This is a genomic window from Bacteroides sp. MSB163 (genome assembly GCF_036416795.1).
Classification (GTDB): Bacteria; Bacteroidota; Bacteroidia; order Bacteroidales; family Bacteroidaceae; genus Bacteroides; species Bacteroides maternus.
In genome coordinates this window covers 2,813,699-2,871,369 of the sequence record NZ_CP143867.1, presented here as the reverse complement: position 1 = coordinate 2,871,369, position 57,671 = coordinate 2,813,699, and the positions used below count along the sequence as shown (strand labels likewise).

The window sequence follows — 57,671 nt, the reverse complement described above, 5'->3', positions numbered from 1 at the left end:
CCGATAAAAACTGAGATGATTGTAATACCGCGTATTGAATAAATTACGGACAGTCAGAGTGATCTCCACCTCCGTTCCGGCAACGGGTAAATCAAGAGAGCCAGCTATATGAAAGAGGTTTGCACCGGGCGTGCGGTCTTCGTTGCGATCCACACGATTTTGCTTGGCTATGCTCTGCCATTCGGCATAAAGCATATACCGCTTCCTTTGCCAGGTGAGCGTGTTGCGCAACGTGGCAGGCGGAGAAAAACTCAAAGGAATACGTTCATCACAATTGTAGGTATAGACATACTCACCGGATATACGGTAGTTGAGAGTGGGCAAAATAGTCAGTTCCACACTCGCCTCCGCTCCGGCAAACAAGGCTTCCGTCTGCGTATAACGGTAAATCTGTCCCGTATGGGGTAAAACAGACCATTCCCCCGTAGACCTCAGAAAGATATAATTACTAAACCAATTGACGAAAGGAGAAACATATACGGACCATCTCCCGTACTTCAACTGATAAGAAGCATCCATCTGCCAACCCTGTTCGGACGAAAGCGCGGCATCTCCCTGTTCATGACGGAATGTGCCGTGATGCACACCATTCGAAGCCAGTTCATTAGCTCCCGGAAGACGAAAACTCCGCCCGACATTTACCTTCAACTGATGCCGCGTCGAGGGCGTCCATACCACACCCAATGATAAAGAATAGTCGCCAAAGCTCCTGTTTACCCGACGACTGTTCCACCGGTAGAACTCCACCTGCTCTTCATCATACCCCTGTTCCTGCAAATAAGTAGCCAGGTAAGGATCATCATGGGCAAAGACACGCATGCGACCATAGTCATACCGTACACCTCCACTGACGGATAATGTATTATCCGGACGATACGTCGTAAGCCAGGATATACCGGTAGTAAAACGATCATATTCCGGCAACAAGAAAGAATAACCGGAAATCGTATTTCGCTGGAATTGGGAGTCCCACCCCATCCGATGTTCCCAAGGAGAAGAACCGATCCACCGTCCTTTTGCCGAAAAGCTGAAAGTATTCAGATTAAAGGCCAGTTCTTTGTCAGGATCAGTTTCCGGCAGCGGTTGTGCTCCGTAATGGGTATGAAACGCACTCCATTCCTCACGATGATTGTTCTGATAACCGATATCACCCGACAGGATAAACTTCTCCCAGGCATACTGCTGATGAGTGGTCACTTTCAGGTGATTTACCTTACTGTAAGGAAGATCGATGTTCCGGCTGTCACCGTCGTCTTCCAAACGTGACAAGTCAGACACTCCATGTGCTCCGGGGAAGAACCCCGTCTTCTGAAAAACATTGGACACGGCGAGATTCGACTTATATCCTTTCTTCTGATATTGAGTAAAGAAATTGACGTTACGTTCCCATCCCGCCGTGTTCTTCAGTCGTCGACCGTAAACAGGCATCTTCTGAGTCAGATAAACAATCGTATCTGCCGGGATACTGTAATCTCCAAAGCGCTGTTCCGAGTAACGCAACCGCATATACCAAGCATTTCTTTTGATACCCAGCATCAGTGAAGCGCCTATGGTTTCGTTCACAGACTTACCCAACAGCGTCACGTCACCGAGCAACATATTCTCTGCCGGCACCTGCACCGGAGCAATGTCAATCACTCCGCCCATAGCGTCACTGCCGTAAAGCAGCGAAGCAGGGCCTTTCATTACATTCACGGCATCTACATTGAAAGCATCCAGTTCCAGACCGTGGTCTGCACCCCACTGCTGCCCTTCCTGTTTGATGCCATTCTCCAATACAGCCACCCGATTAAAGCCCATGCCACGAATCATCGGCTTGGAGAATCCCGAACCGATATCCATAGCCTGCACGCCGGGGATATTTTCCATAGCCTGCATGAAGTTACCCGTGAAATGTTTCCGCAAGAAATCCCTGTCAGCCACTTCGAGCGTAAGTGCAGTCTTTTTGTCCTGAAGCTGTTGATAGGTTTCCGCTATCACGACTTCAGGCAAAGCTACATTACGGACTGAATCGGATTCCTGCGCATGGACGGAAAGGGTTGTACACAACATCCCCATCACGCCCGGAATAATTCCTATACGCATTGATTACAATCTTAATTTAGAATAAAACAATGAGAGGCAAGCTACAGAAAGCCCGTCTCCACATGAATGTAAATTATGTAATCAAGCTATGGGAGGTGCGCGTAGATAATGTGAATAAGACAGTGTATAAACAATCTTATCCTGATGAACAACCTGCTCAAATGTGATGGGCGTTAAGATGCAACGGAAGTCAACAGACTGCGCTTCCGTGAAAAGAGAAAGAGAAAAGTGACAGATAGCACAATCATCGGACGAATGGCGCGGATGATCTGCATGGGAACAGGAAGCAGCATGCTCGTCCTCGTGATGGTGAAAAGCCTTCACCACGAAGAACGGCAGAAGTGCCATCATCAGCACCCATGCTATAACTACTCTCTTCTTTCCGCTGTTATTCACTTTCTTAATCGACAAGTATTTGAATAGTCTGCGAAGATATGTATCTCTAACTAAAAACGCAAACTCTGGTACTTAATATGTGTTACCGCTCCGGCTTTTACCAATATATAGGTAAAGAATAGCAAACAAGATATTCAATGCTCATTATAAATTTTAAAGGAAACAATAGAAATATAAGCAAAACAACCTATAGCAGAAATCCTACAAATACTTTGTATTGGCCAATACAAATCAAAACCCTTTTAATAAAAGTATCTTGATCCTTCCCCAAAAGAATAAAACCAAGATACTCTACCATCTTTCATCCACTTTTTAACAGAGCGAACTTATATTTTCTTCACACTATATATCCAAACTAAATATATCACATTATCTTTAGTAACAAAGTACTTAAATATTATCGACAAACAGCTCTGATCGTATAATATGGATTATAGTGATCTGAAGGCCCGTCAATTCCTCCTAGTTGAAGTTTTCTATCATCGTTAAATCCCCACACATATGCCCCCATAATTTTATTGTAGTTCACTCCTATCGTAAAAGACCAATACGATCCCGTTCGTCCTTGCAAGTAATGTATCCTACCATTAACAAACTCCCCTGTGGCCGGCAAAAATATCTTATTTTTATTAGGACCAATCACTAATAGCCCATTTATTCCCTTATATGAAATCCAAACACCCTCACATTTTGTAACAAGTTCTTCTATTTCCTCTTTTGTTGGAATTCGCAATCCACCGACTAAGTATGAATCACATACTTGGGTCATATCTTTTTTGAATGGAAAATATTCCCCATATTCCTCTGGATTTTGTGCACCCAAATTACATGAGGCCCATTTTACACTTAACCCTAAATCCACGACTCTACCAGGTGTTGGAATGTACTTATTCTCATCCTCTTTAGTCGTGAAACTCCTTGTCTCTCCTTCATAATACTTCCCTTTATACAAAATATAGGCTTTATAAGAATAAGCAGTTTCCGAAGCCAGCTCTTTTAACTCAAAAGTATAATCTCCAGAACTACCATCAATAGAAGCCGGTAATGAACAAGAATTAGTGTTTGAAGTAATCTTCACACCATATTCAGCAGTAGTCGGCACATTGGCATAAGAACAAACAATTTTTGCTGAATTAGAAGTAATATCACTACTATTCCCAGTAATGGCTGCCGGCTCTTTGCCAAAGAACTTTGTCTGCTTCAATTTACTTCCATCCGAATTATAAAGTATAGCATACAACGTATCCGCTGCTGAATCCGGAATCCAATCAACACTCACTTTCCCTTTAGATGTTATACCATATTTAGAAGAAAGATTACCATTTCCTTCAAACTTTACTATTTGCGGAAGTGGAGTAAGTAATTTCCTATAGAATAGTGAATCTACATCATAAACCTCAAAATAAACAGAGTTATTGATACCTGCCTCTACCTTTTCCGAGGAAGAAGAAACAATATTAATATCATAAGGAGAACGATATAAAGTTTTATCTATTACATTAATACTGGGAGTAGTATAATTATCTATCTCATGACCTAAAAATGCAAAACTTAATCCTGCAGCCACATCCAAACCTGTGAAATTACGTAACGACCATGCACAGAAATCATTAGATGAATTAAGAAGCTTCTCTTTAAAACCTCCATCAACATGTGTTCCCAAATAAGGTTTTATATCAAACGAAGGGCCGATAATTCCATAAAGCCATAATCGAATCCTTGGATAAAACCAGGCTTTGGCATTGATCTCTCCCTGTCCCTCTATCGTAGGATAAATAAGATTAAAGTCATTCTTGAACTCTGATACGGATTTGTAGCCTGTTTCTTGTTGCCAAGAGATCCCTAAACGCCCTGTCGCAGTGTCTGTATATCCCATATAAGCTGACATTTTCCCTTCCACATCAAATGATGCACCTCTATAGAGATCTGCGTTCAATCTTATATAAACAGGCACATAGCCTATTCTAAATTTGATATCTATAGGTTTAAACATATTGCGTTTCCACAATTCATCCTGTTGATTCAAATTATGATATTCTCCCCAAACATCAAATTGCAGCGTTTGTTCTGTCGATGCAGTACCTATGATAGAAGCACTAACTTTTAAAGCCTTACTTTGATATTGAACGAATGCTTCCGCTGTACTAGTTGATAGAGTCCGTTGTCCAAAACTTAAAGTTAAGTTCAAGTCAACGCCTACTTTAAAAGAAGCCTTTTTTAAGTAGAGCTTATAATTATCCCCGCTAAATAATTCTCCTCCACTAAAGTCTTTCCCCCAACTCCATAAGTTCTCTGTTAATGAAACACCCGAACGAGTAGTAGCTATATCCATAGACTTTAATTCGCCGTCGCTATCCCGGTATATTATACTTTCCGGATAATACACTTTATCATTTACACGAGTAACCACTTGTTCTGATGAAGCAAGTGTGAACTCCGTATTTGCAAAAATATCACAAAGAGTACCTGGCTTTGTTTTTATCCTCACAACATCTCCATCACGAGTTATTTGCTTTACAATTACAATATATCCAGTTGTATCTGCATCTATCGTGAGTACAGACCCTGCACGTAAACTTGCAGTTGAAGCAGAAGACCGAAAAGAATATACGCCTTCGTCCGGCTTACACTCTAAAAGTCGGGTAATCTCCCAATCTATTGGCACATAATCAGGATTAACCACTTCAGATTCATACTCCTCTTTCGTCGGCAAAGAGTTAGATTCATCCTCTTTTTTACTACAAGAAGCGAAGTAAAGCAATAAAAGTAAAAGCGGCAATAAATAATTAATTTTCTTCAAACTCATACATATTTCATCTATTATATGACATTTTTCATTCCTGATATAATTTCATGAAGGTGTGTCAGCGTTTTGACACACCCTCTAGTTAATGCATCTTAGCATTGAACAAACTTTAGAATATCCAACCGATGCGGAAAGAATGATATTTCAACTTCCGGTCAACGCTTATGGTTTGTTTATTGACCTTGACCTCGCTTGTTCCCAAGTCCTGATGATTGTAGGCATAGCCTGCATACAAGTGTTTGGTGATATTGATACCTGCTCCTATTTCAAAAGCCAGCCCCTGTCCGCGGGCATCTGCATTACCCGACATGATGCCACCGTATCCGGCGCGTCCCGTCACATAAACTTTCATCCCCGATAGTTCCGGAGAAAGCAGACGTACGCCAGTCATAAGTTGAGGCATGAGCATTTCAGACAATTCCTCCGTAGGAGCAACGACATTCAGAGCAAGCACATCCCAGGCCACATAAGGATGGAGATTGCGTTGCCACCGGAACCCCAAATTTACGGTAGTTGCTCCATTACCACCAATACCGACTTCCATGGCCCACTGGTTCTTTTTTCCATCGTTTTGAGCGCTGGCAGACACAGCACAAACAACCGATACAAAAAGCAATAATACTCTCATTTGATTTTTTGAAAATGTTCTCATAAGTATTTCTTTCATGCCCCCCTGTCCCCCGTTCGGCATTACATTATACATAAAAGCGTGGGACTTATTGAATATTACCACCATGAGGCTCTCGACTGCCCTGCACTTAGTAATAAACAATAGCCCACGCCTATGAGTATAGTACATTCCTGAAAGAATGGCATATAACAAAGACGTGAGCGTTCTTGTTTATTATCCCAAGTGCGTGAAATTGTCGAGATTTCATGGTGGGATAATATTTCAAACGCTTTTTATTAAAAAAGATTATTCCAATATCATACTGACACTTCAGCAATCAGAATGGTGACAAAAATAAGCAAAAATATTAAAACACAGCAAAATTACTTGAAAAAAGTGGAGCAAACTGTTCTAAAATCTTGGCTTATATCTTTGTCCATATATCAAACCTTCTGATGCAGAAAGCAAAAGAAGTACCAGAAAAAGAGAAAGTAGATGTTTTTCCGCTCATTGGTATTTTTTAAGAGAAAAGATACGTAATCCCGCTCTATTCCGGAGATCACTTACATAAACCATAATTCCACAAATATAAATATAATAACTTTCACTTTATCTCCTTCCCCAACGCTACAATCTTTTCCAATGCCCTCACCACCTCCGTTGAAGGGAACAGCTACCTCTTGTTCATGACCATTATAGCCTGCATTATTCATGACAGATTAGATTTCAGATAAACTCCCTTTGTACATTCACCGTAGCTCCACCGTACTTTCCCCATAAAAATTGCATATCTACTGAAGCATACCTGTTGGAGGAATCAAGGTAGAACCCATGTATGAGAATACATGGAACAATAAGAGTGAACAAGAGAACGAAAAGTGCCGGAACAGGTCAAAATGAAATAAAAACGGAAGTGTGGCATCCCCCTGTCCATGACGGAATGTGCCGTGATGCACACCATTAGAGACCAGTTCATTAGTTCCCGGAAAGCGCAAACTCCGGTACTTAAAATGTGTTAACGTTCCGGCTTTTACCAATCTGAATAAGCCATTTCCAGATAGGCAACACCTCTATTGAAAGCCCATCCTTTTCTATTACCCGTTCATCATTACGAGTCACAATCTGAAGTCTTTCCGCATTCAGGAACTTAGCCGCCTTCACAATTCCATTGACTTCACGCTCAAAAGTCTGCACATCCGAAATATTATATGAAACCTGAATCAACCAACTTTCCTCCGGTATATAAAAGTCAACTTCTATATGTTGATTGTAGAAATAAACCTTTTCTCCAAACTGACGATGCAAGGTTATCGCAACAAGATTCTCCAACAATAAAGTTTCCGGCCGGAAAATAAACAAATTCAAGATTCCATTATCAATAAAGTAATATTTACGGTTACTCTCACGCTCTGCGAACCTCGCAGCATAGTTTTCCAAACTGAATATAAGCCAAGTCTCTTGCAGATAGCCCACATAATCAATAATGGTACGCACCCCCACACTTTCTCCCGCTGAAGAAACTATATTCTTCAAACGATTATAAGAAGAAGGTTGCATCACACTCTCCGCCAATTTTTTCACCAACAACCGCATTGAATCCGAATTACGCAAAGAATAACGGGCAACTAAATCGCCGAAAAATATCTTCTGATACAATCCGCTCAACCATGAACGCTTGTCTTCAAAAGAAAGTAGTTCCGGAAAACCGCCATTATAGAAATAAGTATCAAAACTACGCACCACCCCATTTCTAATACCCGGTGTATAAAGCCAATTTGATTTCAATTCAAATCCTTCGAAATTTAAAAATTCCCTAAAGGAGAATGGATATACATTCTGTATCAGGAAACGCCCGCCTAAGGTCGTAGCAATCTCAGAACTCAGCATTTTAGCATTGCTTCCCGTAACAAATACCCGATAGTTCTTATCTGCCAGTCGACGAACAAATTTTTCCCAGCCTGGCACAATCTGTATCTCATCCAGAAAGAAAATTGGACGAAAAGAAAATGTTTCTTCATACACCCGCTTTATCTCATCCAAATCTTCCGACTTCAGTCCTATGAAACGTTCGTCTTCAAAATTAAGATAGAGAATTTCTTCTATATCAACTCCCCTTTTCATCAGCTCATGAATCCGTTGAAACATAAGATAAGACTTTCCGGCACGGCGAATGCCTAAAAAGACATAGTTCCCGTTGTCTTCAAACTTGAAAGGACGTTGCAGCAACTTCACATTCTGAACAAACTCCTGATTTTCACCTATAATCTGTTTTATCAGTTCTTGATCCATCTTCTTTATTTGTTTTATATACGCAACACAAATATAGGATTTTTGTTTCATATACGACACAAAATCCCTATATTTTTATTTCATATACAATACAACCTAACGAAAGAAACTTCCCACCGCATAAAGAGGCACGTTCACAAAAATCAGGAGGAGTTTACTCCACTCAATCACATTTTCAAGAGGAGTTTCCCGCTTTAAGCGGCTAAAAGGAGGAGAAGTTTCGGTTATTTAACGTCCGCGCTGCAGCCTCCCCTTCCCCATCACGCACATCTCCCTTACCTTTCCCCCGCAAAAAGCTTGCATATCTACTGAAGCATGATTACCTTTGCCGCTCAAGATGGCATCTTGTGTTGTTCAAGATAGCATCTCATACTACACAAGATGCCATCTTGAGCGGCTAAACAAAGGGAGCTACAGTCCATAGGGATATGAGTTCCAAGCATTAGGATACTATGCTGCTGACATTGAGAAGCATAGACCTCATCAGCAACATCAATCAACAAGAACAAAGATATGGGAATGATTTATTTAGTAAGGAAGAAACTCTTCCGCTCCAAGGAAGGAATGAAACAACTATACTACGCTGTGCAACGTACCCTGCAACCACGCGGCGGAGTAACTACCGAAAAGCTGGCGCAACGCATGGCACGCCGCAAAGGCATGGGCGAAGGAGACGTGCAAAGCGTACTGGTGGACCTGCCCAAATACATAGAGGAAGCGCTCAGAGAGGGCGAGTCCGTCACCATCAGAGGACTCGGCTCTTTCAACCTCGCCATAACGAGCGAAGGCTTCGAACATCCCGATGACGTGATGCCGGGCAAGGTGCGGGTTTCACGCATCTACTTCAAACCGGATCGCACGTTGGTGGGAAGGCTACGCCAGGACATGGATTTCTTCCGTTACCCGCTGAGCAAGTACTTCCCCCACGAAATGCTACGTCCCGAAACGCTGGAACGCGAACGGGTACAGACCAAAAATAAGCCGGAAGACGAAGCAAAGGATATTGATACGGTAACAGGCTGAAAGCACTGAAAGCCGTCCCCGACCGGAAATTTCAGTCTAAACGCCTTACACACAACGGTCTAAAGCCGCTGAAAGAGATGAAAGCGCAGAACGCATGATTATTCGCACAAACCACGCCCAAAATGCGGACAGGCACTTAAAACAAATCTTAATCTTCTGCAAGCGAGACAAAAAAGATATTTCATTTCAAGATAATTACGTATATTTGCAAGCTGAACAAGAGAACGAAAAGTGCCGGAACAGGTCGAAATGGAATAAAACGGCTTTGAGTTATTAACAAAAAAGGCGACTTATCAACAGATTTTGCAATCTTTCTCTTTTTTAGTAGGCGCAATACGGAATTATCACTTATTTCGCTGCCAATAAACACTAAGATTATGGGAAAAATTATTGCTTTGGCAAATCAAAAAGGTGGTGTAGGAAAAACAACGACTACGATTAACCTCGCAGCCTCACTCGCCACCCTGGAAAAGAAAGTGCTCGTTGTGGACGCAGACCCGCAGGCAAACGCCTCTTCCGGTTTGGGTGTCGACATCAAGCAGTCGGAATGCACTATTTACGAATGCATTATCGACCGGGCTGATGTTCGCGAAGCTATCCATGACACCGAGATTGATACACTGAAAGTGATATCCTCACACATAAACTTGGTGGGCGCCGAGATAGAGATGCTCAATCTGAAAAACAGGGAAAAGATATTGAAAGAAGTACTTGCCCCGCTGAAGGAAGAGTTTGATTATATCTTGATAGACTGCTCGCCCTCACTGGGACTGATTACCATCAACGCACTGACCGCAGCCGACTCTGTGATTATCCCCGTACAAGCGGAATACTTCGCATTGGAAGGCATCAGTAAGTTGCTGAATACAATTAAAATCATCAAGTCGAAACTGAACCCGGCACTCGAAATCGAAGGATTCCTGCTGACCATGTACGACTCACGCCTGCGCCAGGCCAACCAGATTTACGACGAAGTGAAACGCCACTTCCAGGAACTGGTGTTCAAAACCGTGGTGCAACGCAACGTCAAACTGAGTGAAGCTCCCAGCTATGGTCTTCCTACCATCTTGTATGATGCAGACTCCACAGGAGCCAAAAATCACATGGCACTTGCCAAAGAACTGATTAGTCGTAACAATTAACTTAAAAACGAAGAACCATGGCACAAAAAAGAAATGCATTAGGACGCGGACTTGACGCTCTGCTCTCAATGGACGAAGTGCAGACCGAAGGCTCTTCTTCCATCAACGAAATAGAGTTGTCGAAGATTGTCGTCAACCCGAATCAGCCACGTCATGAATTTGACGAAACGGCACTTCAGGAACTTGCCGACTCAATCTCTGAAATAGGTATCATTCAGCCTATCACCTTGCGTAAGCTTTCGGACGATGAATATCAGATCATTGCCGGAGAACGCCGCTTCCGCGCCTCGCAACTTGCCGGACTGACAAGCATCCCCGCCTATATCCGCACCGCCGACGACGAAAACGTCATGGAAATGGCGCTTATCGAGAACATACAGCGCGAAGACCTGAATTCTGTGGAAATCGCCCTTGCCTACCAGCACCTGCTGGAACAATACGGCCTGACACAGGAACGCCTCAGCGAACGTGTAGGTAAAAAGCGCACTACCATCGCAAACTACCTGCGCCTGTTGAAACTGCCTGCACCCATTCAGATGGCCATACAGAACAAGCAGATTGACATGGGGCATGCCCGTGCGCTCGTAACCTTGGCCGATCCGAAGCTGCAAGTGAAGATATTTGAAGAAATCATCGAGCACGGATACTCCGTACGCAAAGTGGAAGAAATAGTAAAATCCCTGAGCGAAGGCGAAACCGTAAAAAGCGGCGGACGCAAAATAGCTCCCAAACGAGCCAAACTGCCCGAAGAATTCAATATGCTGAAACAACAGTTATCAGGCTTCTTCAGCACCAAAGTGCAGCTGACCTGTTCGGAGAAAGGAAAAGGTAAAATCAGTATCCCGTTCAATAACGAAGAGGACTTAGAACGTATTATCGGCATACTCGATACTCTAAAAAAATAAATGACGAAAGGAACTAAAACATATCAATGGTGTATCGCCCTGCTGCTTTGCCTCGTGCAGACGGCAGGGATTGCTATGTATGGGCAGGACCGTCCGCGTGCCGCTGCCAAACGACAGCAAAAAGAGCTTGCGGACACATTGCGGAAGATACCGCAAATGGTACCGGATAGCCTGGATGCACTAAGCGATCCTATTCTGCAACGGGTTTCAACCGCTGATAGCCTCGCAGTAGCCGACAGCATTGCTGCCGAAAACAAAAAGCGTTTATTGGAGATGACCTCCGCCCCTGCCCCGCAAGTGCCCGATACACCGGCGGACAGTCTGAACAAGGAACTCAATAAAAAAGTTTTTATTCCCAATCCAACCAAAGCGACATGGCTCGCCCTGGTAATTCCGGGTGGAGGACAAATCTATAACCGAAAATACTGGAAACTACCTATTATATATGGAGGCTTTGCCGGATGCGCGTATGCGCTGACCTGGAACGGGAAAATGTATAAAGACTACATGCAGGCGTACAAGGACGCTTCCAAAGGCAACTGGGATGCCAGCAGTATCAACGACCTGCTCCCTCCGGGATATATCGACAGGGTTTCACAGACACAAATAGTGGAGACCCTCCGGAAGCGAAAGGATACATACCGTCGATATCGCGACCTGAGTATCTTCGCTTTTATCGGCGTTTATCTGATATCGGTTATCGATGCGTATGTAGATGCGGAATTATCTAATTTCGATATAACGCCCGACCTTAGTATGAGAATAGAACCGGCTGTTATCAACAACCAATATAGCACCGGTGCCTCCAATAAATCCGTCGGACTGCAATGCAGTTTCCGTTTTTAATGAGAATAAAGCCATACAAAAGAATAATCACACATGAAGAATAAATCTGTAAATATGAAGAAGCTTATTGCCACTCCGTTCCTGTTTTGTCTGTCACTCTTCACCTTCCAGGTGCAAGCGCAAGAAAGCGTGGATATACTCATCCACGACAACGGAACGGAAAGAAAGGAAAGCATCGAACTTCCTCCAAGTATGACCTATCCGCTGGACAGCCTGCTCAACGACTGGAAAGCCAAGAATTATATTGATTTAGGCAAAGATTGCAGTACCTCTACCGAGAATCCGTTTTTCAGTGATTCCGTCTATATCGACCGTCTCAGCCGTATCCCTGCCGTGATGGAAATGCCATACAATGAAATTGTACGTAAATTCATAGATATGTACACAGGACGTTTACGCAATAACGTATCGTTCATGTTGAGTGCCTGCAATTTCTACATGCCTATCTTTGAAGAAGCACTCGACACCTACGGACTGCCGCTCGAACTCAGATATCTGCCCATTATCGAATCGGCCCTTAATCCTTCCGCCCGCTCTCGTGCAGGAGCTTGCGGACTGTGGCAGTTCATGCTGGCTACCGGAAAAATGTATGGTCTGGAAAGCAACAGTCTTGTTGACGAACGCTGCGACCCAATCAAGGCTACTTGGGCTGCAGCCCGCTATCTGAAGGATCTGTATGCCATTTACCAAGACTGGAATCTGGTGATTGCCGCCTATAATTGCGGTCCGGGCACCATCAACAAGGCCATCCGCCGTGCCGGAGGGAAAACGGATTATTGGGAAATCTATAACTTCCTGCCAAAAGAAACCCGTGGATATGTGCCCGCGTTTATCGCCGCCAACTATGTGATGACCTACTACTGTAAGCACAACATCTGCCCCATGGAAACCAACATTCCCGATGCGACAGATACAGTACAGGTAACAAAAAACTTACATTTCGAACAGCTTGCCGATATCTGTAGCGTAAGCATGGAAGAAATCAAAAGTCTTAATCCCCAGTATAAAAAGAATATAATTCCCGGTGAGAGCAAGGCGCAAACCCTCCGCCTGCCGATGAATTACATCAGCACATTTATCGACAGCCAGGACACCATCTACGCCCACCGTTCTAATGAATTATTCAAAAACCGCCGTACTGTAGCCATCCCTGAAACCCGTTCTACAGCAAGACGCGCTACAACCGGCAACGGGAAGCTGACTTACCACAAGATACGGAGTGGCGAAACACTGGGTGGCATCGCAGGTCGCTATGGCGTCACCGTCAAACAACTTCAGAGTTGGAATGGATTGCGCAATACCAACATTTCTGCCGGAAAGCAATTGAAGATATATAAATAAAGGCACAAATGCTTGCGTGATGTTGAAAATTGCTTATTTTTGCAGCAACTGAAGAAAGGAGAACAGGATATGGAAGAGAATGTGGGCCAGAAAGATAAAGAAAAAGTCGAAGAAGAAATGATTGAACAGGCTTTCCAGCAACTGTTAAACGACTACTTGGCAACCAAACACCGCAAGCGTATTGAAATCATAACAAAGGCATTCAACTTTGCCAATCAGGCGCATAAGGGCATCAAACGCCGTTCGGGCGAACCCTACATTATGCATCCCCTCGCCGTGGCACAAATTGTATGCAACGAAATAGGTCTTGGTTCTACATCCATTTGTGCCGCCTTGCTGCACGATGTGGTAGAAGATACGGACTATACCGTAGAAGACATAGAAAACATATTCGGTCCGAAGATCGCCCAGATTGTAGACGGGCTGACCAAAATATCCGGTGGTATTTTCGGTGACCGCGCTTCGGCACAGGCAGAGAACTTCAAGAAATTGCTGCTGACAATGTCCGATGATATACGCGTAATCCTGATCAAGATAGCCGACCGGCTGCACAATATGCGCACGTTAGGTTCGATGCTTCCCAACAAGCAATTCAAAATTGCAGGCGAGACATTGTATATCTATGCTCCCCTCGCCAATCGCCTGGGACTGTACAAGATAAAGACAGAGCTGGAGAATCTGAGTTTCAAGTACGAACATCCCGAAGAGTATCAGGAAATCGAAGAAAAGCTGGCAGCCACAGCAACCGAACGTGATAAAGTATTCAATGACTTCACTGCTCCGATACGTGCCCAGCTGGACAAAATGGGGCTGAAATTCCGTATTCTCGCGCGTGTTAAATCCATCTATTCCATCTGGAACAAGATGCAGACCAAGCATGTACCGTTTGAAGAAATCTATGACTTACTTGCCGTACGTATTATCTTTGAACCACGAAATGCGGACGAAGAACTGAACGATTGTTTTGATATCTATGTCTCCATCTCTAAAATATACAAACCCCACCCCGACCGTCTGCGCGACTGGGTGAGTCATCCCAAAGCCAACGGTTACCAAGCCTTGCACGTCACCCTTATGGGAAACAACGGGCAATGGATTGAAGTACAAATCCGCAGTGAACGGATGAATGACGTAGCCGAACAAGGTTTCGCCGCCCATTGGAAATATAAAGATGGCGGAGGCAGCGAAGATGAAGGCGAATTGGATAAATGGCTACGCACCATCAAAGAAATACTTGATGACCCGCAACCGGATGCCATTGACTTCCTCGATACCATCAAGCTGAACTTGTTTGCATCGGAAATATTTGTGTTTACTCCCAAAGGCGAAATCAAGACTATGCCGCAGAACTCTACGGCACTGGATTTTGCATTCTCCCTGCACACTGACATCGGTAGCCACTGTATCGGCGCAAAAGTAAACCATAAGCTTGTCCCTCTGAGCCACAAGCTTCAAAGTGGTGACCAGGTGGAAGTTCTGACTTCCAAATCACAACGCGTACAGCCGGAATGGGAAGTATTTGCCACTACTGCCCGCGCCCGTGCCAAAATAGCCGCCATCCTGCGCAAAGAGCAAAGGAACAGCCAGAAAGAAGGCGAAACCCTTCTGAACGAATTCTTCAAAAAAGAAGAGCTGCGATTGGACGACCTGTTGATAGACAAGTTGGTAAAAGCCCATAATATGAAGAACCGGGACGAGTTTCTGATAGCTATCGGCAATAAAAAGATCGTATTGGGCGACCTGGATAAAAATGCCCTGAAAGAGAAACAAGGAACCAACTGGAAGAAGTTTCTCACCTTCTCGTTCGGCGGTAACAAGGACAACAAAGAACCGATTGAAGAAAAACCACTGCAAGAAAAGGAGAAAATCAATACGAAGCAAATCCTGAAACTGACGGAAGAGAATATCCAGAAGAATTATATCATGGCAGAATGTTGCCATCCCATTCCGGGGGACGATGTACTGGGATATATGGACGAAAACGACCGTATCATTATCCACAAACGCCAGTGTCCCGTCGCCGCACGTTTGAAGAGCAGTTACGGAAACCGTATTCTGGCTACAGAGTGGGATACCCATAAGGAACTCTCCTTCCTGGTGAATATATATATAAAAGGTATAGATGCCATGGGATTGCTAAACGAAGTAACGCAGGTTATTTCCCGTCAGCTGAATGTAAATATCCGTAAGTTGTCCATCGAAACAACAGACGGTATTTTTGAAGGAAACATCCAATTGTACGTGCATGATGTGGATGATGTGAAAACCATCTGCAATAATCTGAAACAGATACAAAACATTAAGCAAGTAACCCGCGTAGAAGGATAAGAAACCATAAAAGCATACTAACATGTTTAACTCAAAAAAAGGAATAGATGACAAGGTAAGCAATAAATTAACCACGCTTTCCAGTCAAAGTTTAATTAAAGGTGATTGTTCCATCGATGGAGATATGCGTATCGACGGAACTGTAGAAGGAAATATCCGGTGTACCGGAAAAATAGTCATCGGTCCGGAAGGAAAAATACACGGCAACCTGTCTTGTACACACGCTTGCCTTCACGGAACTATCATCGGTGATGCATACGTAAAGGAAGAACTCACCCTGAAAGCCAACTGTGTGATGCAGGGCAATATCTATACCACCAAATTGGAAATAGAATCACAGGCTAAATTCAATGGAAGCTGTAATACGAATGATACCAGTCATGAGATAAAATTGTTGGAAGCTGTTACTGAATAACATTATTTACAATATATTCAAGTCCGGCAAAAACCACCTTGCAGAAAAAAGTTTTATTTTGCATAGACATCTATTATTGATATAAAATAGCTATTTTTGCAGTCTATATCAATGAAGTATACTATGATAGTCGGCAAATATATAAATTTGGGAACGCTCCAGAAGCTACTGTTTGATGATGAAAAAGTAATTATTTCCGATGAATGTATTCAAGAAGTAGATAAGAGTTTTCGTTTCTTGAAGGATTTCTCCAGTGATAAAATTATTTACGGAATTAATACAGGGTTCGGTCCTATGGCTCAATATAGGATTGAAGATAAATCATTAACGGAATTACAATACAACATCATCAGGAGCCACTCTACCGGAGCGGGAAAACCATTGCCTCCTCTTTATGTGAAAGCAGCAATGATTGCCAGATTATTCACTTTTCTTCAAGGGAAATCAGGTATACATACAGAGCTGGTCGAACTACTCGTCAAGTTCATTAACCTGGATATTTTTCCGTATATACCGGAGCATGGCAGTGTAGGTGCCAGTGGCGATTTAGTGCAATTGGCGCATATAGCGTTGACGCTGATCGGCGAAGGAGAAGTGTTCTATCAAGGGCAGCTACAACCTACTGCCCGGGTACTTGAAAAGAATCATCTCAAACCTTTCTCCATACATATCCGTGAGGGGCTTTCAGTAACAAACGGCACTTCTGTTATGACAGGTATTGGCATTGTTAACTTGATTTATGCCCGCCAATTGCTCAACTGGTCCGTATGCGCCTCGGTAATGATGAATGAAATTGCCGCATCGTATGATGATTTTGTTTCCCAACCACTAAATGATGCCAAACTTCATAAAGGGCAGCAAAAGATAGCTGAAATGATGAGAGTCTGGATGTCCGACAGTAAATGTACTCTTAAAAGAGAGAATGAATTGTACGGACAGAAACATGAAGAAAAGATTTTTGAACATAAAGTGCAGCCTTATTACTCGTTAAGATGTACTCCACAGATATTGGGACCGGTTTATGACACTCTTATAAATACAGAAGAAGTATTGATAAACGAAATCAACTCAGCTTGCGACAATCCGATTGTTGATCCGGAAACCCAAAATGTATATCATGGCGGAAACTTTCATGGTGATTACATCTCTTTTGAGATGGATAAACTGAAAATAACCATAACGAAACTGACAATGCTAAGTGAACGCCAGTTGAATTATCTGTTCCATGATCGCATCAACGGAATACTTCCTCCATTTGTCAATCTGGGAGTATTAGGATTGAATTATGGGTTACAAGCCTCACAATTTACAGCTACTTCCACAACAGCCGAGTGTCAGACACTATCTAATCCCATGTATATACACAGTATCCCAAACAACAATGATAATCAGGACATTGTAAGCATGGGAACTAATTCTGCGTTAATAGCCAAAACAGTCATAGAGAATTCTTTCCAGGTTATGAGCATCCTATTTATGGGTATCGTACAGGCTGTAGATTACTTAAAGATACAGGAAAAGCTCAGTACGGAATCGCGTTGCGTATACAATGAGATCCGGGCATTTTTCCCTGTATTTACCCAGGACACTCCCAAGTACAAGGAAATAGAGGCTATGAGTGAATACTTGAAAAATAAGAAATTCAATTTATAAATGAAATACGCATTAATAACAGGCGGAAGCCGAGGTATAGGACGTTCTGTCAGCATCAAGTTGGCAGCAATGGGATATACCGTGCTGATTAATTATCAAAGTAACGATAAGGAAGCGGCAAACACACTGCAATTAGTTCGTGAAAACGGAGGCGCCGGAGAATTATTGAAGTTCGATGTCACTGATCCAAAGGCAGTATCCGAAGCTTTAAATAACTGGAGCGAACAACACCCGGATGAATATATCGAGGTGCTGATAAATAATGCAGGCATCCGCAAAGACAATCTGATGCTTTGGATGACCGAAGCAGAATGGAGCGGGGTACTGAACACCAGCCTGAACGGCTTCTTTTATGTCACCCAGGCATTGCTTAAGAACATGCTTGTCAAACGTTTCGGACGCATTGTCAACATCGTTTCATTATCAGGAATCAAGGGCATGCCAGGACAAACCAATTATTCTGCCGCCAAAGGAGGTGTCATTGCTGCTACCAAAGCATTAGCTCAGGAAGTGGCGAAGAAGCACGTGACCGTCAATGCGGTGGCTCCCGGATTCATCCGCACGGAAATGACCGAAGATATCAACGAGAACGAATGGAAAAAACATATCCCTGCCGGACGCTTCGGCGAACCGGAAGAAGTAGCTGATCTCGTAAGTTTCTTAGTATCTCCCAATGCATCTTATATTACAGGTGAGGTTATTTCAATCAATGGAGGACTGCATACATGAGAAGAGTTGTCATTACAGGAATGGGGATTTACTCATGCATAGGCAAAAACCTGAGCGAAGTAACAGACTCATTATATAACGGTAAATCGGGCATCGGCATTGATCCTCAACGGAAAGAGATGGGATATCTGTCTGCACTGACCGGCTTGTTGGAGCGTCCTGATCTCAAAAAGATGCTGGACAGACGAAAACGTCTCTGCCTGCCTGAACAAGGAGAATATGCCTATCTGGCAAGTGTGGAAGCCTTCAAAAATGCAGGTATTGATGAAGCATTCCTGGAAGCGAACGAAGTAGGAGTGCTCTATGGAAATGATAGTAGCACTGCACCGATTATTAATGCTGTGGATATTATCCGGAAAAAGAAGAATACCGTTCTGGTAGGTTCCGGTTCTATCTTCCAGTCGATGAATTCAACTGTGTCGATGAACCTGTCGGTCATCTTTAAACTCAGAGGAGTAAACTTCACAATCTCCGGTGCTTGTGCAAGCGGTTCCCACGCTATTGGCATGGGATATCTGCTTATCAAATCGGGATTGCAGGACTGCATTCTTTGTGGTGGCGCACAGGAAGTAAATCCATTCTCAGTGGGTAGTTTCGATGGGTTAAGCGCATTTTCCAACCGTGAAGCTGAACCCCAGAAAGCATCCAGACCTTTTGATAAAAGCAGGGACGGGCTTGTACCCAGTGGAGGTGGCGCCAGCCTGGTACTGGAAAGTTATGAATCAGCTGTCAGGCGAGGAGCCCCCATACTGGCAGAAATTATCGGCTACGGTTTTTCATCCAACGGAGATCACATATCTGTTCCTAATATAGACGGGCCAAAGCGTTCATTGGAAATGGCCACCCGGAATGCCGGAATCGCATTGGATGAAATTAAATACATCAATGCGCACGCCACTTCTACACCAATAGGTGATTTGAATGAAGCAAAAGCCATAGCGGAAGTATTTGAAGGACATCGCCCATACGTGACGTCCACCAAGTCTATGACCGGTCACGAAATGTGGATGGCAGGTGCCAGTGAAGTAATCTATTCTACTTTAATGATGCAAAATAACTTCATTGCTCCCAATCTGAATTTCGAAGAGCCGGATGAAGCATCTGCCCAACTTAATATCCCCGCCCAACGAGTAAATATGGAATTTGATACATTCCTCTCAAACTCATTCGGATTCGGAGGAACCAATTCTACATTAATTATTAAAAAAGTAAAGTAATATAAGTATGACCCACGAAGAAATCATTGAAAAGATAAGAGAAACCTTATCCGAGGAATTTGAAGTAGATATCGATCTTATCCAGCCTGATGCTCCACTCATGCAAACCCTTGAGTTAGACAGTCTGGACTTGGTAGATATGGTAGTGTTGATTGAAAAGAACTTCGGTTTTAATGTAACCGGGCAAGATTTTGTCGGAATCAAAACGTTCCAGGACTTCTATAATCTCGTTATCATACGTATGGCCGAAAACAAAAACGAATAAACAAGATGTGGAAAGGTAAAACCCGTGGCGGTGTATCCGGATACCTGTTTTTCATTTACCTGATCAGGTATTGTGGTGTAAAAGCCGCTTATGGTTTTCTGTCTCTGATTGTTCTTTATTTTATTCCGTTCGCTCCGAAAGCAACAAAGAGTATCTGGCAATATGCCCGTCGTATCTTAAAACGGAACCGCATACAGTCGGTGGGACTATTGCTGAACAACTATTATCGTTTGGGACAGATACTTATAGACAAGGTAGCCATTGGAAATGGAATGATCGACAAGTATCATTTCAAATTCAACCACTATCAGGAGTTTCTAAATGTATTGGATGGAGATCAGGGAGTAATCATGATCGGTGCACATGTTGGTAATTGGGAAATCGGAACTCCCTTTTTCAATGACTACAGCAAGAAAATGAATGTGGTGATGTACGATGCCGAACATCAAAAAATTAAAGAAATACTGAAAAAGAACGGGCAGCAGCAACCTTACAAGATTATACCAGTCAACGAAGATAATCTGGCACATATATTTAAAATTACAGAGGCACTGGATCATAAAGAATATGTCTGTTTTCAAGGAGACCGCTATCTGAATGCAGATAAACTGCTGACTTGCAAGTTCATGGGACACGAAGCACGTTTTCCAATCGGTCCTTTCCTATTGGCATCGCGGATGAAAGTTCCGGTAGTCTTCTATTTTGCCATGCGGGAGGCTAAACAAACCTATCATTTCCATTTTATACTCGCAGAGCAAGTGTCCGGTTCGAAAGAGAAAAGAGCAGAACAATTATTATTGGAACAATATGTGAATGCTCTGGAAAAAATAATCGGCCAATATCCCGAACAATGGTTTAACTATTATTCTTTCTGGAACCCGTCTGAATAAACAAAAATCAACAGAATGAAACTATTCCCTTCATTACAAAAAAGATATGCCAAAGAGCGATTCACCGCTGTGCAAGCACAGCGATTGGCCCAGGAAATCGCTTTTGGCCCCGTCGTATTTCAGGTTTCACGCCTGATGCTGAAATTCGGTATTTTCCGCCTGCTATCCGATAATCGGGAAGGTCTGTCACTGGAACAGATCAGCCAGAAAACCGAATTATCCAGATATGCAGCACAAGTTCTACTGGAAGCCTCCCTCACCATAGGTACTGTATTGGTAAAAGACGATCAATATATACTGGCAAAGGCCGGATGGTTTCTGTTGAACGATGAGATGGCACAAGTGAACATGAATTTTAATCAGGACGTCAATTACAAAGGTCTGTTCCACCTGGAAGAAGCTTTGGTAAATGGCCGCCCCGAAGGTTTGAAAGAACTGGGAAACTGGCCTACTATTTACGAGGGATTATCCGACTTACCCGGGCAGGTACAGAAAAGCTGGTTCGGCTTCGACCATTTTTATTCGGACAATTCTTTCGACCAAGCACTCGAAATCGTATTCAGCCACTCTCCCCGAACTCTGCTCGATGTAGGAGGCAATACAGGTAGATGGGCTACCAAATGTGTACAATACAACGAGAAAGTAGAAGTTACCATTATGGATTTACCCCAACAACTGGAAATGATGAAGCAAAAGACGGAAAAAATTTCCGGCCACGAGCGTATTCATGGACATGGTGTAAATCTTCTCGATGAAAATGTACCTTTCCCGAAAGGTTTTGATGCGATCTGGATGAGTCAGTTTCTGGATTGTTTTTCCGAGAAAGAAGTTATCAGTATACTCTCACGAGCTGCTCAGTCCATGTCTACAGAAGGGCGACTCTACATTATGGAAACATTCTGGGACCGACAGAAGTTCGAAACTGCTGCTTACTGCCTGACACAGATCAGTATATACTTTACCGCCATGGCAAATGGTAACAGCAAAATGTATCACTCCGACGATATGGCACGGTGCATTCAAGAATCAGGGTTGGAAATAGAGGAAATATATGATAACCTGGGATTGGGACACAGTATTGTAAAATGTAAGCTGAAATGAAAAGAACTCCTATCATATCCGGTGAAGGAATCCTGAACCTGATACCACAACGACCGCCAACCATTATGGTAGATTCATTCTGTGGCATTGAAGATAATTGTTCCTATTCAGGTCTCACAGTCACTGACGATAATATCTTCTGCCAGGAAGGTAAATTGCAGGAAGCAGGTATTATTGAACATATAGCCCAATCGGCAGCGGCACGGATCGGATATATCTATTTACAAAAAAATGAACCGGTACCCTTAGGCTTTATCGGTTCGGTAGATAAATTAACCCTTCATCGTTTACCGGAGACAGGACAGGAATTATCCACTGAAATTACGGTTATTCAGGAGGTATTCGACATTACTTTGGTATCTGCTTGTGTAAGTACTACGGAAGAAGTGATTGCAGAATGCCGGATGAAAATATTTTTAGATAAGAAATGAGGCAAAAAACAAATCTGCATACACCTGCACTCATTGACCGCACCACAATAAAGGTACGTTTCAGTGAAATAGACTCCATGCAAATTGTATGGCATGGTGAATATGTACGTTATTTTGAGGATGGAAGAGAGTCTTTCGGGAAGCATTATAGTTTAGGATATATGGATATCTACAGTGAAGGATATATGGTACCCATCGTTGAATTAAATTGCCAATTTAAGCAATCCTTATCCTTCGGTGAAGAAGTTATCATTGAAACTCGATACATTTCTTGTGAAGCTGCCAAGATTAAATTCGAATATGTACTATACCGGGCTACAGACAACAATATCGTCGCCACCGGAAGTACGACTCAGGTTTTTCTAAATACTAACAGGGAGCTGGAGTTAGCAACTCCGGCTTTTTATCAGGAGTGGAAAAGGAAATGGAACATTCTATAACTGTATATATCACAGCAGATACTCTGATCAGTTCTTTAGGTGCAAATACCCGGGAAAATATAAAAGCAATCCGGGAATATCAGAGCGGAATCACCAGACATGAAGCAGGAATCATATCTGATACTTCTATATTAGCTGCCACGATTCAACCGGAACAATGGGAAAGAGCAAAGAAATTGGGTACGTACACACGCTTGGAGCAACTATTCATACTTGCCATTCAGGATATTCTGTCCCATTCCGAAATGAATCTGGCGGATGAAGACTGCGGCCTCATCCTATCCACTACTAAAGGTAATATCGACCTGTTGCCCAATCATCCCGACGACCTTGATATCAGAGTTCATCTATGGGAAATGGGGAAAAGAATAAGCGAATATTTTCAGGCCGGCAACCGGGTAGAAGTTATTTCTAATGCCTGCATATCAGGAGTATCCGCTTTGATTGTAGCAAAGCGGTGGATCGAATCCGGCAGATACAAAAAAGTCATAGTAGCGGGAGGTGATATCCTCTCCCACTTCATTACCAGCGGATTTCTATCTTTCAGATCCATCAGTTCCGAAAGATGCTGCCCTTATGATGCCCGGAGAGACGGACTCAATTTAGGAGAGGCTTGTGGTGCTATCCTGCTGAGTTCGGAAGGAAACGATACAGATATCATCCTGTCCGGAGGAGCCATTAGTAACGATGCCAATCATATTTCAGGTCCGTCACGTACAGGAGACGGACTTTACTTCGCCATACGGCAGGCCATGGAAGAAGCCGCAGTCCTTGCCGAAGACATTAGTTTCATGAATACACATGGAACGGCTACTGTCTATAACGATGAAATGGAATCGAAAGCTATTCATTTAGCCGGATTGGAAACCGTTCCGGTTCATAGTTTGAAATCTTATTTCGGTCATACTTTAGGGGCATCGGGAGTGATTGAATCTATTATCTGTATTCACGAACTAAAGGAAAACGTACTATTCGGCACGTTAGGCTATGAAAAGCCCGGTGTCAGCATGCCTATTCTGGTGCAAGCTGACCATCAGGAAATACCCATGAAGCATTGTATCAAAACAGCATCCGGTTTCGGAGGTTGTAATGCTGCTATCGTATTGACACTTCCCGCATATCAGAAACAGCCCTCAAGAGTACAATCACCGGTGACAGTTCATACAACCGCAACTGTTTCCATTGAGAATAGCTGTTTAAGTATGAATGGAGAGACCGTTTTTTCATCATCTGCCCCAAACTTTGCGCAGTTTATCCGCGAAGCATATAAAAATACAGGTGGAAGTAACATGAAATTCTACAAAATGGACGACCTTTGCAAACTGGGATATACTGCTGTTGAATATCTGTTAAAGGAGAAAAACTTTCAGCCGGAAGAAATAGGTATATTGCTGGTTAATGCTGCCGCCTCACTGAATACGGATATTCGTCATCAGATGATTATCAATCAGGAAGGTGACCATGCAGCCAGTCCGACGGTATTTGTATACACTCTGCCTAACGTTGTAGCTGGTGAGATATGTATCCGTCATAAAATACAAGGAGAAAATACTTTCTTCATAGAAAAAGAATTCGATGCAGACAAATTGGAAGAATATGCACGAATTGTAATGAAGAAAGGTAATTTAAAAGCTTGCATCACCGGATGGTGCAACCTTTTAATGGAAAAGTATAAAGCTGATTTTAAACTAATAGAAGTACAACATTGATATGGAAGAATTAATAGAAAAACTAAAAAGAGAATTAATAGAAGAACTGAATCTTGAAGAAGTCACACCCGAAGAGATTGATCCCAATGAGCCTCTGTTTGGTGACGGTGGTTTAGGACTTGATTCTATTGACGCACTTGAAATTATTCTTATTTTAGAGCGTAACTATGGAATCAAAATAAAGAATCCTGCAGAAGGGAAACAGATTTTCTACTCAATACGTACATTAGCTAACTATATCTCTGAAAATCAGAAATAATGAAGATATATGTAACCGGTTTAGGTGTTGTTTCAGGTATTGGTCTGGGTGTTGCAGAAAATATAGCTTCACTCAGGAAACATCAGCATGGCATGGGGAAAGTAACCCTTTTCCCAACGGAACTGAATGTACCCGTATCAGAAGTAAAATACAGTAATGAAGAACTAAAACAGTTACTCTCTTTAGATATACAAAAAACGTTTTCCCGGACAGCCTTATTAGGCATGTTAGCTGCCCGGGAAGCAATCGATGACGCCCGGTTAGATTTGAATACTTTGCGTGTAGGTTTCATTTCTTCCACCTCTGTAGGCGGTATGGATTTGAGTGAACATTTCTACAATGCCTTTAAAAAGGACAATAGAAAAGGAAGATTACGGGAAGTCATCTCTCATGACTGCGGTGCAAGTACTGAAATGATAGCGGATTATCTGAAAGTAAATGACTTTATAACCACTATCAGTACAGCTTGTTCATCAGCAGCTAATGCTATCATGTTAGGAGCCCGCATGATCAGGAACGGTCAACTGGATGCCGCCATTGTAGGAGGTACGGATGCCTTGTGCAAGTTTACCCTCAACGGTTTCAATTCACTTATGATTTTGGATAAGGAACACTGCCGTCCTTTTGATGCATCCCGTGCAGGCCTCAATTTAGGAGAAGGAGCCGGATATATTGTCCTTCAATCAGAGAAATTACTCCGGAAAGAGCCTTATTGCTTATTAAGCGGATATTCGAATGTGAATGAAGCTTTTCATCAGACCGGCAGTTCACCCGAAGGAAACGGACCATTCTGGTCTATGACAGAAGCCATAGCTAAGAGTGAAATTCTTCCCGAAGAGATTGATTATATCAATGTACATGGCACAGGAACTCCAAGTAATGATCTTTCAGAAGGACTTGCTATCCGGCGGATTTTTGGTGATAAAATACCTCCGTTCAGTTCTGTCAAAGCGTTTATTGGTCATACATTAGGGGCTTCGGAAGGAATTGAAGCGGTTTATTCTGTTCTCTCCGTATACCATGGTTGCATCTTTCCCAATCTGAACTTCAAAGAACCTATAGCAGAAAACAAGTTGATGCCCGAAACCTCATTCCGCGAGGGACTACTCATTCGTAATGTACTATCGAATTCTTTTGGATTCGGTGGAAATGATTCTTCGATCCTGTTTTCCACATTAAAAGAGAAATGATGCTACCTGTCTATATCAATCATATTGCTTCTATTCACGCGGATACTGCTTCCGGAGAATCCCCTTATTTATCCGCCAACGAACCGGACTACAAGAGTATTATCACAAATGCCACACTACGGAGGCGTATGAGCCGGATCATCAAAATGGGAGTTGCCTGCGGACTGGAATGTATCAGTACCCTACCTTCCGAAAAAGTACATGCGATCATCACCGCAACCGGACTCGGATGCCTGGCAGATACAGAGAAGTTCCTGAATACAATCATTGAGAATGAAGAACAACTACTGAATCCGACACCCTTTATCCAGTCAACCTTCAACACCATCGGAGCCCAAATAGCATTACTCCGCCAGATACACGCTTACAACATGACGTATGTGCATCGGGGATTAAGTTTCGAAAGTGCACTATTGGACGGCATGATGAGAATCTGGGAAGGTAACGAAAACGTTCTCGTAGGAGCTATTGATGAGATTACCCCTAACAGTCACACTATACAACAACGTCTGGGACTGCTAAGGGGCATACAAGCAGGCGAAGGTGCTCAGTTCTTCCTGCTGGGACGAGAAGCCACCGAATCCACATTAGCTGAACTTGCCGGTATATCAACTTTTATTCATGTGAACAGTACACAGGAAGTAGCTGAAAAGATTCATCGCTTTTTGCAAAGCAACCGATTAACAGCCGGACAAGTCGACTGGTTTGTTACCGGTAAAAATGGAAACCCGAAAGAAGATACCCTGTATACTGATTTAGAAAACAGCCTGTTTCCCACAGCAGCATATACCACCTTTAAGAATGAATGTGGTGAATATCCTACAGCATCTTCCTTTGCTTTATGGAAAGTAGCTAAAACTTTTGAAGAGAATCTAAATCCGGGACAGACAGCTCTGATATATAATCATTATCACTCCATTAACCATTCACTTATTTTAATCCGGAAAAGACAATGATAGTGGAAATCCTGATCACATTACTGATTATCTTTCTAGTCTATGCATCTTGCAACATCCGTTCTAACATCTATCTCAAGGTATTTTGCAAGAAACAGACTGAAGAGAAAATTGTAGCTATCACCTTTGATGATGGACCGGACCCGATACAAACTCCCAAAGTATTGCAAGTACTCAAAGAACAACAAACACCGGCTTGTTTTTTCTGCATCGGTCACAAAGTGCAGGAGAATGAAGAGTTGATCCGACAAATCATCTACGAAGGACATCTGATTGGTAATCATTCTTTTACTCACACCAATCATTTTCCCTTGTACAACCTGTCGCGGATGAAAAAAGACTTGCAAGCTTGCCAGTTTGCATTAGAACGAGTAACTTCGCAGAAAATCAAGTTATTCCGCCCACCGTTTGGAGTCACGAATCCTACTATAGCAAAAGCTGTCCGTATATTGGGATACACTCCTGTTGGTTGGGATATCAGAACACTCGATACACTGCAACCTTCCAAAGAGAAAGTTTTGAAGCGTATCCAGAGAAGGTTACGCCCCGGTTCTATCATCCTTCTACACGATCGGATGCCGGACAGTGACCTGCTATTAAAAAAGATACTTAACTTAATTAAAGAACAGGGATATACAGTTGTCCGTCTGGACAGCATGTTATAAAAGCATTATGAGAACCATACTAATAATATTATCAATCATATTGGGTATTTCCTATACCCATGCCCAGACAATGAAGAAGCTAATCCATACCCAGGATTTTGAAAACCGTCTGGCAAAGGAAGCACAAGCCATGCAGTCCATTGAAAGTGACTTTACACAAGTGAAGTACCTGGATATTCTGGATGAGAAGGTAACCTCCAAAGGAAAATTCTACTATCAAAAGAGTGGCAAAATACGTATGGAATACGCCCAACCCGTCAACTACCTAATAGTGATAAACGACTCCCGGCTTAAAATTGTATCGGACGGTAAAAAGAGCGTTATGAGCCTAACTGCCAATAAGATGATGAATCAAATGCAAGATATGCTCACAGCTTGCATGATAGGCGATCTCTCAAAAATGTCTTCCGATTACAAACTGGAATATTTTGAAAATGATTCCTATTATATAGTGAAGATTAAGCCGGTCAATAAAGCCATACAAGCCTATATTTCGGAAATTGAGATATATCTGGATAAGAAAGATATGTCGGTTTACAAATTACGTCTTTCCGAAACAGCCACCAATTGTACGGAATATGAGTTCTACAACAAGAGATTTAATGCTTTGAAAGATGAAACAAAGTTTTCTATTCACTAATCTGATCTTTATTCTGTATCTATTCACTTCCTGCGGCTCCTCAAAAACAATAGCAGGAGATGCCACATCTTATGTGACACCTATCATTTGCGCTGAAGAATATTCGCAAAAATACAATATGCAGTTAGACTTCATGAAGCATCACTTCAGCGGTTTATTAATTGTACGGAAATTGCCGGATAATGAAATAAGAATATTGGCATCTACTTACTTCGGCCTCAGTCTTTTTGATTTTTCACTCCGGGAAAATGAATTTCACGTCAACAGCTGCATAGAGCCCATGAAGAAAAAGAAAATGCTACAATTACTGGAAACAGACTTCAAGAATCTATTTTTAAGTGGAAAGAATATCCGTATCAAAAAGAAAAGTGGTACCTTTGAAAAAAGAGTCACAGGCAGAGGATTCGGAAAATCAGTATTCTATCTATCGGAGTTCGCATCAGGACATCCCGAACAGATAAAAATCAAACATCCCTGGTTGCGACTAAGTATACAGTTGGACAAATTAAAAGAAAACCCAAACTAATATGGCTGAACTTCTTCCCAATTTCTATAAAGTCACGCACTCTGAGCATATCAATGAAACAGACTGGGTAGTGCAAGTCATGCTCAACCCACAACATGCTATTTATAACGGACACTTTCCACAACAACCTGTAGTTCCGGGCGTTTGTATGCTGCAAATAATAAAGGAGTGCATAGAGAAAATACAGCAAGCTCCCCTGCAATACAAGCAGATAGCCTCATGCAAGTTTCTTTCTGTTATTAATCCGAATGAAACACCGGAATTAAAGCTCACATTGACTATCAAGAATAACGAAACGGGTACATTCCAGATTCTGGCTGAAGGAGCATCCTCAAAAGATATCTGTATCAAATTAAAAGCACAACTAATCGGCAAATAAATATGGAAGAACGTAGCGAGGAACTATGGCATGAGAAAGCCAGGCAACTTGGTATTGTAGTTATTATACCTACCTACAATAATGAAAAGACGCTGACTACCGTAATTGAAGATGTACTCTTCTATGTAGAAGATATCATCGTTGTCAATGACGGCTCTACCGATAGTACCCCTACTCTTCTGGAAAACTATCCTAACCTGCATATCATCACTCATCCTAGCAATAAAGGAAAAGGAACTGCCTTAAAGAACGGATTGAAGCAGGCCAAAGCAGCCGACTACCGATACGCCATCACTATAGATTCTGATGGACAGCATTTTGCTTCGGACATTCCTATTTTCATGGAAGAAATAGAAAAAGATCCGGACACGTTGCTGGTAGGTGCCCGTAATCTGACTTCGGACAATATGCCGGGCAAGAATACTTTTGCCAATAAATTCTCCAATTTCTGGTTTAAACTTGAAACCGGAGTAAAGCTTCAAGATACCCAATCGGGTTACCGGCTCTATCCATTACATAAAATCAATGTGCAGAGATTCTACTATACCGCTAAATATGAATTTGAGCTTGAAGTACTGGTCTTTGCAGTATGGGGAGGAACTACAGTCCGCAATATACCCATACATGTCTATTATCCGCCCCAGGAAGAACGTGTCTCCCATTTCCGTCCTTTCCGGGATTTCACTCGCATCAGCATATTGAATACCTTCTTAGTGTTCATTACTTTCCTCTGGATTTATCCGCGTAACTTCTTCCGGAAACTAACCTGGAGTAATTGCCGGAAATTCTTCCGGACTCACATTACACAGTCCGAAGAATCGAATCTAAAGATTACCTATGCCATTATGTTAGGTGTATTTATGGGAATAGTCCCGATTTGGGGATACCAGATGCTTGCCACTTTGTTTTTGGCTCATGTGCTTAAACTCAACAAAGTAATAGCCATTGTAGCAGCTAATATCAGTATTCCTCCTATGATTCCTTTCCTGTTATATGGCAGTTACCTGACAGGATGTAAAGTCCTGAACAGGCCGGTTGAACTCCATCTTACCAATATTTCATATGAAAATGTGAAATCGGTTTTAGAGCAATATTTAATTGGAAGTGTTATCTTTGCAACCGCTTGTAGTATACTGGCAGGTATTATAACGATCAGCCTGCTTACTATATACAGAAGGCCGAAAACAACATGACTCAGTTCTTTATCAGACTATATAATTATTTTCAAAGACACAAAGTTCTCTTCTACTTGTCACTCTGTGTTTGTGTCCTTTTTATGGGGTACTTCGCCTGGCAAGTCAGGTTTGAAGAGAATGTGACCCGTTTCTTTCCTGATAAGAAAAACAGCCAGAACATCACCAAAGTATTTGATAACCTAAAAATAAAGGATAAGATTATCATCTTAATCTCTCCTGCCGACTCTTCAGTAACTCTGGATTTAATGATAGAGGCCGGAGACCAACTGAAACAAAACTTATTAGAAGAGTCTAACCAAACCTGGATTAAAGATATCTTTTCGGAAGTAGATGAAACAACCATTGAAAAAGCAACAGATTTTGTTTATGAAAATCTTCCGCTGTTCCTGACGGAAAAAGACTATCAGCACTTCGACTCACTCTTAACGCAGGAAGGCATAGAAGCCATGATGCGAAAGAACTATACCAACCTTCTTTCTCCCGCAGGTATAGCATTGAGAAGTTATATACAAAGAGACCCGTTAGGACTTGGAAATAACGTATTAAAGCATCTGCAGGATTTTCAGTTGGAAACCAATTATGAAATCAACAACGGACACATCTTTTCGAAGGATGGAAATACATTGCTGATGTTTATGACTCCGGTATTCGGAACAGGAAGTACCGGTGAGAATGAAAATCTGATCCGGATACTTGAAAATGAACTTCAACAGATTCAGAAAGAGTATCCTTCCATTCGCGCATCTTACTTTGGAGGTCCCTCGGTCAGCGTCTATAATGCGCGACAGATTAAAAAGGATACCATTATTACTTCTTCGATCGCACTGCTGATTATCATTGTTTTCATCTCGCTGGTGTTTAAGCACAAGAAATCAATCCCTCTCATTGTCACTCCCGTTTTATTCGGGGGATTGTTCGCTTTATGCCTGATCTACTTTATTCAGGGATATATTTCTGCAATTGCCGTAGGTGCCGGATCGGCTATTCTGGGTATTGCGCTGAGTTACTCCATACACATGCTGGCTCATCAGAATCATGTTTCTACTGTCCAGCAATTGATTAAAGAAATAACTTATCCGCTTACAGTAGGCAGTTTCACTACAATAGGCGCATTCTTCGGACTTACTTTTACCACTTCCGAACTACTGCGTGATTTCGGTTTGTTTGCTTCTCTGGCACTTATCGGTACAACTCTTTTCTGTCTTATTTACCTTCCACATTTTCTGAAAGGACAAGCTGATGTGAAGCAAGGCAGGGTCTTACGCTTTATTGAAAAAATCAATGCCTATCCTTATGAAAAGAACAAATGGTTAGTAGGTGGTATCGTTATTATTACCCTCATCGGCTTATTTACTTCACAGAAAGTCAAGTTTAACGAAGACATGATGAGCCTCAACTATGAACCTCAGCACTTAAAACAGGCAGAGGCAAAACTGGAACAGCTTTTCAATGTCCAAGAGAAAACCGTACTTTTTGTCAGCGTAGGTAAGAACATGACGGAAGCACTCAAGAGTTATATAAATACCAATCAGCACTTATCCGCTTTTAAAGAGCGGGGACTTATTAAAGCGTATGCATCTGCCGAGCAATTCTTGATTTCACCGGAAGAACAGCAAAAGCGTCTGGAACAATGGAACCAGTATTGGGGAGAGTCGGGAAAGATACCAACTATTCGCAAATACATAGAAGACGCCGCCCATACCTATCACTTCCGGGAAGGTAGTTTCAATGCATTTTACCAATGGTTAGAACATCCATTCCAGCCCTATAATTATCAGGACGACACAAATAGCATTGCCACTACCCTACTGAACGAATGGCAAACAAGTGCTGACTCCATCACGATGCTCGTTACCCAGGTACGCATCACTGATGATAACAAGGAAGAAGTCTATCAACAATTCAAGGATAATACGGATGTTGTAGTCTTCGACCGAAGTTATTTCACTAATCAATGGGTCTCTGCTATCAATAACGACTTTTACCTGATACTTTATATTTCTTCGTTCCTTATATTCCTGGCCCTATTGATTTCGTACGGGCGTATAGAATTAACCCTGATCAGTTTCCTGCCCATGCTCATCAGCTGGACCATTATTTTGGGTCTGATGGGGATTCTGGGTATCGAATTCAACATTATCAATATTATCCTCTCTACTTTCATTTTCGGTATCGGAGACGACTTCAGTATCTTCATCATGGATGGACTCCAAAACAAATACCGGACAGGAAAAACGATCCTGAATTCTCATAAGACGGCTATTTTCTTCTCTGCATTCACAGCCGTTGTGGGAATGGGAACTTTAGTATTTGCCAAACATCCCGCCCTGCAATCCATTTCACTGATTTCCATCCTTGGAATGGCTGCGGTAGTATTAATAGCCTATACCATACAACCTATTATTTTCCAGTTCTTTATTGCTAAACCGGCTTCTAAGGGATTACCCCCGTATACTTTGATAGGCTTACTCCGCACAATCATCCTTTTCATGCTCTTCGTTACAGGATGTATAATTCTGAGAATTTTCATTTTCTTATTATACCTCATTCCGGTACGCCGCGGTTATAAGCAGCAGCTTGTTTGCCGGATTATCAACATTACTTGCAAAGGTATATTGGTAGTGGCAACATTCGTACGTAAAGAACACATCAACATAACCAATGAGACATTCAAAAAACCGGCTATCATAATAGCTAACCATCAGTCTTTCATTGATATCCTGGAGTTATTATCTTTTTCCCCGAAGATTATCATGATAACCAATCACTGGGTATGGAACTCTCCGGTATTTGGAAAAATTATTCAATATGCAGGTTTCTTCCATGTAGACGAAGGATATGAACTTTGTGTGGAACGGATGCGGGAAAAAGTAAGAGAAGGATACTCCATCGCCATCTTCCCCGAAGGTACCCGGACCTATGACGGCAAGATGAAACGTTTCCATAAAGGTGCTTTCTATTTATCAGAAACTCTGCAATTGGATATTATTCCTATTCTGCTATACGGCAATGGAGAGATTATAGCCAAGGCACAACCCTTCTATGTCCGCAAAGGCATTATTTACTCTAAAATATTGCCTCGCATACTTTATAACGATGATTCATTCGGAACTACCTATCAGGAACGTACCAAGCGCATCTCTTCCTACATGAAAGAAGAATATGCACGTATTTGTCTGGAAAAGAATACACCGGCAAATCCGGCATTTTATGAGGCATTGGTACTGAACTATATCTATAAAAGTCCTGTCATCGAGTGGTACATCCGCATCAAAGTAAAGATGGAACACAATTACCAGTTATTCAATCAACTGATTCCGATGAATGGACAGATTACGGATATCGGTTGTGGTCTGGGTCCTCTGTGTTATATGCTGTCTATGATATCCAAAGAAAGGCAAATAGTAGGAATCGATTATGACGAAGATAAAATAGCTATAGCTCAACACGGCTGGCTTCGTGGCGAAAACCTTCGCTTTGAACATGCTGACGCATCGGTTTATGAGTTCCCGGAAAGTGATGTCTTCATCCTGAATGACGTATTGCATTACATGAATTATGAACATCAACATGACTTGTTAGTGAAATGCGCCAATCTTCTTCGGCCTGAAGGAATGATTATCGTACGTGATGGAAATTCCGCTGAGATCCATAAACATCGGCTAACCCGCCTCACGGAAGTTCTCTCTACCCAAGTTGTCAAGTTCAATCGCACTACGGATGAGCTCTGCTTCACTTCCGAAGCTCAAATTCAAAGCATAGCCCGGGAGTGTGGAATGAAAGTAAAGACTATCCGAAACGATAAATATACATCAAATACCATCTATATACTTAAAAAGCAATTGCCATGAGTAAGTATGACATCATCATCATCGGAAGTGGGTTAGGCGGCCTTGAATGTGGAGCCATACTTAGTAAAGAAGGGTATAACGTATGTGTGCTCGAAAAGAACGAACTGTTTGGAGGATGCTTTCAGACCTATCGCCGGAAAGGACATTTGTTGGATACAGGAATTCATTACATAGGTAGTCTGGACGAAGGACAAGTCATGAATCAGTTTTTCCGGTATGTAGGAATCATGGGGCACCTCAAAGTCCGGAAACTGGATGAAAATGCTTTTGATAAGATTTTCTATAAGAATCGCGTATATGATTACGCAATGGGATACGAACGCTTTACCGATACCCTTTGCCAATCATTTCCTCACGAAAAAGAAAATCTCCGGCAATATACAATGTTACTGAAAGAAGTAGGCAACCTGATCAGTGTGGACAATCTGAAGAAAGGTATTATTTCTACTGAAGGAATGAAGTTCTTCAATACCTCAGCAGCAGGAATGATAGATAAGATTACCACCAATCCTGATTTGCAATCGGTATTAGCCGGCTCGGCACTTCTGTATGGTGGTTTAAGAGAACATTCCAACTTCTATGAACACGCCATGATTAACAACTCCTACATACAAGGAGCCTATCGGTTCATTGACGGAAGTATGCAAGTGGCCTCTGAAATGATAAATGTAATACGCACTCATGGCGGAACAGTTTTGAACAACAGTGAAGTCACCCGTATCATTGTAGAGAACAATCAGGTAGCAGGGGTAGAGATAAACCATGCAGAGCGGATAGAAAGCAAGTACATCATCTCTAACGTACACCCCAAACAAACATTAACCTTGCTGGACAAAACCCGCTGTATCAAAAATGCCTATATCTCCCGTATCAATTCTTTAGAAAACACATACGGCATTTTCACTCTTTATCTGATTATGAAAGAGAAAAGTTACCCGTATCAGAATCAGAACCTCTATCTGCATGGAGACAACGATGTATGGTATGATAAGAAAGTCAATATGGGATATACCACCAATTGCATGATCTCCACACAAGCATCTTCCCGCAACAGTGATTATGCAGATGTCATTTCCATTCTGACTCCCATGTATATAGATGAACTGTCCGCCTGGCAGGATACACTTCCCGAACAACGAGGTGAAGACTATAAAGCCTTCAAAATAGAAAAAGCCAGGCAATTGTTGGAGTTCATCAAAAGCCACGGGATCGATTTTACCGATCACATCGAGACTATGTATACCACTACTCCACTTAGCTACAGAGACTTTACGGGTACTTGCGACGGTTCCGCCTATGGAATTATCAAAGATTACAAATGTCCGCAAATCGGCTTTGTTTCCACCCGAACCAAACTGGGAAACTTATTTCTCACAGGACAAAACCTGAACGTCCACGGTGCTTTAGGAGTAACATTAACCTCCATCATCACTTGTGGCGAATTACTCGGACATGAATATTTAGCTAAACGAATAGGCCATGCATAAGATAGTAAAGAAAACAATTAAATATACGGCATGTGGCATAGGGGTGCTTCTCCTTACCATTATCCTCTTTGTTAGCATACTCTATTTCTCTGCGGATATGCTGACTCCCGACTACTCCCCAAAAGCCAACGGAGAATTGGTACAGACAGATAGTCTTCGGGAGTATGCAGGCAATTATCTGCGGCAAAGCAACAGTGGTCTGTGGGAATTGAAGGTGAGTGGCGATGCATTCCAGCGCGGTGAGGCCATAGGCAAACTTTCTTCTGATTTGCTATACTATCAGGAAAAAGTCTTCGTTGACCAGATACGCGAAATCGTACCTTCTGACAACTATCTTAAATTCCTCCGCTTCTTCATCGTACTTTTCAACCGTAATTTAGGAAAGAATGTCCCGGAAGAGTTCAGAGATGAAATTTATGGCATTTCGCTCTCCTGTACCCATGAGTACGACTTTATCGGTACTCCCTACGAACGCCAGCTCAATTATCATTCGGCTCACGATCTGGGACATGCCATGCAAGATTACATGTTGGTAGGTTGCAGTTCCTTTGCCACCTGGGAAGAAAACAGTGCCGACTCTTCCCTCATCATAGGACGCAATTTTGATTTTTACATGGGGGATAAGTTTGCACACAACAAACTGGTATCTTTTTATCAGCCCGAGCAAGGCTATAAATTTGCATCTGTGGGTTGGCCGGGCATGATTGGAGTACTTTCGGGTATGAATGAAACCGGACTCACGGTGACTATCAATGCTGCAAAATCGGACATGCCGACTGCTTCCGCCACTCCTATCTCTATCCTGACCAGAGAGATACTGCAATATGCCTCAACAATTGATGAAGCTTATGCCATCGCCTTGAAGCGGAAAACATTTGTTTCCGAATCCATACTGATCGGTTCTGCGCGGGATGGCAGAGCCGCTATCATTGAAAAGTCACCGGAGAAAACGGCACTCCTTACGAGTGGCGGTAATCAGATTATTTGTACAAACCATTATCAATCAGAGACCTTCCGCAACGATGAACGCAATCAGGAAAACATTGCTACTTCCGATAGTCCCTATCGTTTTGCCCGTCTGCAAGAACTGTTGAAAGAGAATAATTCTATCGACCCGATGAAAGCTGTTTCCATACTCCGCAACCAAAAAGGATTGGACAATATTGATTTGGGCATGGGTAATGAAATGGCTATCAATCAACTCATAGCCCATCACTCTGTTATTTTCCTGCCAGAGAAGCAGATCATGTATGTATCCACTTCTCCCTGGCAATGCGGCAAGTATATGGCATACGATCTGAACAAAATATTCAGCGATACCATAGATTTCCATCACGAAATCGCCACTTTGAATCTGACTATTCCCGAAGACAACTTTATCAGGCAAGCAAGCTACAAACAGTTCATGGCTTATAAACAGCTAACGAAGCTCATCCGGGAAAAGACCCAACGGAAAGAAACAATAGAAACAAAAGTCCTGAATCTTTATGAAGCATCCAATCCTTCATTCTATTACGTTTACGAAGTATTGGGAGATTATTATGCTGCAATACAACAAACAGATACAGCTATAACCTATTGGCAGAAAGCATTAACAATGCCCATACCCAAACAAGCAGAAAAAGTACGAATCCAACAAAAAATCAACAAAAACCAATAATATGGAAAAGAATCCAAACATACAGTTTCGTTCTCCCGAAGAGATTAAATTGTATCAGGAAGCCAGACTCACTGAAACCTTGGCTTACTTGCAGGCACATTCCCGCTTCTATCAGCAAATGTTCAAAGAACATTCCATAGACATCACCCGAATCAAGAAGATAGAAGACCTCCAACAAATTCCCGTTACCACCAAAACAGACCTGCAACTACATAATAGTGAATTCATCTGTGTAGACCCGGATGATATTATCGACTATGTCACCACTTCCGGAACTTTAGGAGATCCGGTTACTTTTGTACTGACCTCCAAAGATCTGGACCGTCTGGCATACAACGAGTATTTGTCTTTCAATACTGCCGGATGCAGCCGACACGATATACTGCAACTGATGACTACCATAGACCGCCGCTTCATGGCAGGGCTGGCGTACTACTTGGGAGCCAGAGAGCTCGGTATGGGAGTAGCCCGTGTAGGCAACGGTATACCGGAACTGCAATGGGATACCATTCACCGTATTCACCCTACCTGCGGCATGGTCGTTCCTTCATTCCTTATTAAATTGATAGAGTTTGCCGAAAGAAATCAAATTGATCATAACACCTGTTCTATGAAGAAGTGTGTATGTATCGGCGAAGCACTGCGCAACCCTGACTTTACATTGAACACCCTTGGACAGCGTATCAGCGAAAAGTGGCCGTCACTCCAACTCTATTCCACTTATGCCTCTACGGAAATGCAATCGTCCTTCACCGAATGTTCCGAATTCCATGGCGGACACCTGCAACCCGAGCTTATCATTGTAGAATTTCTGGATGACAAGAACCTTCCGGTGAAAGAAGGAGAACCGGGAGAAGTAACCATTACCACCTTAGGGGTGGAAGGCATGCCTTTACTTCGTTTCAAAACCGGAGATATCTGTTACCAATATACGGAACCTTGTGCATGTGGCAGAAACACCATCCGGTTAAGTTCCGTGCTGGGACGAAAAGGACAAATGATAAAATACAAAGGAACAACTCTGTATCCACCTGCATTATTCGACATATTGGATGATATTCCCCGGGTAAAGAACTATGTTGTTGAGGTGTACACCAACAAGTTAGGTACAGACGAGATACTGATTCGGATTGGCAGTGACGAGAACAGCGAAAGCTTTGCCAAAGAAATTAAAGATTTATTCCGCTCTAAAATACGGGTAGCTCCTACTATCCGGTTTGAACCGGCAGAATATATCTCCCAGATACAAATGCCTCCGATGAGTAGAAAAAGCATCAAATTCTTTGATTTACGATAACTAATTTCTAATTTTGACAGAATAATAAACTGAGTACTGATTCTAAATTATTAATTGTATGAAAAAGTTATTCACCCTTCTGTTCCTTGCAACAAGCATGATTTGTTTCGGACAAAACAAGAACTTCCTTAAAGAAGTTGAAAGTATCAATTTCTATGGAGTGGACTATTCAGCGGCTAAAGTATTTGGCGCAGCAGAAACCCCGGCACAATTTAAAGTGGCATTTGATGGAATTAACCAATTGTTCATTACCGAAGCCAAGAAATATGACGTAAGTAAGAAGCTGAAAGTAAGAGTTAATGAAATCTCACTCGATGCTGTCAATCAGGTCAATGAAGCTATCGATCCACAAGAATTGATGACGACCAATGCAAGCTATGTGCTGAGTGAAGATCAGATTAAGCAAATTGTAAACGCACTTCCCACGCAAAAGAAACCGGGTATTGGCTTGGTTATCATTGCCAAATTACTGAACAAAGCAGAAGCATACGGTTCTTATCAAGTAGTATTCTTCAATACGGAAACGAAAGAAATAATACAGGACTGGGCAACCGGTGGTAAAGCAAGAGGTTTCGGGCTGCGTAATTATTGGGCAGGCTCCATCCATAAGGTTATCAACAACCTCTAACACCAATAAATATACTAAAAACAAAATACAATGAAAAAATTACTATTATTATTCACTTTACTAGTAGGTATCAGCCTTCACTGCGCAGCACAAAACTATACCGAAGTTGTTTATTTGAAAAATGGAAGTATTATTCGCGGCATTATTGTCGAACAAATACCCAACAGTTCACTGAAAATACAAACTGCTGATGGAAGCATATTTGCCTATCCAATGAATGAAGTTGAGAAAATCACGAAAGAAGTAGGTACTTCAAAGAATAAATACCAGAATTTCGGGAAAAAGAGTAGTACTTTGAGAGGGTATAAGGGCTTTGTTGAAACCGGTTACATTTTTGATTTGAGTGATTCTAATGCTAACAGATTTACCTTATCAACTACACATGGTTATCAGTTTAACAATTATCTATTTGTCGGAGGTGGTTTGGGAATAAATTACTATACGGACGCAGATTTATACTCTGTTCCCATATTTGCCAGCTTCAGAGCAAATTTTACCAAAAACAAGATTACTCCGTTTGCTGATATTAAAAGCGGTTATGCCGCTGGTGATGTAGAGGGGGCCTTTGTTACATTGGGTATAGGTGTACGCTTCGCCCTTGCCAAAAAAATGGCACTGAATCTTAAACTGGAATATGCATATCAAGAATATGATTACGAATACTACTATAACAGCTACTATTACTATGATAATGAGTCAATAAATGGTATCGGAATCAAGTTCGGTTTCGAATTCTAAGTAAAGCAGTTTCTATAACATAAAAGCGGATTGAAGTCTACATCGTGTAGTTCTCAATCCGCTTTTCATTTATTGTGATTCTCTTATCCCTGCTGAATATCTTTTTTCAGTTCCTCCACCTGTTCATAAGTAAATCCGTCAAGGGCTCTCTTCATATTGAGCAGTTCTTCACGAATAGCTTTCAGGCGATCTACAATTTCAAAGTTACGAAGAGTCGTCTCTTTATTATCCTTCATTCGCTGGCGGGCACCGGGTAATGTCATTCCCCGTTCCTTCACCAGATGATAGATCAGCTTCACAGTTTCAATATCCTCTTTGCGATATTGCCGCACCCCACGACTCCCCTTCTTCGGAGAAAGTTGTGGAAACTCTTTCTCCCAGAAACGAAGCAAGGACTCGTTCACATCGAACATCTGGGCTACCTCACTGATGGAATAATATAATTTCAGATCTTTATCCATAGCTGTTAATCGAGGACTTTACCATGGTTGGCAGCAATCTGTATCATCCGGTCGTAATCCTCAGCACTCAAATCCATAAAATAATAGTTGACAGGGTTGACTACCTGACCTTTTACATGAACTTCATAATGCAAGTGAGGGCCTGTACTCTTTCCCGTACTGCCTACCCCGCCAATGACTTCACCGCGCACCACCTTCTTTCCTACTTTAGTACGGAAATCACGCAAATGCGCGTATACGGTCTGATAACCAAATCCATGATCTACCACAATCCGGTTACCATATCCGGTTTGCCACCCCATCTGTATCACCGTACCATCTCCTGTGGCATAAACATCCGTACCCAAAGGTGCCGAGAAGTCCATACCTGCATGGAATTTTGTAGTTCCGTAAATAGGGTCGATACGCGTTCCGTAACCGGAAGCTGTTTTGCGAAGGTCTTTATTGGAAACAGGCTGGATAGCCGGGATACAACGCAACATTTCATCATGGCTCTTACACATATCCACCACATCATCGAAGGAACGTGACTGGATATAGAGTTGCTTGCTGAGCATATCCATCTTCTGAGTTGTATTCACTACCAGATCGGAGTTCGCCATATCCATCAGGTGTTCATAACGGTTAGTGCCGCCATACCCTGCCTGACGAATAGCCGAAGGTACAGGGTCAGCCGCAAATATAACCCGATACAGGTTATCATCACGCTGCTGCACATCCTGCAACACCCCCATTGCCTCGTCCAGACGACGGGAAAGCACATTGTATTGCGCTAAAAGTTGGCTATTTTCCTTCCTCAACTCTTTCTCGGAAGGTGAACCGAAGATAATCAGCAGAATAATGAAACTACCTGCCCCTAAGCCCATGCCGATAAACAAACGGCGCAGGAGACTCACCATCCGTTGCCGGACAGTAGGGTAAATACGGTCATAAGTCTGCGTCTGTGGATTATAAATGTAGTAAACTTTGCGCATCTTTTGGAAATATTTCGCTCATTAATACGGCAAAAGTAATAAAAACAAGCTATCTTTGCACAGTTTTTTCAAGAATATTAATACTAAGTAGCAAGTAGTTAGTAGATAATAGCGAACAGAAGATAGTAACAGATTAAGATAAATAGAAGAGTATGTTGACTGCAAATGAAATCCGGAACTCATTCAAGAGTTTCTTCGAGAGCAAAGGCCATCAGATAGTGCCCTCGGCTCCAATGGTAATTAAAGATGACCCGACACTGATGTTTACTAATGCGGGGATGAACCAGTTTAAAGATATTATTTTGGGTAACCACCCGGCAAAATATAAAAGAGTCGCGGACTCGCAGAAATGCCTGCGCGTTAGCGGAAAACATAATGACCTAGAAGAAGTAGGACACGATACGTACCACCATACCATGTTCGAGATGCTGGGTAACTGGTCGTTCGGTGACTACTTTAAGAAAGAGGCTATCAACTGGGCATGGGAATATCTGGTGGATGTACTGAAGATAGACCCTAAGAATCTGTATGCCACCGTATTCGAAGGTAGCTCCGAAGAAGGATTGGAACGGGACAATGAAGCTGCTGCCTTTTGGGAACAGCACCTTCCGAAAGACCATATCCTCAACGGTAACAAGCATGATAACTTCTGGGAAATGGGCGATACAGGCCCGTGTGGTCCGTGTTCCGAGATACATATAGACTCACGTTCGGAAGAAGAAAAAGCCAAAGTTCCGGGCAGCCAATTGGTGAACAAGGATCACCCGCAGGTTATTGAAATCTGGAACCTTGTGTTCATGCAATTCAACCGTAAAGCTGATGGGAGTCTGGAAGGACTTCCCGCCAAAGTTATCGACACGGGTATGGGCTTTGAGCGCTTGGTACGCACGTTACAAGGCAAGACTTCAAACTATGATACGGACGTGTTCCAGCCGATATTGAAAGCCATCGCTGATATGGCAGGCACTACCTATGGCAAAGACAACCAACAAGACATCGCCATGCGTGTGATTGCCGACCACATCCGTACAATCGCTTTCTCTATTACAGACGGACAATTGCCTTCGAATGCAAAGGCAGGTTATGTAATCCGCCGTATTCTGCGCCGCGCAGTTCGTTACGGTTATACATTCCTGGGGCAGAGACAGGCATTCATGTATAAATTACTGCCGGTTCTGATTGAGAATATGGGTGAGGCTTATCCTGAACTGGAAGCACAGAAAGAACTGATCAGCAAGGTTATTAAAGAAGAAGAAGACTCTTTCCTCCGCACACTGGAAACTGGTATCCGCTTGCTGGATAAGACAATGGCTGACGCCAAAGCCGCCGGAAAGACAGAAATCAGTGGTAAGGATGCCTTTACCTTATATGATACTTTCGGTTTCCCGCTCGACCTGACGGAACTGATTCTCCGTGAAAACGGTATGACTGCCGACATCAAGGAGTTCGATGCCGAGATGCAACAGCAGAAACAACGTGCCCGCAATGCCGCTGCCATAGAAACCGGCGACTGGATCACACTGAAAGAAGGAACTACTGAATTTGTAGGCTACGACTATACGGAATATGAAACAAGCATCCTCCGCTACCGTCAGGTGAAACAGAAAAACCAGACATTGTATCAGATCGTACTGGACTATACCCCGTTCTATGCCGAAAGTGGTGGTCAGGTAGGTGATACAGGTGTATTGGTCAGCGAATTCGAAACGATTGAAGTAATTGATACAAAGAAGGAAAATAACCTTCCGATACATATCACCAAGAAATTGCCCGCACATCCGGAAGCTCCGATGATGGCTTGTGTAGATACCGACAAACGTGCTGCCTGTGCAGCCAATCACTCGGCTACCCACTTGCTGGACTCTGCACTCCGCGAAGTACTGGGCGAGCATGTAGAGCAAAAGGGTTCTTTAGTAACCCCCGACTCACTGCGTTTCGACTTCTCTCACTTCCAGAAAGTGACGGACGAAGAAATCCGTCAGGTAGAACATCTGGTGAATGCTAAAATCCGTGCTAACATACCTTTGAAGGAATACCGCAATATTCCTATTGAAGATGCCAAAGAACTGGGTGCTATCGCCTTGTTCGGTGAAAAGTACGGCGACCATGTGCGTGTTATTCAGTTCGGTTCATCCGTTGAGTTCTGTGGAGGTACACACGTTGCCGCTACCGGAAACATCGGTATGATAAAGATTGTATCTGAAAGCTCCGTTGCTGCCGGCGTACGCCGTATCGAAGCTTACACCGGTGCACGCGTAGAGGAATTGATGGACACCATCGAAGATACCCTGAAAGATCTGAAAGCGCTCTTCAATAATGCACCCGACTTGGCCGGAACCATCCGCAAGTACATTGAAGAGAATGCCGGATTGAAGAAACAGATGGAAGACTTCATGAGGGAGAAAGAGGCACAGATAAAGGAAAGATTGCTGAAAAACATGCAGGAAATCCACGGTATAAAAGTAATTAAGATTTGTGCTCCGATACCTGCAGAGAGTATTAAGAACATTGCATTCCAACTGCGTGGCGAGATTACAGAAAACTTGTGTTTCGTTGCCGGAACGATCAATGAAGGAAAACCGATGCTGACAGTAATGTTGAGTGATAACCTCGTAGCAGGCGGATTGAAAGCCGGAAACCTGGTGAAAGAAGCTGCCAAACTGATTCAAGGTGGTGGCGGCGGCCAACCTCACTTTGCAACAGCAGGTGGAAAGAACATTGACGGGCTGAATGCAGCAATAGAAAAGGTACTGGAACTTGCCGGAATTTAATAATTTGAAGGCAGACGGATTATTATTCGCCTGTGCAAGTAAATAACTGGCAAAAGACTTGACTTTGACATCCTAATGTCGTATCTTTGTCAATGTAATCCTGATTTAGTTTCGGGAAGATATATAGTAAAGAGGAGAAGCGAATGTTTCTCCTCTTTTTTTGTATCTATAGAAATGAAATAAGTTAAGATAGTATGTTTTATATGACAACATACTATCTTATGGAATAAAACAAACGATGTAATCACCCCAAACAAACCATCTGTTTGAGTAAAATACATCATCTGTTTCAAGTTAACACATCATCTGTTTGCAGAAAATAGAAACGGGAAAGCCGAAGCCCTCCCATTCCGTTAAACATACATAAATTCTCTCTTGACAAAAAAGGTTAGATCAGTATATCTTTTTCAATTATTTATACTCTGACTGTATGGGCTCAAGCGTTCCACATGGTAAACCCTGCATCCTGCCGGAACTTCTACCGGACAGGCTTCGGTAACGTCTTCCCAAAAGTCCATATATTCCATTACAGACATTCTGGTAAGACCAGGACCATTGAAAGTGTAGAAATGCTCTTCATTATTATACTTAAACAGCAGGCCTAAACGTTCCACTTCACCGTCAACAACCGGCACTCTTTCGTACCGCCCTATCATAGGAGCAATAGCAGAATCATCCGGACGAACACGTAAAGTTCCTTTTTCCCACATCTCAGATTCGTTATCCGGTATCATCTCATAGCATCCTCCCACTTTTACGGTAAAGAAGTCGGCGAATGCATCCGCTATATTCTTCTTTTGCTCTTCCGTTGCCTCCCCGGTAAGCACAATGCCGTCCTTCGCCTTATACAAAACAAATTTCACACACTCATCTACTTTCACTCGCAGCATTGCCGAAGAACCACTACCATCTCTTACCGTTATCGCAGTCTCACCTTGTGCTTTAGGAGTAACCAATATGCGCTGATAACCATTTTCATTTTTCACAAAAGCAGCGGTTACCACAGCATCGTCGCCGTTTATTATGGCATAGTTGCCATCACCTCCATCCACACCGACAATAATACCTTCCGGTTTACTCAAATAGAGATTCACGGAACCGATCAGGTTATCACAAGTCCCAATCTGGTAAATAGGCGCCTCTCCCGTAAAAAATACCATATCACGATAATCATCCTCGCATGCAGTACCCACAAACAAGAGTGAAATCAACATTAGAATAGAATAGATGTGTTTCATTGTTTTAGTCTTTTTATATCGGATTCGTATAATGAAAATGCAGTAAATAGTTAATTACTGCATGCGAACAGATATTTTTTTTAATCCCAGCTATTTATACGATTTGTTCTTTCGGGTAATTCACCAGATACAAAGTACCTGTAGCACGGGTAAAAGCCGTATATAACCAGCGGAAATAATCCGGTGTCAGATATTCATCCGTCATATACCCCTGGTCAAGAAATACATTCTTCCATTGCCCACCCTGCGCTTTATGGCAAGTAACGGCATAAGCATACTTCACTTGCAAAGCATTATAATGCGGATCAGCCTTCATCTTTTTCATCCGTTCGCGCTTTACAGGAATGTCAGCATAATCTTCGAGCACAGCATAAAACAGCCTGTCATTGTCCGCTTTAGGCAAAGCCGGCGCATCACTATGCAAAGTATCTAACAATAGATTAACTTCCAGTTCAAAATCCCCGTAATCAGGAAAAGTGAGCAGAACTTCCGCAAAACGAAAACCATACAACTCACGTGTACGACGCACCCGGTGAAGAACAGCTATCTCACCATTGGCAATGAAATCCATCTCTTTGCTTTTCTCCGTCCAGTAGTAATTATTCTTTGCTACCATCAGCAAGTCCCCCGTGTTCAATTCATCTTCCCGCCAAAGGATTTGCGCGCGTATACCATTATTATAGATATTCGCACGCTTATTGGAACGGCATACGACAATGGTCTCATCCATCCCGTCACGGTCGTAACAAGTACTCAGCGTATCTATCAGTTCATCGCCCGGAACAACCTTTATATCAGCGAACCCCGATACCTTTATCTTTGGCAGACTCTCGCAGGCATCTTCAGCTATAAGTTGGCGCAACCGAGTAGCATTCCATAATATACCGGAGTCCTGCACCTGACGTACTACCTGTGTCAAATCTACCTCTATCACCTCCAGCCCATAACCTTTCAGTGCCTCGGCAAACAAAGCAGGACTCTGTTCTTCACCCACCGGAGGAAGCTGCGCCGTATCCCCCATCAATATCAATCGACATCCTGTACCGGAATAAACAAACTGTATCAGATCGTCCAACAAACGCCCTGTACCGAACACAGCACCGGATAATCCCTCGTTCGAAATCATCGAAGCCTCATCCACTATATATAAGGTATGAGTAGTCAAATTATCGTTTACAGAAAAGTTACTTACCTCATTGGAGAAAGACTGCTGACGGTAAATCTTTTTGTGAATAGTAAACGCCGGATGCCCCGCATAAGCCGAAAAGACTTTCGCCGCCCGCCCCGTAGGAGCTAACAGAATTGACTTCTGTTGCAACTTATCCAACGTCCGTACCAGCGCTCCGACCAGCGACGTTTTTCCTGTACCAGCGTATCCGCGCAGCACAAAAACCGCATCATTACGGGGAGATAACAAGAAGGCAGCTAATGATTTTAGTACTATTTCTTGCTCAAAAGTTGGTTCATAAGGAAAAATTTCCTTAATTTGCGTTTCTAAATAGTTATTTATCATTTTTGTAATAGAAAAAAGTTACAGGAACTATCGCCATTAGAATTATTTATTTTATTTTTGCGGTACGAATATAACAACTAAAAAACATATTTATCATGAAAACAGTATTTAATATCGTTTTAGGCTTGTGTGCAGTGGTACTGATCTACATCTGCTATACCAGCATTATGGGTCCTATAAATTTCGAAAAGGCTAGAAAGCACAGAGAGAAGGCAGTTATTGCCCGTTTAATGGACATCCGTAAAGCACAGCAGGAGTATCGTAACTTGAACCACCAACAGTACACGGCAAGTTTCGACACTTTGATCAACTTTGTTAAAAACCAGAAGTTGCCTTTCATCTACAAAGAAGGTGAATTGAATGACAAGCAGTTGGAAGACGGTATGACAGAAAAAAAAGCTATTGCTATCATCAACAGAGCCAAGAAAACAGGTAAATACGATGAAGTAAAGAAAGCAGGTTTGGAAAACTTCAAGCGCGACACCTTGTGGGTTGCCGTACTGGATACTGTATTCCCCAAAGGCTTCAATCCTGATTCTATGAGATATGTTCCTTACGGTGGCGGTGCACAATTCGAAATGGCTATCAAGAACGATACAGCTAAATCCGGTGCTCCTTTCTGTCTGCTCGAAGTTAAGACTCCGTATGAAACTTACCTGGGTGGTCTGGACAAGCAAGAAATTGCTAACATGAAAGACGTACAAACTAAGTTGGGTAAATACTGCGGTCTGATGATCGGTAGCTTGGAAACTGCTAACAATAACGCAGGTAACTGGGAATAATTCCCTATCCTCAACACTGTATGATAGAAACGATTGACTTTAGTAAATCGGAACAATATACGTTATCCATCCGCCTCAGTGCGGATGGATTTTCTTTTTCTGTATTCAGCCCTCTGGGTGAAGGCGGGCTCTCTTTCTTTGACTGGAAAGTAGAAGAATCACTCTCCCTCACAGCCAATCTAAAACAGACTTTCCGTGAAGTGGAATGGCTTAAACACCCTTACCGCCGGGTAAATATACTCATGGCGGACAAGCGCTTTACCCTCGTACCGCTGGAGTTCTTTGAAGACGAACAGACGGAAACACTTTTTTATCATAACCACCCGAAGCGGGAAAACGAAATTGTGCAATACAACATTCTGCGAAAGAATAATGTCGTAGTATTGTTCAGTATGGACAAAAGTGCTCGTTCTTTCCTGTGCGAACAATATCCCGATGTAAGATTTTATTCGCAGGCAAGTTCGTTCATCGAACATTTCTCCAGCAAAAGCCGCTTGGGCAACAGCCGGAAAATGTACGTGCATCTGCGGAAAGATGCCGCCGACCTGTATTGCTACGACCGCAATCACCTGTTGCTTGCCAACTCTTTTGAATGTAAACAGACAGCGGACCGCATCTATTACCTATTATATATATGGAAGCAACTCGGCTTTGAACAGGAACGTGACGAAATGCACCTCACCGGTGAATTGTCCGACAAAGAAGCTCTGCTCAGTGAACTACGTAAATTTATCCGACAGGTATTCATCATGAACCCTGCCACTAACCTCGACCTACAAGCAATAACCACATGCGAGTAATCAGCGGAATATATAAAAGAAGAAGATTTGATGTGCCCCGTACTTTCAAGGCACGTCCCACAACAGATTTTGCCAAAGAGAATCTGTTCAATGTACTTGCCAATTATCTGGATTTTGAGGACGGAGTATCCGCACTCGATCTCTTTGCAGGAACCGGCAGCATCAGCATCGAACTGGTATCACGGGGGTGCGACCGCGTAATCAGCGTTGAAAAAGACCGGGACCACTATGCTTTCATCTGCAAGATAATGCAAGAGGTAAAGACCGATAAATGTATCCCTATCCGTGGCGATGTATTCAAATTCATCAAAGGAGGACGTGAACAGTTCGATTTTATCTTTGCCGATCCTCCGTACGAATTGCAGGGATTGGAAACCATTCCTAATCTTATCTTCGAAAACAATCTCTTGAAAGAGGAAGGCTTGCTTGTATTGGAACATGGAAAGAAAGATAACTTCGAAGATCATCCGAACTTTGTAGAGAGACGGGTATATGGCAGTGTGAACTTCTCGATATTTAAATGAAGAATGAAGAATTAGCTGCGCAATGATGCCGCATGGTAATTCTTCATTTTTTATTCTTCATTATAAAAGCGGTGCCATCAGTCGCACCACACTCTCGGCAGCTTTCCGCCACCAGGGACGCTTCACCCAGTTTTTAAGAAAGACCTGTACACACTCGCGTTGATCCTGAAGAAAGATTTCACGCATTTGCAGTGCAGTTTCAGTATCATAAATAAAAGCGTTCACCTCAAAATTATGCTCGAAGCTGCGGAAGTCTACATTGGTAGAGCCAACAGTAGTAAGCTCATCATCCGACACCATCAGTTTGGAGTGCAGAAAACCTACCTTATAAAAATAAACTTTCACACCAGCCTGCAATACATCTGCCAGATAGGAACAAGAACCTAAATGCGTAAGACGATTATCCGCACGCAAAGGCAGCATCAGTCGAACATCAACTCCTGCCAATGCGGCCGTTTGCATGGCAGCCAGTATCTGTTCCGTAGGCAAGAAGTAAGGGGTCTGTATATAGAAATATTTCTTCGCACCGGAAATTGCCATACTCAATCCTTGCATAATTTCTTTCCAGGGACCGATAGGATCACTTGTCACAATCTGTACTAACGAATTACCCGATGCCTCCATCTTCGGAAAATAACGGGAGGCACTGATCAAAGTACGGTCTACAAAATACCAGTCGAGCAAGAAAGCGGTCTGCAAGCCATGCACGGCTTTGCCTTCCAATAAAAGATGCGTATCGCGCCAAATGCCCCATGAGAACCCACGCATATAGCGTTCTGCCAGATTCATCCCACCCACAAAACCGATTCGCCCGTCAATCACAACAATCTTACGGTGGTTGCGATAGTTCACTTTGCTGGTGAACAGAGGGAAACGTACTTTCAGAAAGCTGCGTACCTCGATACCTGCCGAACGCATTTCATCATAGAAACGGTTGGGCACATGCCAGCATCCTACATCATCATAGATGACACGCACTTCAACGCCCTCCCGTGCTTTCTCTATCAGTACATCCCGCACCATTCGCCCGATGGCATCATCCTCAAAAATATAAAATTCAATATGGATATGTTGCCGGGCTTTAGCCAGTTCCCGCAACAGGGATTGCAACATGGAAACACCGCTGGTATAAGTCTCTACACAGTTGCCGTCAAAAGGAAACGCCTGGGTTGTATTGCGAAATAAAGAAATGAGCCGGCTATAAGCTATAGGCAAGGTAGTGGCATCCTGCGCCAAGTATTCCACCATTGGTTTATTCAACAGACGGTTATAAATCTTCTGCTCTATTATTCGCTCGCGCCTCCGGCTACGCCCGAAAAAGAAGTAAAAGACCAGTCCCACAACAGGCAGAAACATCAATACCAATATCCACGCCAGTGTCTTCACCGGATTACGATTGTCGAGAATGATGACAACAATTGTTCCGATGATAGCGCCAAAGTAAATAATATCAAAGGCGACGGTAGCTACTTGGTTTAGTATATAGTTCCAGTCAATCACAAAAGCAAATATAGAAAAAATAAAAGAATTCCTGTTTTTTTAATGGAAAAAAGAAAAAACAGAATCCCCTTCCATCTCTTTCAGCGAAAGCGAATGGAAGGGGAAACTTATAATAATAACTGGTCAGTTTACTTTAAAAACGGCGTCCGCCAAATCCACCGGGACGTCCACCAGGTCCGCCTGGACCACCGGGGCCACCAAATCCACCTCTACCCATCTTCTCACGGGCAGCCTTGTTACCAAAGATATTCAGGCGATAGATAAAGTGCACCATACAGTAGCTGTTAACACCATTGTACTCCGAAACCGAACGACCATCTGCCGTCAATGAACGGCTAATGTTACTTTGCTGCTTCAGAATATCGTACATTTCAAAACTTATCGTTGCCGCACCTTTCAGGAAAGTCTGCGAGAGTTGCGCATTCCAGATCAGCTCATTACGGTTCATACTTGAATCCGTATAACCACGACGGCTCTGATTGGCGATATTGGTAGTGAAAGTCATGTTCCACGGAGCCATCAACTGAGTATTGGCACCATAAGAGAAAGTATAAGGTTCCTGGTTATTGTCCGGACGCAGTTTATTACGTTCAGCAGTGTAAGAAATAGAACCGTTCAAACCGAATTCGAACCAATCATTACGGTAAGCGCCATTCAGACGTTCACTCAGTGTCAAGCCCGTTGTCGTATTCTTATCATCAACTTTAGTTTCCTGATTGTACAGATACGCCACATTATTCTGATAATTGATATTAGAGAATGAATTGATGGTATACTTCTTATTCTTCAGTGCCGTATTGAATCCGAACATACCGAATGCGCTCCAGTTACCATTGATATTCTTCGGCGTTGTGGTTCGTCCACCGGTCTGTTCATTGTATTCGGTACTGTTACTGATGCTGTTCTGCGTAGCCGAGAAACTGGCATGCGTCATGATACCTCGTTGAAGTTCTGCATTATACGTATTGTAGAACAAACGCATAGAGTGCGTGAAAGAAGGCTTCAAACCTGGGTTACCAACACGGATATTCAACGGATTGGAGTTATCCACAATCGGCAACAAGTTTTCCATGCTCGGCTGACCGGTACGTCCGCGATAGTTAAAGCGCAACTGGCTTACCTTAGAGAAACGATAACGGAAATCGACATTCGGAGCAAAGTTGAATACAGAACGCGTTGTATCAATCATATAATCCCCTCTCTTATAAGAAAGCTTGGAACTCTGTGGTTGGAAAGACATACCTGCACTCAACTGATACTTTTCACGAATGAAACGCAGCGATACGGATGCATCATGATTATAGTATCTATATTCGGCATATTTACCTAAGCTATCCACTGCATGATTCTCGTAACCGGCAGGTAACGGTTCGCCAATTCCCCACTCCGGATTAATCTGATACAAATCATAAGTCGTCTTGTCACTCTCGCTGTATTTATACTGGAACTGATAGCTGAATTGTAGGAAAGTGGCCCGTGCAATCGGTTCGCTATACGTAATTTGCGCACTATAATTATAGTTATTGGTCGGAGTAGTGATATACTGATTACGAATCAAAGTAGAGTCCGGATTCGTAGGAATCTGATAGTAACGTGTCATAGATTCCGTGTACTGATTATTGTCATTATCGCCATAACCGAAGCGTCCGCGGAATGTAATGTTACGTCCTCTATCATTCAGCTTACGGTTAATCTGCAAAGTTGCATCTGTCGAAATGCTTTTGCTGTCGGAAAGCGTACCGCTGTTCGTAGCATTCACGCGGATATCCTTCAATGGGTCTTCGGTGGTTATTTTATCAAAATCAAGATAATCATTCGGGTTAGCAACCAGACTGAACGGGTCTGCATCGAAGGTTCCCGACAATGAGCTCGAAGCATTATCCGTCTTACCATAAGAGAAGTTCGGGCGGAAAATGATATTCGTCATTGAATCTGGCTTCCACTCCATACGGAAATCAGCTCTGAATGTAGAATTCTTGTTCCGGTTGACTGAGTTGGAGTTGGAATATGAATTACCATTCTGCAAGAAGCGTTCGGACGAGTTGATATTAGCGATATCAGCATCATTATAATTATATTGGGCACTTCCTCCCAGTTCTATCTTCTTATTCTCTGTGGCAAAACTGATACCCAATTCTTTAGGCGCGTTCAAACCATTGTTACGACGCCAGCGGGGACCACCTCCACCACCTGAAAAGCCCTGGTTGTTCACGTTATTGGTAGAACCAATAACGGTTACCTGTGTCTTATCCACAAAATGATTTACATTTAAACGGGCTGCGTAGCGGTCTTCAGTACCCACGGCCGCATCTGCATTACCAAACCATCCACGGTTCATACCTTTCTTCACCGTCAAGTCAAGTACGGTTTCTTCCTCGCCGTCATCAATACCTGTGATACGTGCCAAGTCCGACTGCTTGTCATACGTCTTCAGCTTATCGATCATCTCCACCGGCAGATTCTTCAAGCCCGTTTTCACGTCTCCACCAAAGAATTCCTTTCCATCTACCATGATCTTTTTCAACTCCTTACCATTGATTTTCACGTTACCGTCATCATCAATTTCGGCACCGGGGAGTTTCTTCACCAGCTCTTCCAGCATGGCCCCTTCCGGTGTGCGGTAAGCACTGGAATTGTACATCAAGGTATCTTCGCTAACAGTGACCTGCGGAGCTTCTGCGGTAATCACCGCTTCGGCCAGCATCACGGCATCTGTCTTCAGAGCTAGCGTACCTACATTCTTATTGAGATTTTGAGCCGACAGTTGCAAAGGAAGTACTGTAGGTTGGAAACCAATATAGGAAACTTTCAATACATATTTCCCGGCCTTCACTTTGGGTAGAGTGAAATATCCCTGTGCTGTAGTGGCGATACCCGCCGCAAATGCACTGTCCGGTAACGAAAGTAACTGTACTGTGGCTTGTACTGCGGGCTCTTTCGTGTCATCCTCGATGACACGCCCCGCTACGGTAATGTTCTTAGTCTGTGAGAAAGCGGAAAGTGCGGTTGTCAGCAATAACACTGTTCCGATGATTACTTTTTTCATGCGCCTGTTTTTTATGAAACAAAATGTCTGTTTTTATACTGTTTCATTTGACAAGCTTTCAATGGAAAAGTTTAATGAGGTTTAAATAAAATATTCTAATTATCGACGATCTCGCTTAAACAATCTATCAACTGCCGCTTTCTTTATACCAAATTCCAGGCAAAGAACATTCAGTATCAGAAAGATCAGAAAAGAAGAAGTATCTACGCTCATGATGTCTCCTTTCGCCAGGCGATAGAGCATCCCCCCAAAGATGAATAATACGGTCAGGAACATGGCATTACGTGTAGCTGTATTACGAACCTGCTCAGTTTCCTTATTCTCGTTCTTGGTGTAGGCAAACAGAATCATCAATGCGCCAAGCATCATCAGCAGCTTAGAACATTCTTTATAAAACAAGAGGTTGGAATCCGTCATTTTCCCCAGCATCAACATCAGAAACGGAAGAAACAGTGCCAAAGCTATCACAAAATATCCTAATAGACGACAATAAACCGGTAGTAGTGCTCTCATTTTAAAATTACGAATTACTAATTATAAATTATAGATTGTGGGGGCAGATGGCAGAAACATCATGTCAGCCCATCGATTTTCAACAGGCAAAGATAACGTTTTATTGCCAAAAGAGCTATCTTTGTACCACAATTAACAAAGAAGGTATCCATCTCTTTCATAATTTAGAATCCACAATCAGTAATTTATAATTCGTAATTTGTAATTAATCAGATGAGTAAACAAGAAGTAATCCTTTGCGAGAAACTGGAAAGCAGCCTGGCAAACGCCATCGGGAATTGTCCCCATGACAAGCTCTTCATATTGACCGACGAGCATACCCACCGCCTCTGTCTGCCGCAACTCTATGACATTCCGGCACTGAAAGAGGCTACCGAAATCGTTATTGGTGCCGAAGATGTGCACAAGAATCTGGAAACCCTGGCTTCCGTTTGGCAAGCTCTGAGCGAACAGGGAGCTACACGCCATTCATTACTGATTAACCTGGGTGGCGGCATGGTGACCGATCTGGGTGGCTTCGCCGCTTCTACCTTCAAGCGGGGCATTGCCTATATCAATATCCCCACCACCCTGCTGGCCATGGTGGATGCTTCCGTAGGAGGTAAAACAGGTATCAACTTCAACGGGTTAAAGAACGAAATCGGTGTTTTCGCACCTGCCGCCAGTGTACTTCTTGAAACGGAGTTCCTGCGTAGCCTCGATGCCCACAACTTCTTCTCCGGTTATGCGGAGATGTTGAAGCACGGTCTTATCAGTACCCCGGAGCACCTTGCTGAATTATTGGCTTTCGATACGGACAAGATAGATTACGTTGCACTGAAATCAATGGTGGGCCGTTCCGTACAAGTAAAAGAGGATATCGTGGAACAAGATCCGCTGGAACACGGCATCCGCAAGGCGCTGAATTTGGGACATACCGTAGGTCATGCCTTCGAAAGTCTGGCTCTTGCCGAAGACCGCCCCGTATTACATGGTTATGCTGTTGCTTGGGGAATTGTCTGCGAGCTATACCTTTCTTATATAAAGGTAGGTTTTCCGAAAGAGAAAATGCGCCAGACCATTCAGTTCATCAAAGAGAACTACGGTGGCTTTGCCTTCAATTGCAAACAGTACGACCAACTTTATGAGCTGATGAAGCATGACAAGAAGAACACTGCCAGCATCATCAACTTCACTCTATTGAAGGAAGTCGGAGACATTTGCCTCAACCAGACTGCCGACAAAGATACCATTTGCGAAATGTTCGATTTTTATCGGGAATGCATGGGGGTATAACCTCACTGTGCACCTGTACTATTTCCCCTTCCACACTTCTACAACCCTTTATTCATAGGGGGGAGGGTAGAGTGTGGAAAGGGGATTCTTTAGGGGTTCTCAGTTATCTTTTCTTCCGGAAATTCTCCTTGCAGTTCCGCCTTCTTTTCCGCTTCCACAACTTTCTTGCTTAACATACTTGCCGGGAAGTATTTGCTCAGCGGATAGCGGAAAAATCTCATTTCCCTGCTTAATTCCCTGGTCAATCCGCGGTCAGCGGTGAAGTAAACGCGCGAAATGCGCACGGTTCCCGGCATCACGTCTTCGGGGTGTTCAAAGCCCTCGCTGGTTATCGCAATATGGAAAGAGCCCAGTCCTTTGATGGATACCGACTCCCCATTCTTCAAGGCCTCTTCTATGAAGTGAGGCAGGTCGGTCAATATTCCTTTTACATCACCTTCGCTCCTGCCCGTCCGGTGAGCGATTCGTTTTGCCAGTATGTCTTCGGTCACCCCACCTCTGGGTTGCAGTGTACGTTGCACGGCATAATACAGTTGTTTTGCACCTTCCTTAGTCTGGAAGAGCTTCTTTCTTACCAAGTAAATCATTCCCATAGTCTTTACGTGTTTTTAATTACTACCTTTGATATCTTTCTCTTATTCCTTCCATGTAAAAGATGGCATCTTTTGTAGCAAAAGGTGGCATCTTATAACACAAAAGATGGCATCTTTTACAGCAAAAGATGCCACCTTTTGTAAGAGAGACAGCAAAGATACGGAAAGTATCTTTAAATGAAGTATCCGAAAGGGCTTAATGCTCTAGCTATTTAGCAAAAAGTCTTTTATTCCCATTCGATAGTAGCGTTAGGCTTCGGAGACATATCGTAGCAAACACGATTCACATGTTTTACTTCTTTCAGGATACGATCCGTAATTTTCATCAGGACAGGCCATTCTACCTGTTCGATGGTAGCGGTCATCGCGTCAATCGTATTGACGGCACGAATGATAACCGGCCATTCGAAAGAACGGGCATTGTCGCGCACACCAACTGACTTGAAGTCGGGTACCACGGTGAAATATTGCCACACTTTCTTATCCAGTCCGGCAAGTTGGAACTCTTCACGCAGGATAGCATCGGACTCGCGCACAGCTTCCAAACGATCGCGTGTGATAGCACCCAGACAACGCACACCCAGACCGGGACCGGGGAAGGGTTGACGATAAACCATTTCATAAGGCAAGCCCAGTTCAAGACCACATGCACGTACTTCGTCTTTGAAAAGCTGACGCAACGGTTCCACAAGTTCGAACTGAAGATCTTCCGGCAGACCGCCTACGTTGTGGTGAGACTTCACCATCTTGGCTGTTTTCGTTCCGCTTTCCACAATATCAGGGTAGATAGTTCCCTGGCCTAAGAAGTCGATACCGTCCAGTTTACGCGCTTCTTCTTCGAATACGCGGATAAACTCTCCGCCGATAATCTTACGTTTTTGTTCAGGATCTTCCACACCTTCCAGTTTAGTAAGGAAGCGGTCGGTAACATCTACATAGATCAAATTCGCCTTCAACTGATTACCGAACATTTCTACTACATCTTCGGATTCGCCTTTACGCATCAGACCGTGATTTACATGCACGCATACCAGATTGTCGCCAATTGCTTTCAGCAACAGAGCTGCCACTACGGAACTGTCAACACCACCGGAAAGGGCCAGCAATACTTTTCTGTCACCCACCTGGCGACGTACCAATTCAATCTGGTCATTCACGAAGTTGGTCATGTTCCAATTAGCTTCGGCCTTGCAAGTTTCGAAAACGAAAGGCTTAACAGCTGCTTTGATAGCTTCAATATCATCAGTAAACTGTGGCAGTTTCACCGCACAAGTCGCTTTGTCATGACCGGCAGCCATCACTGGAATTCCCGCCTCGTAGATAGAAGGATTCACATCGATGGCAACGCCATCTACTATGTTACACGGTCCACCATTGATAATAATGCCCTTTACATTGGACAACTTTTTCAGTTCTTCAACGGTTATATCATGAGGATAGATCTCACTATATACACCTAACGCACGGATGGCGCGAGCCAATACCGTATTCTCATGACTACCCAAGTCAAGGATAACAATCATATCCTGCTTCATTTGATTCTGGTTGTTTTAAGTTATTGTATCAATTATTATTCACTTCTGTTTTC

50 protein-coding genes (1 of these 50 cut by a window edge) are annotated in these 57,671 nt (G+C 42.9%); 35 read left to right on the top strand and 15 right to left on the bottom strand.

The window, feature by feature from the left end; translation table 11 throughout:
- The 6 genes from VYM24_RS10470 to VYM24_RS10445 all read right to left on the bottom strand — a co-directional run.
- Positions 1 to 2,085, bottom strand: partial view of a TonB-dependent receptor gene (locus VYM24_RS10470; RefSeq protein WP_330942084.1) — the 5' portion only. The gene continues 75 nt to the left of window position 1, outside the view; only the first 2,085 of its 2,160 coding nucleotides appear in the window; it begins with the start codon at positions 2,083 to 2,085; the stop codon falls past the left edge of the window.
- Positions 2,086 to 2,166: 81 nt separating this feature from the next.
- Complete coding sequence (locus VYM24_RS10465; RefSeq protein WP_394799628.1) at positions 2,167 to 2,481, bottom strand: hypothetical protein; 315 nt, start codon at positions 2,479 to 2,481, stop codon at positions 2,167 to 2,169.
- 397 nt (positions 2,482 to 2,878) lie between these two features.
- A complete protein-coding gene (locus tag VYM24_RS10460; protein ID WP_330942083.1) occupies positions 2,879 to 5,287 on the bottom strand; it encodes a hypothetical protein in 2,409 nt (802 codons plus the stop codon).
- Positions 5,288 to 5,396: 109 nt separating this feature from the next.
- Positions 5,397 to 5,915: an outer membrane beta-barrel protein gene (locus VYM24_RS10455; protein ID WP_330942082.1), complete on the bottom strand. Its 519-nt coding sequence runs from the start codon at positions 5,913 to 5,915 to the stop codon at positions 5,397 to 5,399.
- A 545-nt stretch (positions 5,916 to 6,460) separates the two neighbouring features.
- Complete coding sequence (locus VYM24_RS10450; protein WP_330942081.1) at positions 6,461 to 6,610, bottom strand: hypothetical protein; 150 nt, start codon at positions 6,608 to 6,610, stop codon at positions 6,461 to 6,463.
- 292 nt (positions 6,611 to 6,902) lie between these two features.
- On the bottom strand, positions 6,903 to 8,186 hold the full coding sequence (locus tag VYM24_RS10445; RefSeq protein WP_330942080.1) for an ATP-binding protein: 1,284 nt from the start codon (positions 8,184 to 8,186) through the stop codon (positions 6,903 to 6,905).
- A gap of 513 nt (positions 8,187 to 8,699) precedes the next feature.
- On the opposite strand from VYM24_RS10445, the gene VYM24_RS10440 reads away from it, so the two are divergent.
- The 30 genes from VYM24_RS10440 (at position 8,700) to VYM24_RS10295 (ending at position 40,093) form a co-directional block, all read left to right on the top strand.
- Positions 8,700 to 9,209 (top strand): HU family DNA-binding protein, encoded by a 510-nt coding sequence (locus VYM24_RS10440; protein ID WP_299093502.1) that lies wholly within the window; start codon positions 8,700 to 8,702, stop codon positions 9,207 to 9,209.
- Between the two features lie 377 nt (positions 9,210 to 9,586).
- Positions 9,587 to 10,351 carry a ParA family protein gene (locus VYM24_RS10435; protein ID WP_299093500.1) on the top strand — a complete coding sequence of 255 codons (765 nt, stop codon included), beginning with the start codon at positions 9,587 to 9,589 and terminating at the stop codon, positions 10,349 to 10,351.
- Positions 10,352 to 10,368: 17 nt separating this feature from the next.
- Positions 10,369 to 11,256 carry a ParB/RepB/Spo0J family partition protein gene (locus tag VYM24_RS10430; protein WP_299093498.1) on the top strand — a complete coding sequence of 296 codons (888 nt, stop codon included), beginning with the start codon at positions 10,369 to 10,371 and terminating at the stop codon, positions 11,254 to 11,256.
- Positions 11,257 to 12,102, top strand: a complete 846-nt coding sequence (locus tag VYM24_RS10425; RefSeq protein ID WP_299093496.1) for a DUF5683 domain-containing protein — start codon at positions 11,257 to 11,259, stop codon at positions 12,100 to 12,102.
- A gap of 33 nt (positions 12,103 to 12,135) precedes the next feature.
- A complete protein-coding gene (locus VYM24_RS10420; protein ID WP_299093495.1) occupies positions 12,136 to 13,443 on the top strand; it encodes a lytic transglycosylase domain-containing protein in 1,308 nt (435 codons plus the stop codon).
- A gap of 69 nt (positions 13,444 to 13,512) precedes the next feature.
- Complete coding sequence (locus tag VYM24_RS10415; RefSeq protein ID WP_291537676.1) at positions 13,513 to 15,771, top strand: RelA/SpoT family protein; 2,259 nt, start codon at positions 13,513 to 13,515, stop codon at positions 15,769 to 15,771.
- Positions 15,772 to 15,793: 22 nt separating this feature from the next.
- Positions 15,794 to 16,186, top strand: coding sequence for a bactofilin family protein (locus VYM24_RS10410; protein ID WP_007212336.1), 393 nt, complete (start codon positions 15,794 to 15,796; stop codon positions 16,184 to 16,186).
- Between the two features lie 123 nt (positions 16,187 to 16,309).
- Positions 16,310 to 17,839 carry a flexirubin biosynthesis tyrosine ammonia-lyase FlxA gene (gene flxA / locus VYM24_RS10405; RefSeq protein ID WP_330942079.1) on the top strand — a complete coding sequence of 510 codons (1,530 nt, stop codon included), beginning with the start codon at positions 16,310 to 16,312 and terminating at the stop codon, positions 17,837 to 17,839.
- Positions 17,840 to 18,568: a flexirubin biosynthesis SDR family reductase FlxB gene (flxB, locus tag VYM24_RS10400; protein WP_044262450.1), complete on the top strand. Its 729-nt coding sequence runs from the start codon at positions 17,840 to 17,842 to the stop codon at positions 18,566 to 18,568.
- Positions 18,565 to 19,785 (top strand): beta-ketoacyl-[acyl-carrier-protein] synthase family protein, encoded by a 1,221-nt coding sequence (locus VYM24_RS10395; RefSeq protein WP_330942078.1) that lies wholly within the window; start codon positions 18,565 to 18,567, stop codon positions 19,783 to 19,785. Before flxB ends, VYM24_RS10395 begins: the two co-directional genes overlap by 4 nt.
- A 7-nt stretch (positions 19,786 to 19,792) precedes the next feature.
- Positions 19,793 to 20,050, top strand: coding sequence for a phosphopantetheine-binding protein (locus VYM24_RS10390; protein ID WP_299093487.1), 258 nt, complete (start codon positions 19,793 to 19,795; stop codon positions 20,048 to 20,050).
- 5 nt (positions 20,051 to 20,055) lie between these two features.
- Positions 20,056 to 20,940: a lysophospholipid acyltransferase family protein gene (locus VYM24_RS10385; protein WP_299093485.1), complete on the top strand. Its 885-nt coding sequence runs from the start codon at positions 20,056 to 20,058 to the stop codon at positions 20,938 to 20,940.
- Positions 20,941 to 20,955: 15 nt separating this feature from the next.
- Complete coding sequence (locus VYM24_RS10380) at positions 20,956 to 22,041, top strand: FlxJ family methyltransferase (RefSeq protein ID WP_299093483.1); 1,086 nt, start codon at positions 20,956 to 20,958, stop codon at positions 22,039 to 22,041.
- On the top strand, positions 22,038 to 22,472 hold the full coding sequence (locus VYM24_RS10375) for a hotdog family protein (protein WP_330942077.1): 435 nt from the start codon (positions 22,038 to 22,040) through the stop codon (positions 22,470 to 22,472). The genes VYM24_RS10380 and VYM24_RS10375 overlap by 4 nt, the downstream gene beginning before the upstream one ends.
- The gene (locus tag VYM24_RS10370; protein WP_044262459.1) at positions 22,469 to 22,912 is read left to right on the top strand and encodes an acyl-CoA thioesterase; all 444 of its coding nucleotides are present in this window, start codon (positions 22,469 to 22,471) and stop codon (positions 22,910 to 22,912) included. Before VYM24_RS10375 ends, VYM24_RS10370 begins: the two co-directional genes overlap by 4 nt.
- Positions 22,897 to 24,621, top strand: coding sequence for a beta-ketoacyl synthase N-terminal-like domain-containing protein (locus tag VYM24_RS10365; RefSeq protein WP_299093478.1), 1,725 nt, complete (start codon positions 22,897 to 22,899; stop codon positions 24,619 to 24,621). The genes VYM24_RS10370 and VYM24_RS10365 overlap by 16 nt, the downstream gene beginning before the upstream one ends.
- A 1-nt stretch (position 24,622) precedes the next feature.
- Positions 24,623 to 24,880, top strand: coding sequence for a phosphopantetheine-binding protein (locus VYM24_RS10360; protein ID WP_118217082.1), 258 nt, complete (start codon positions 24,623 to 24,625; stop codon positions 24,878 to 24,880).
- Positions 24,880 to 26,070 (top strand): beta-ketoacyl-[acyl-carrier-protein] synthase family protein, encoded by a 1,191-nt coding sequence (locus tag VYM24_RS10355; RefSeq protein WP_330942076.1) that lies wholly within the window; start codon positions 24,880 to 24,882, stop codon positions 26,068 to 26,070. The genes VYM24_RS10360 and VYM24_RS10355 overlap by 1 nt, the downstream gene beginning before the upstream one ends.
- The gene (locus tag VYM24_RS10350; protein WP_299093504.1) at positions 26,070 to 27,026 is read left to right on the top strand and encodes a beta-ketoacyl synthase chain length factor; all 957 of its coding nucleotides are present in this window, start codon (positions 26,070 to 26,072) and stop codon (positions 27,024 to 27,026) included. Before VYM24_RS10355 ends, VYM24_RS10350 begins: the two co-directional genes overlap by 1 nt.
- On the top strand, positions 27,023 to 27,691 hold the full coding sequence (locus VYM24_RS10345; protein ID WP_299093470.1) for a polysaccharide deacetylase family protein: 669 nt from the start codon (positions 27,023 to 27,025) through the stop codon (positions 27,689 to 27,691). The genes VYM24_RS10350 and VYM24_RS10345 overlap by 4 nt, the downstream gene beginning before the upstream one ends.
- A 7-nt stretch (positions 27,692 to 27,698) precedes the next feature.
- A complete protein-coding gene (gene lolA2, locus VYM24_RS10340) occupies positions 27,699 to 28,331 on the top strand; it encodes a flexirubin biosynthesis/transport protein LolA2 (RefSeq protein WP_330942075.1) in 633 nt (210 codons plus the stop codon).
- Positions 28,306 to 28,857, top strand: a complete 552-nt coding sequence (gene lolB2 / locus VYM24_RS10335; RefSeq protein WP_299093466.1) for a flexirubin biosynthesis protein LolB2 — start codon at positions 28,306 to 28,308, stop codon at positions 28,855 to 28,857. The genes lolA2 and lolB2 overlap by 26 nt, the downstream gene beginning before the upstream one ends.
- A 1-nt stretch (position 28,858) precedes the next feature.
- On the top strand, positions 28,859 to 29,236 hold the full coding sequence (locus VYM24_RS10330; protein ID WP_299093463.1) for an ApeI family dehydratase: 378 nt from the start codon (positions 28,859 to 28,861) through the stop codon (positions 29,234 to 29,236).
- Between the two features lie 2 nt (positions 29,237 to 29,238).
- Positions 29,239 to 30,429 carry a DUF2062 domain-containing protein gene (locus VYM24_RS10325; RefSeq protein WP_330942074.1) on the top strand — a complete coding sequence of 397 codons (1,191 nt, stop codon included), beginning with the start codon at positions 29,239 to 29,241 and terminating at the stop codon, positions 30,427 to 30,429.
- Positions 30,426 to 34,283, top strand: coding sequence for a 1-acyl-sn-glycerol-3-phosphate acyltransferase (locus VYM24_RS10320; protein WP_330942073.1), 3,858 nt, complete (start codon positions 30,426 to 30,428; stop codon positions 34,281 to 34,283). The genes VYM24_RS10325 and VYM24_RS10320 overlap by 4 nt, the downstream gene beginning before the upstream one ends.
- Positions 34,280 to 35,770 (top strand): phytoene desaturase family protein, encoded by a 1,491-nt coding sequence (locus VYM24_RS10315; protein WP_330942072.1) that lies wholly within the window; start codon positions 34,280 to 34,282, stop codon positions 35,768 to 35,770. The genes VYM24_RS10320 and VYM24_RS10315 overlap by 4 nt, the downstream gene beginning before the upstream one ends.
- Positions 35,763 to 37,430 carry a C45 family peptidase gene (locus VYM24_RS10310; protein WP_330942071.1) on the top strand — a complete coding sequence of 556 codons (1,668 nt, stop codon included), beginning with the start codon at positions 35,763 to 35,765 and terminating at the stop codon, positions 37,428 to 37,430. Before VYM24_RS10315 ends, VYM24_RS10310 begins: the two co-directional genes overlap by 8 nt.
- A gap of 1 nt (position 37,431) precedes the next feature.
- A complete protein-coding gene (gene flxY / locus VYM24_RS10305; protein WP_291600835.1) occupies positions 37,432 to 38,727 on the top strand; it encodes a flexirubin biosynthesis putative acyl-CoA ligase FlxY in 1,296 nt (431 codons plus the stop codon).
- Between the two features lie 58 nt (positions 38,728 to 38,785).
- On the top strand, positions 38,786 to 39,355 hold the full coding sequence (locus VYM24_RS10300; RefSeq protein ID WP_217715446.1) for a hypothetical protein: 570 nt from the start codon (positions 38,786 to 38,788) through the stop codon (positions 39,353 to 39,355).
- Between the two features lie 30 nt (positions 39,356 to 39,385).
- Complete coding sequence (locus VYM24_RS10295; protein WP_217715447.1) at positions 39,386 to 40,093, top strand: hypothetical protein; 708 nt, start codon at positions 39,386 to 39,388, stop codon at positions 40,091 to 40,093.
- Positions 40,094 to 40,176: 83 nt separating this feature from the next.
- On the opposite strand, the gene VYM24_RS10290 is transcribed toward VYM24_RS10295, so the two are convergent.
- Both VYM24_RS10290 and VYM24_RS10285 read right to left on the bottom strand, forming a co-directional pair.
- Entirely contained in the window at positions 40,177 to 40,554 is a 378-nt protein-coding gene (locus VYM24_RS10290; protein WP_299093446.1) for a MerR family transcriptional regulator, read from the bottom strand.
- A 5-nt stretch (positions 40,555 to 40,559) separates the two neighbouring features.
- On the bottom strand, positions 40,560 to 41,528 hold the full coding sequence (locus VYM24_RS10285) for a M23 family metallopeptidase (RefSeq protein ID WP_007215113.1): 969 nt from the start codon (positions 41,526 to 41,528) through the stop codon (positions 40,560 to 40,562).
- 152 nt (positions 41,529 to 41,680) lie between these two features.
- Between VYM24_RS10285 and alaS the strand changes: the two genes are divergently transcribed.
- The gene (alaS, locus tag VYM24_RS10280) at positions 41,681 to 44,299 is read left to right on the top strand and encodes an alanine--tRNA ligase (RefSeq protein ID WP_330942070.1); all 2,619 of its coding nucleotides are present in this window, start codon (positions 41,681 to 41,683) and stop codon (positions 44,297 to 44,299) included.
- Positions 44,300 to 44,706: 407 nt separating this feature from the next.
- On the opposite strand, the gene VYM24_RS10275 is transcribed toward alaS, so the two are convergent.
- Both VYM24_RS10275 and VYM24_RS10270 read right to left on the bottom strand, forming a co-directional pair.
- Positions 44,707 to 45,537: a hypothetical protein gene (locus VYM24_RS10275; protein ID WP_291552022.1), complete on the bottom strand. Its 831-nt coding sequence runs from the start codon at positions 45,535 to 45,537 to the stop codon at positions 44,707 to 44,709.
- Between the two features lie 94 nt (positions 45,538 to 45,631).
- Positions 45,632 to 47,050 (bottom strand): ATP-dependent DNA helicase, encoded by a 1,419-nt coding sequence (locus VYM24_RS10270; RefSeq protein ID WP_291552025.1) that lies wholly within the window; start codon positions 47,048 to 47,050, stop codon positions 45,632 to 45,634.
- 95 nt (positions 47,051 to 47,145) lie between these two features.
- On the opposite strand from VYM24_RS10270, the gene VYM24_RS10265 reads away from it, so the two are divergent.
- The 3 genes from VYM24_RS10265 to rsmD are packed head-to-tail and all read left to right on the top strand — an operon-like array spanning position 47,146 to position 49,156.
- Positions 47,146 to 47,832: a hypothetical protein gene (locus tag VYM24_RS10265; RefSeq protein WP_291552028.1), complete on the top strand. Its 687-nt coding sequence runs from the start codon at positions 47,146 to 47,148 to the stop codon at positions 47,830 to 47,832.
- Between the two features lie 20 nt (positions 47,833 to 47,852).
- A complete protein-coding gene (locus VYM24_RS10260; protein WP_291552031.1) occupies positions 47,853 to 48,632 on the top strand; it encodes a DUF3822 family protein in 780 nt (259 codons plus the stop codon).
- Positions 48,623 to 49,156, top strand: coding sequence for a 16S rRNA (guanine(966)-N(2))-methyltransferase RsmD (gene rsmD, locus VYM24_RS10255; RefSeq protein ID WP_291552034.1), 534 nt, complete (start codon positions 48,623 to 48,625; stop codon positions 49,154 to 49,156). The genes VYM24_RS10260 and rsmD overlap by 10 nt, the downstream gene beginning before the upstream one ends.
- Positions 49,157 to 49,216: 60 nt before the next feature.
- On the opposite strand, the gene cls is transcribed toward rsmD, so the two are convergent.
- The 3 genes from cls to VYM24_RS10240 all read right to left on the bottom strand — a co-directional run bounded on the left by cls (position 49,217) and on the right by VYM24_RS10240 (position 54,215).
- The gene (cls, locus tag VYM24_RS10250; RefSeq protein WP_330942069.1) at positions 49,217 to 50,656 is read right to left on the bottom strand and encodes a cardiolipin synthase; all 1,440 of its coding nucleotides are present in this window, start codon (positions 50,654 to 50,656) and stop codon (positions 49,217 to 49,219) included.
- A 133-nt stretch (positions 50,657 to 50,789) separates the two neighbouring features.
- A complete protein-coding gene (locus VYM24_RS10245) occupies positions 50,790 to 53,702 on the bottom strand; it encodes a TonB-dependent receptor (protein ID WP_330942068.1) in 2,913 nt (970 codons plus the stop codon).
- A gap of 99 nt (positions 53,703 to 53,801) precedes the next feature.
- Positions 53,802 to 54,215 carry a hypothetical protein gene (locus VYM24_RS10240; RefSeq protein ID WP_007212300.1) on the bottom strand — a complete coding sequence of 138 codons (414 nt, stop codon included), beginning with the start codon at positions 54,213 to 54,215 and terminating at the stop codon, positions 53,802 to 53,804.
- Between the two features lie 213 nt (positions 54,216 to 54,428).
- Between VYM24_RS10240 and aroB the strand changes: the two genes are divergently transcribed.
- On the top strand, positions 54,429 to 55,490 hold the full coding sequence (gene aroB / locus VYM24_RS10235) for a 3-dehydroquinate synthase (protein WP_291552044.1): 1,062 nt from the start codon (positions 54,429 to 54,431) through the stop codon (positions 55,488 to 55,490).
- An 89-nt stretch (positions 55,491 to 55,579) separates the two neighbouring features.
- Here aroB and VYM24_RS10230 read toward each other — a convergent pair whose 3' ends face one another.
- Entirely contained in the window at positions 55,580 to 56,083 is a 504-nt protein-coding gene (locus VYM24_RS10230) for an HU family DNA-binding protein (RefSeq protein ID WP_291552046.1), read from the bottom strand.
- Between the two features lie 227 nt (positions 56,084 to 56,310).
- Positions 56,311 to 57,618 carry a glutamine-hydrolyzing GMP synthase gene (gene guaA / locus VYM24_RS10225; RefSeq protein WP_044262509.1) on the bottom strand — a complete coding sequence of 436 codons (1,308 nt, stop codon included), beginning with the start codon at positions 57,616 to 57,618 and terminating at the stop codon, positions 56,311 to 56,313.
- Positions 57,619 to 57,671 lie beyond the last annotated feature (53 nt).

Bases quoted from the DNA above. Each gene is read 5' to 3' on its own strand.
- VYM24_RS10460 (WP_330942083.1), bottom strand. From the start codon at position 5,287: ATGAGTTTGAAGAAAATTAATTATTTATTGCCGCTTTTACTTTTATTG.
- VYM24_RS10455 (WP_330942082.1), bottom strand. From the start codon at position 5,915: ATGAGAGTATTATTGCTTTTTGTATCGGTTGTTTGTGCTGTGTCTGCC.
- VYM24_RS10450 (WP_330942081.1), bottom strand. From the start codon at position 6,610: ATGAATAATGCAGGCTATAATGGTCATGAACAAGAGGTAGCTGTTCCC.
- VYM24_RS10445 (WP_330942080.1), bottom strand. From the start codon at position 8,186: ATGGATCAAGAACTGATAAAACAGATTATAGGTGAAAATCAGGAGTTT.
- VYM24_RS10440 (WP_299093502.1), top strand. From the start codon at position 8,700: ATGGGAATGATTTATTTAGTAAGGAAGAAACTCTTCCGCTCCAAGGAA.
- VYM24_RS10435 (WP_299093500.1), top strand. From the start codon at position 9,587: ATGGGAAAAATTATTGCTTTGGCAAATCAAAAAGGTGGTGTAGGAAAA.
- VYM24_RS10430 (WP_299093498.1), top strand. From the start codon at position 10,369: ATGGCACAAAAAAGAAATGCATTAGGACGCGGACTTGACGCTCTGCTC.
- VYM24_RS10425 (WP_299093496.1), top strand. From the start codon at position 11,257: ATGACGAAAGGAACTAAAACATATCAATGGTGTATCGCCCTGCTGCTT.
- VYM24_RS10420 (WP_299093495.1), top strand. From the start codon at position 12,136: ATGAAGAATAAATCTGTAAATATGAAGAAGCTTATTGCCACTCCGTTC.
- VYM24_RS10415 (WP_291537676.1), top strand. From the start codon at position 13,513: ATGGAAGAGAATGTGGGCCAGAAAGATAAAGAAAAAGTCGAAGAAGAA.
- VYM24_RS10410 (WP_007212336.1), top strand. From the start codon at position 15,794: ATGTTTAACTCAAAAAAAGGAATAGATGACAAGGTAAGCAATAAATTA.
- flxA (WP_330942079.1), top strand. From the start codon at position 16,310: ATGATAGTCGGCAAATATATAAATTTGGGAACGCTCCAGAAGCTACTG.
- flxB (WP_044262450.1), top strand. From the start codon at position 17,840: ATGAAATACGCATTAATAACAGGCGGAAGCCGAGGTATAGGACGTTCT.
- VYM24_RS10395 (WP_330942078.1), top strand. From the start codon at position 18,565: ATGAGAAGAGTTGTCATTACAGGAATGGGGATTTACTCATGCATAGGC.
- VYM24_RS10390 (WP_299093487.1), top strand. From the start codon at position 19,793: ATGACCCACGAAGAAATCATTGAAAAGATAAGAGAAACCTTATCCGAG.
- VYM24_RS10385 (WP_299093485.1), top strand. From the start codon at position 20,056: ATGTGGAAAGGTAAAACCCGTGGCGGTGTATCCGGATACCTGTTTTTC.
- VYM24_RS10380 (WP_299093483.1), top strand. From the start codon at position 20,956: ATGAAACTATTCCCTTCATTACAAAAAAGATATGCCAAAGAGCGATTC.
- VYM24_RS10375 (WP_330942077.1), top strand. From the start codon at position 22,038: ATGAAAAGAACTCCTATCATATCCGGTGAAGGAATCCTGAACCTGATA.
- VYM24_RS10370 (WP_044262459.1), top strand. From the start codon at position 22,469: ATGAGGCAAAAAACAAATCTGCATACACCTGCACTCATTGACCGCACC.
- VYM24_RS10365 (WP_299093478.1), top strand. From the start codon at position 22,897: ATGGAACATTCTATAACTGTATATATCACAGCAGATACTCTGATCAGT.
- VYM24_RS10360 (WP_118217082.1), top strand. From the start codon at position 24,623: ATGGAAGAATTAATAGAAAAACTAAAAAGAGAATTAATAGAAGAACTG.
- VYM24_RS10355 (WP_330942076.1), top strand. From the start codon at position 24,880: ATGAAGATATATGTAACCGGTTTAGGTGTTGTTTCAGGTATTGGTCTG.
- VYM24_RS10350 (WP_299093504.1), top strand. From the start codon at position 26,070: ATGCTACCTGTCTATATCAATCATATTGCTTCTATTCACGCGGATACT.
- VYM24_RS10345 (WP_299093470.1), top strand. From the start codon at position 27,023: ATGATAGTGGAAATCCTGATCACATTACTGATTATCTTTCTAGTCTAT.
- lolA2 (WP_330942075.1), top strand. From the start codon at position 27,699: ATGAGAACCATACTAATAATATTATCAATCATATTGGGTATTTCCTAT.
- lolB2 (WP_299093466.1), top strand. From the start codon at position 28,306: ATGAAACAAAGTTTTCTATTCACTAATCTGATCTTTATTCTGTATCTA.
- VYM24_RS10330 (WP_299093463.1), top strand. From the start codon at position 28,859: ATGGCTGAACTTCTTCCCAATTTCTATAAAGTCACGCACTCTGAGCAT.
- VYM24_RS10325 (WP_330942074.1), top strand. From the start codon at position 29,239: ATGGAAGAACGTAGCGAGGAACTATGGCATGAGAAAGCCAGGCAACTT.
- VYM24_RS10320 (WP_330942073.1), top strand. From the start codon at position 30,426: ATGACTCAGTTCTTTATCAGACTATATAATTATTTTCAAAGACACAAA.
- VYM24_RS10315 (WP_330942072.1), top strand. From the start codon at position 34,280: ATGAGTAAGTATGACATCATCATCATCGGAAGTGGGTTAGGCGGCCTT.
- VYM24_RS10310 (WP_330942071.1), top strand. From the start codon at position 35,763: ATGCATAAGATAGTAAAGAAAACAATTAAATATACGGCATGTGGCATA.
- flxY (WP_291600835.1), top strand. From the start codon at position 37,432: ATGGAAAAGAATCCAAACATACAGTTTCGTTCTCCCGAAGAGATTAAA.
- VYM24_RS10300 (WP_217715446.1), top strand. From the start codon at position 38,786: ATGAAAAAGTTATTCACCCTTCTGTTCCTTGCAACAAGCATGATTTGT.
- VYM24_RS10295 (WP_217715447.1), top strand. From the start codon at position 39,386: ATGAAAAAATTACTATTATTATTCACTTTACTAGTAGGTATCAGCCTT.
- VYM24_RS10290 (WP_299093446.1), bottom strand. From the start codon at position 40,554: ATGGATAAAGATCTGAAATTATATTATTCCATCAGTGAGGTAGCCCAG.
- VYM24_RS10285 (WP_007215113.1), bottom strand. From the start codon at position 41,528: ATGCGCAAAGTTTACTACATTTATAATCCACAGACGCAGACTTATGAC.
- alaS (WP_330942070.1), top strand. From the start codon at position 41,681: ATGTTGACTGCAAATGAAATCCGGAACTCATTCAAGAGTTTCTTCGAG.
- VYM24_RS10275 (WP_291552022.1), bottom strand. From the start codon at position 45,537: ATGAAACACATCTATTCTATTCTAATGTTGATTTCACTCTTGTTTGTG.
- VYM24_RS10270 (WP_291552025.1), bottom strand. From the start codon at position 47,050: ATGATAAATAACTATTTAGAAACGCAAATTAAGGAAATTTTTCCTTAT.
- VYM24_RS10265 (WP_291552028.1), top strand. From the start codon at position 47,146: ATGAAAACAGTATTTAATATCGTTTTAGGCTTGTGTGCAGTGGTACTG.
- VYM24_RS10260 (WP_291552031.1), top strand. From the start codon at position 47,853: ATGATAGAAACGATTGACTTTAGTAAATCGGAACAATATACGTTATCC.
- rsmD (WP_291552034.1), top strand. From the start codon at position 48,623: ATGCGAGTAATCAGCGGAATATATAAAAGAAGAAGATTTGATGTGCCC.
- VYM24_RS10245 (WP_330942068.1), bottom strand. From the start codon at position 53,702: ATGAAAAAAGTAATCATCGGAACAGTGTTATTGCTGACAACCGCACTT.
- VYM24_RS10240 (WP_007212300.1), bottom strand. From the start codon at position 54,215: ATGAGAGCACTACTACCGGTTTATTGTCGTCTATTAGGATATTTTGTG.
- aroB (WP_291552044.1), top strand. From the start codon at position 54,429: ATGAGTAAACAAGAAGTAATCCTTTGCGAGAAACTGGAAAGCAGCCTG.
- VYM24_RS10230 (WP_291552046.1), bottom strand. From the start codon at position 56,083: ATGGGAATGATTTACTTGGTAAGAAAGAAGCTCTTCCAGACTAAGGAA.
- guaA (WP_044262509.1), bottom strand. From the start codon at position 57,618: ATGAAGCAGGATATGATTGTTATCCTTGACTTGGGTAGTCATGAGAAT.